The 57,671-nt window shown below is 37.6% G+C and carries 57 protein-coding genes, 1 tRNA gene, 1 riboswitch and 1 other annotated feature (2 of these 60 cut by a window edge); of the genes, 15 read left to right on the top strand and 43 right to left on the bottom strand.

Going from position 1 to position 57,671, the window contains the following annotated elements; translation table 11 throughout:
- The 6 genes from yycH to AB3H90_RS03150 all read right to left on the bottom strand — a co-directional run.
- Positions 1-640: the 5' portion of a YycH family regulatory protein gene (yycH, locus tag AB3H90_RS03175; RefSeq protein ID WP_010720051.1), read on the bottom strand. 674 nt of this gene lie to the left of the window's left edge; 640 of the gene's 1,314 nt are visible here — the first part of the coding sequence; its start codon is at positions 638-640; the stop codon falls past the left edge of the window.
- Positions 637-2,472, bottom strand: a complete 1,836-nt coding sequence (walK, locus tag AB3H90_RS03170) for a cell wall metabolism sensor histidine kinase WalK (protein ID WP_010738440.1) — start codon at positions 2,470-2,472, stop codon at positions 637-639. Before walK ends, yycH begins: the two co-directional genes overlap by 4 nt.
- Positions 2,473-2,475: 3 nt before the next feature.
- Positions 2,476-3,180 carry a response regulator YycF gene (gene yycF / locus AB3H90_RS03165; protein ID WP_010720053.1) on the bottom strand — a complete coding sequence of 235 codons (705 nt, stop codon included), beginning with the start codon at positions 3,178-3,180 and terminating at the stop codon, positions 2,476-2,478.
- Between the two features lie 242 nt (positions 3,181-3,422).
- The gene (locus AB3H90_RS03160) at positions 3,423-4,112 is read right to left on the bottom strand and encodes a hypothetical protein (RefSeq protein ID WP_053765760.1); all 690 of its coding nucleotides are present in this window, start codon (positions 4,110-4,112) and stop codon (positions 3,423-3,425) included.
- Positions 4,113-4,541: 429 nt separating this feature from the next.
- Complete coding sequence (locus tag AB3H90_RS03155; RefSeq protein ID WP_010738442.1) at positions 4,542-5,399, bottom strand: DegV family protein; 858 nt, start codon at positions 5,397-5,399, stop codon at positions 4,542-4,544.
- Positions 5,389-5,955: a DUF1836 domain-containing protein gene (locus AB3H90_RS03150; protein WP_010720056.1), complete on the bottom strand. Its 567-nt coding sequence runs from the start codon at positions 5,953-5,955 to the stop codon at positions 5,389-5,391. The genes AB3H90_RS03155 and AB3H90_RS03150 overlap by 11 nt, the downstream gene beginning before the upstream one ends.
- Positions 5,956-6,269: 314 nt before the next feature.
- Between AB3H90_RS03150 and AB3H90_RS03145 the strand changes: the two genes are divergently transcribed.
- From AB3H90_RS03145 to AB3H90_RS03135, 3 genes are all read left to right on the top strand, one after another.
- On the top strand, positions 6,270-7,214 hold the full coding sequence (locus AB3H90_RS03145; RefSeq protein ID WP_368016159.1) for a tocopherol cyclase family protein: 945 nt from the start codon (positions 6,270-6,272) through the stop codon (positions 7,212-7,214).
- 248 nt (positions 7,215-7,462) lie between these two features.
- Positions 7,463-7,535: transfer RNA gene (locus AB3H90_RS03140), tRNA-Lys, on the top strand.
- Between the two features lie 402 nt (positions 7,536-7,937).
- Positions 7,938-8,537 (top strand): SOS response-associated peptidase, encoded by a 600-nt coding sequence (locus tag AB3H90_RS03135; protein WP_368016307.1) that lies wholly within the window; start codon positions 7,938-7,940, stop codon positions 8,535-8,537.
- A gap of 267 nt (positions 8,538-8,804) precedes the next feature.
- On the opposite strand, the gene AB3H90_RS03130 is transcribed toward AB3H90_RS03135, so the two are convergent.
- The 6 genes from AB3H90_RS03130 to AB3H90_RS03105 form a co-directional block, all read right to left on the bottom strand.
- Entirely contained in the window at positions 8,805-10,532 is a 1,728-nt protein-coding gene (locus tag AB3H90_RS03130) for an ABC transporter permease/substrate binding protein (RefSeq protein WP_010720060.1), read from the bottom strand.
- Positions 10,525-11,718 (bottom strand): glycine betaine/L-proline ABC transporter ATP-binding protein, encoded by a 1,194-nt coding sequence (locus AB3H90_RS03125; protein ID WP_010720061.1) that lies wholly within the window; start codon positions 11,716-11,718, stop codon positions 10,525-10,527. Before AB3H90_RS03125 ends, AB3H90_RS03130 begins: the two co-directional genes overlap by 8 nt.
- A gap of 200 nt (positions 11,719-11,918) precedes the next feature.
- Positions 11,919-12,551, bottom strand: a complete 633-nt coding sequence (locus tag AB3H90_RS03120; RefSeq protein WP_010720062.1) for a GntR family transcriptional regulator — start codon at positions 12,549-12,551, stop codon at positions 11,919-11,921.
- A 191-nt stretch (positions 12,552-12,742) separates the two neighbouring features.
- Positions 12,743-12,865 (bottom strand): hypothetical protein, encoded by a 123-nt coding sequence (locus AB3H90_RS03115; RefSeq protein ID WP_010720063.1) that lies wholly within the window; start codon positions 12,863-12,865, stop codon positions 12,743-12,745.
- A complete protein-coding gene (gene feoB / locus AB3H90_RS03110; protein ID WP_368016158.1) occupies positions 12,866-15,001 on the bottom strand; it encodes a ferrous iron transport protein B in 2,136 nt (711 codons plus the stop codon).
- A gap of 3 nt (positions 15,002-15,004) precedes the next feature.
- On the bottom strand, positions 15,005-15,505 hold the full coding sequence (locus AB3H90_RS03105) for a ferrous iron transport protein A (RefSeq protein ID WP_010720065.1): 501 nt from the start codon (positions 15,503-15,505) through the stop codon (positions 15,005-15,007).
- Positions 15,506-15,913: 408 nt separating this feature from the next.
- Here AB3H90_RS03105 and nrdH point away from each other — a divergent pair, with 408 nt between their 5' ends.
- From nrdH to nrdF, 3 genes are all read left to right on the top strand, one after another.
- Positions 15,914-16,138 (top strand): glutaredoxin-like protein NrdH, encoded by a 225-nt coding sequence (gene nrdH / locus AB3H90_RS03100; protein WP_010738447.1) that lies wholly within the window; start codon positions 15,914-15,916, stop codon positions 16,136-16,138.
- 146 nt (positions 16,139-16,284) lie between these two features.
- A complete protein-coding gene (nrdE, locus tag AB3H90_RS03095) occupies positions 16,285-18,444 on the top strand; it encodes a class 1b ribonucleoside-diphosphate reductase subunit alpha (protein ID WP_010720067.1) in 2,160 nt (719 codons plus the stop codon).
- Positions 18,445-18,498: 54 nt separating this feature from the next.
- A complete protein-coding gene (gene nrdF, locus AB3H90_RS03090) occupies positions 18,499-19,467 on the top strand; it encodes a class 1b ribonucleoside-diphosphate reductase subunit beta (protein ID WP_010720068.1) in 969 nt (322 codons plus the stop codon).
- A gap of 95 nt (positions 19,468-19,562) precedes the next feature.
- On the opposite strand, the gene AB3H90_RS03085 is transcribed toward nrdF, so the two are convergent.
- From AB3H90_RS03085 to AB3H90_RS03065, 5 genes are read right to left on the bottom strand one after another with little or no spacing between them, the layout of a single operon-like run.
- Entirely contained in the window at positions 19,563-20,267 is a 705-nt protein-coding gene (locus tag AB3H90_RS03085) for an SIS domain-containing protein (protein WP_368016157.1), read from the bottom strand.
- A 44-nt stretch (positions 20,268-20,311) separates the two neighbouring features.
- Positions 20,312-21,106 carry a PTS system mannose/fructose/sorbose family transporter subunit IID gene (locus AB3H90_RS03080; protein ID WP_010720070.1) on the bottom strand — a complete coding sequence of 265 codons (795 nt, stop codon included), beginning with the start codon at positions 21,104-21,106 and terminating at the stop codon, positions 20,312-20,314.
- Positions 21,090-21,899, bottom strand: coding sequence for a PTS sugar transporter subunit IIC (locus tag AB3H90_RS03075; RefSeq protein WP_010720071.1), 810 nt, complete (start codon positions 21,897-21,899; stop codon positions 21,090-21,092). The genes AB3H90_RS03080 and AB3H90_RS03075 overlap by 17 nt, the downstream gene beginning before the upstream one ends.
- 9 nt (positions 21,900-21,908) lie before the next feature.
- On the bottom strand, positions 21,909-22,868 hold the full coding sequence (locus AB3H90_RS03070) for a PTS mannose/fructose/sorbose transporter subunit IIAB (protein WP_034699513.1): 960 nt from the start codon (positions 22,866-22,868) through the stop codon (positions 21,909-21,911).
- On the bottom strand, positions 22,865-24,181 hold the full coding sequence (locus tag AB3H90_RS03065) for an alpha-L-fucosidase (protein ID WP_368016156.1): 1,317 nt from the start codon (positions 24,179-24,181) through the stop codon (positions 22,865-22,867). The genes AB3H90_RS03070 and AB3H90_RS03065 overlap by 4 nt, the downstream gene beginning before the upstream one ends.
- Positions 24,182-24,369: 188 nt before the next feature.
- Between AB3H90_RS03065 and AB3H90_RS03060 the strand changes: the two genes are divergently transcribed.
- From AB3H90_RS03060 to AB3H90_RS03045, 4 genes are read left to right on the top strand one after another with little or no spacing between them, the layout of a single operon-like run.
- Positions 24,370-25,827 carry a rhamnulokinase family protein gene (locus tag AB3H90_RS03060; RefSeq protein ID WP_368016155.1) on the top strand — a complete coding sequence of 486 codons (1,458 nt, stop codon included), beginning with the start codon at positions 24,370-24,372 and terminating at the stop codon, positions 25,825-25,827.
- Entirely contained in the window at positions 25,814-27,595 is a 1,782-nt protein-coding gene (locus AB3H90_RS03055) for an L-fucose isomerase (RefSeq protein ID WP_368016154.1), read from the top strand. Before AB3H90_RS03060 ends, AB3H90_RS03055 begins: the two co-directional genes overlap by 14 nt.
- Before the next feature lie 21 nt (positions 27,596-27,616).
- Complete coding sequence (locus tag AB3H90_RS03050; RefSeq protein ID WP_010738454.1) at positions 27,617-28,255, top strand: L-fuculose-phosphate aldolase; 639 nt, start codon at positions 27,617-27,619, stop codon at positions 28,253-28,255.
- 54 nt (positions 28,256-28,309) lie between these two features.
- Entirely contained in the window at positions 28,310-29,068 is a 759-nt protein-coding gene (locus AB3H90_RS03045) for a DeoR/GlpR family DNA-binding transcription regulator (protein ID WP_010720077.1), read from the top strand.
- A gap of 196 nt (positions 29,069-29,264) precedes the next feature.
- Here AB3H90_RS03045 and alsE read toward each other — a convergent pair whose 3' ends face one another.
- The 10 genes from alsE to AB3H90_RS02995 form a co-directional block, all read right to left on the bottom strand.
- Positions 29,265-29,981, bottom strand: a complete 717-nt coding sequence (gene alsE, locus AB3H90_RS03040; RefSeq protein WP_010720078.1) for a D-allulose 6-phosphate 3-epimerase — start codon at positions 29,979-29,981, stop codon at positions 29,265-29,267.
- Between the two features lie 70 nt (positions 29,982-30,051).
- On the bottom strand, positions 30,052-31,149 hold the full coding sequence (locus AB3H90_RS03035; protein ID WP_010720079.1) for a PTS fructose transporter subunit IIC: 1,098 nt from the start codon (positions 31,147-31,149) through the stop codon (positions 30,052-30,054).
- Positions 31,150-31,167: 18 nt separating this feature from the next.
- Positions 31,168-31,491: a PTS fructose transporter subunit IIB gene (locus tag AB3H90_RS03030; protein ID WP_034699505.1), complete on the bottom strand. Its 324-nt coding sequence runs from the start codon at positions 31,489-31,491 to the stop codon at positions 31,168-31,170.
- 21 nt (positions 31,492-31,512) lie between these two features.
- A complete protein-coding gene (locus AB3H90_RS03025; RefSeq protein ID WP_010720081.1) occupies positions 31,513-31,965 on the bottom strand; it encodes a PTS sugar transporter subunit IIA in 453 nt (150 codons plus the stop codon).
- 19 nt (positions 31,966-31,984) lie between these two features.
- Positions 31,985-32,296 carry a PTS fructose transporter subunit IIB gene (locus AB3H90_RS03020; RefSeq protein ID WP_010720082.1) on the bottom strand — a complete coding sequence of 104 codons (312 nt, stop codon included), beginning with the start codon at positions 32,294-32,296 and terminating at the stop codon, positions 31,985-31,987.
- A complete protein-coding gene (locus AB3H90_RS03015) occupies positions 32,293-32,733 on the bottom strand; it encodes a PTS sugar transporter subunit IIA (protein WP_123875093.1) in 441 nt (146 codons plus the stop codon). The genes AB3H90_RS03020 and AB3H90_RS03015 overlap by 4 nt, the downstream gene beginning before the upstream one ends.
- A complete protein-coding gene (locus AB3H90_RS03010) occupies positions 32,723-34,207 on the bottom strand; it encodes a PRD domain-containing protein (protein ID WP_010720084.1) in 1,485 nt (494 codons plus the stop codon). Before AB3H90_RS03010 ends, AB3H90_RS03015 begins: the two co-directional genes overlap by 11 nt.
- A 488-nt stretch (positions 34,208-34,695) precedes the next feature.
- Positions 34,696-35,835, bottom strand: coding sequence for an AI-2E family transporter (locus tag AB3H90_RS03005; protein ID WP_368016152.1), 1,140 nt, complete (start codon positions 35,833-35,835; stop codon positions 34,696-34,698).
- 319 nt (positions 35,836-36,154) lie between these two features.
- Complete coding sequence (locus tag AB3H90_RS03000) at positions 36,155-36,868, bottom strand: MgtC/SapB family protein (RefSeq protein WP_010720086.1); 714 nt, start codon at positions 36,866-36,868, stop codon at positions 36,155-36,157.
- 145 nt (positions 36,869-37,013) lie between these two features.
- A complete protein-coding gene (locus tag AB3H90_RS02995) occupies positions 37,014-37,715 on the bottom strand; it encodes a glucosamine-6-phosphate deaminase (protein WP_094940219.1) in 702 nt (233 codons plus the stop codon).
- Positions 37,716-38,144: 429 nt separating this feature from the next.
- Here AB3H90_RS02995 and AB3H90_RS02990 point away from each other — a divergent pair, with 429 nt between their 5' ends.
- A complete protein-coding gene (locus tag AB3H90_RS02990) occupies positions 38,145-39,674 on the top strand; it encodes an ABC-F family ATP-binding cassette domain-containing protein (protein WP_053765776.1) in 1,530 nt (509 codons plus the stop codon).
- A 341-nt stretch (positions 39,675-40,015) separates the two neighbouring features.
- Here AB3H90_RS02990 and AB3H90_RS02985 read toward each other — a convergent pair whose 3' ends face one another.
- From AB3H90_RS02985 to rplK, 10 genes are all read right to left on the bottom strand, one after another.
- Entirely contained in the window at positions 40,016-40,318 is a 303-nt protein-coding gene (locus AB3H90_RS02985) for a type II toxin-antitoxin system PemK/MazF family toxin (RefSeq protein ID WP_368016306.1), read from the bottom strand.
- Between the two features lie 24 nt (positions 40,319-40,342).
- Positions 40,343-40,576 carry an antitoxin MazE gene (locus AB3H90_RS02980; RefSeq protein WP_081127694.1) on the bottom strand — a complete coding sequence of 78 codons (234 nt, stop codon included), beginning with the start codon at positions 40,574-40,576 and terminating at the stop codon, positions 40,343-40,345.
- A gap of 403 nt (positions 40,577-40,979) precedes the next feature.
- Positions 40,980-42,164, bottom strand: a complete 1,185-nt coding sequence (locus AB3H90_RS02975) for an MFS transporter (RefSeq protein WP_053765777.1) — start codon at positions 42,162-42,164, stop codon at positions 40,980-40,982.
- Between the two features lie 176 nt (positions 42,165-42,340).
- Positions 42,341-43,018 carry a TVP38/TMEM64 family protein gene (locus tag AB3H90_RS02970; RefSeq protein WP_010720092.1) on the bottom strand — a complete coding sequence of 226 codons (678 nt, stop codon included), beginning with the start codon at positions 43,016-43,018 and terminating at the stop codon, positions 42,341-42,343.
- Positions 43,019-43,409: 391 nt separating this feature from the next.
- On the bottom strand, positions 43,410-43,784 hold the full coding sequence (locus AB3H90_RS02965; RefSeq protein WP_088745407.1) for a hypothetical protein: 375 nt from the start codon (positions 43,782-43,784) through the stop codon (positions 43,410-43,412).
- A gap of 13 nt (positions 43,785-43,797) precedes the next feature.
- Positions 43,798-44,526 carry a hypothetical protein gene (locus AB3H90_RS02960; protein ID WP_368016150.1) on the bottom strand — a complete coding sequence of 243 codons (729 nt, stop codon included), beginning with the start codon at positions 44,524-44,526 and terminating at the stop codon, positions 43,798-43,800.
- 484 nt (positions 44,527-45,010) lie between these two features.
- Positions 45,011-45,379, bottom strand: coding sequence for a 50S ribosomal protein L7/L12 (gene rplL / locus AB3H90_RS02955; protein WP_010720148.1), 369 nt, complete (start codon positions 45,377-45,379; stop codon positions 45,011-45,013).
- Positions 45,380-45,431: 52 nt separating this feature from the next.
- Positions 45,432-45,935, bottom strand: a complete 504-nt coding sequence (gene rplJ, locus AB3H90_RS02950; protein WP_010720149.1) for a 50S ribosomal protein L10 — start codon at positions 45,933-45,935, stop codon at positions 45,432-45,434.
- 178 nt (positions 45,936-46,113) lie between these two features.
- Positions 46,114-46,239: a sequence feature (ribosomal protein L10 leader region), on the bottom strand.
- A 79-nt stretch (positions 46,240-46,318) separates the two neighbouring features.
- A complete protein-coding gene (gene rplA, locus AB3H90_RS02945) occupies positions 46,319-47,008 on the bottom strand; it encodes a 50S ribosomal protein L1 (RefSeq protein WP_010720150.1) in 690 nt (229 codons plus the stop codon).
- A gap of 103 nt (positions 47,009-47,111) precedes the next feature.
- Positions 47,112-47,534 (bottom strand): 50S ribosomal protein L11, encoded by a 423-nt coding sequence (gene rplK / locus AB3H90_RS02940; RefSeq protein ID WP_010720151.1) that lies wholly within the window; start codon positions 47,532-47,534, stop codon positions 47,112-47,114.
- 539 nt (positions 47,535-48,073) lie between these two features.
- Between rplK and sdaAB the strand changes: the two genes are divergently transcribed.
- Both sdaAB and sdaAA read left to right on the top strand, forming a co-directional pair.
- Positions 48,074-48,742: an L-serine ammonia-lyase, iron-sulfur-dependent subunit beta gene (gene sdaAB, locus AB3H90_RS02935; RefSeq protein WP_010720152.1), complete on the top strand. Its 669-nt coding sequence runs from the start codon at positions 48,074-48,076 to the stop codon at positions 48,740-48,742.
- A 13-nt stretch (positions 48,743-48,755) separates the two neighbouring features.
- On the top strand, positions 48,756-49,622 hold the full coding sequence (gene sdaAA / locus AB3H90_RS02930) for an L-serine ammonia-lyase, iron-sulfur-dependent, subunit alpha (protein WP_010738508.1): 867 nt from the start codon (positions 48,756-48,758) through the stop codon (positions 49,620-49,622).
- A gap of 252 nt (positions 49,623-49,874) precedes the next feature.
- Here the strand turns inward: sdaAA and AB3H90_RS02925 are convergent, their stop codons facing one another.
- The 4 genes from AB3H90_RS02925 to rpmG form a co-directional block, all read right to left on the bottom strand.
- The gene (locus AB3H90_RS02925) at positions 49,875-50,759 is read right to left on the bottom strand and encodes an alpha/beta fold hydrolase (RefSeq protein ID WP_368016149.1); all 885 of its coding nucleotides are present in this window, start codon (positions 50,757-50,759) and stop codon (positions 49,875-49,877) included.
- A gap of 243 nt (positions 50,760-51,002) precedes the next feature.
- Positions 51,003-51,548: a transcription termination/antitermination protein NusG gene (gene nusG, locus AB3H90_RS02920; RefSeq protein WP_010720157.1), complete on the bottom strand. Its 546-nt coding sequence runs from the start codon at positions 51,546-51,548 to the stop codon at positions 51,003-51,005.
- 99 nt (positions 51,549-51,647) lie between these two features.
- Positions 51,648-51,818, bottom strand: coding sequence for a preprotein translocase subunit SecE (gene secE / locus AB3H90_RS02915; RefSeq protein ID WP_010720158.1), 171 nt, complete (start codon positions 51,816-51,818; stop codon positions 51,648-51,650).
- 18 nt (positions 51,819-51,836) lie between these two features.
- A complete protein-coding gene (rpmG, locus tag AB3H90_RS02910; RefSeq protein WP_002294578.1) occupies positions 51,837-51,989 on the bottom strand; it encodes a 50S ribosomal protein L33 in 153 nt (50 codons plus the stop codon).
- 160 nt (positions 51,990-52,149) lie between these two features.
- Between rpmG and cbpA the strand changes: the two genes are divergently transcribed.
- Positions 52,150-52,791, top strand: a complete 642-nt coding sequence (gene cbpA, locus AB3H90_RS02905) for a cyclic di-AMP binding protein CbpA (RefSeq protein ID WP_010738510.1) — start codon at positions 52,150-52,152, stop codon at positions 52,789-52,791.
- Positions 52,792-53,009: 218 nt separating this feature from the next.
- On the opposite strand, the gene AB3H90_RS02900 is transcribed toward cbpA, so the two are convergent.
- A complete protein-coding gene (locus AB3H90_RS02900; RefSeq protein ID WP_010720160.1) occupies positions 53,010-53,513 on the bottom strand; it encodes a QueT transporter family protein in 504 nt (167 codons plus the stop codon).
- Between the two features lie 13 nt (positions 53,514-53,526).
- Positions 53,527-53,573, bottom strand: a riboswitch (PreQ1 riboswitch).
- 366 nt (positions 53,574-53,939) lie between these two features.
- Here AB3H90_RS02900 and AB3H90_RS02895 point away from each other — a divergent pair.
- Positions 53,940-54,917, top strand: a complete 978-nt coding sequence (locus tag AB3H90_RS02895; RefSeq protein ID WP_368016148.1) for a diacylglycerol kinase family protein — start codon at positions 53,940-53,942, stop codon at positions 54,915-54,917.
- 426 nt (positions 54,918-55,343) lie between these two features.
- On the opposite strand, the gene AB3H90_RS02890 is transcribed toward AB3H90_RS02895, so the two are convergent.
- Positions 55,344-57,671, bottom strand: the 3' portion of a protein-coding gene (locus AB3H90_RS02890; protein WP_368016147.1) for an ATP-dependent RecD-like DNA helicase. It continues 288 nt past the right edge of the window; the window shows 2,328 of its 2,616 coding nt (coding positions 289-2,616); its start codon lies beyond the right edge, outside the window — the gene reads right to left on this strand; it ends in the stop codon at positions 55,344-55,346.

Raw genomic sequence — 57,671 nt, 5'->3', positions numbered from 1 at the left:
CTTTCGTTTCATATTGTGTCTCAACAATCGAAGGCGTTTTTTCCATCTCTGTCCACGTACTATCGGTTGCCTTTAATTCTTTTTCCAACTCTTTCCAATCAACTGAAAGATTCGATTCGTAAATGGAATCCGTCTCAAAATCAAGGAATCGCACTTTGTTCTCATTTTTATCAAACTGGATACGCATAAAGTAAATAGAATCTGTCCGATTAGGAAGCGCTGAAAAATCCAAACTTAGATGAAAGGCTTCTTTATACTCACTAAGTAGCAGCGGCGCATTATAAGTAAGCTCAATGCCTTCTTGAATAGTTTTTAGCTTGTCAAATTTCTCTTTATCGCCATTGACGATTTCTGTTACTCTGCCAAATCGAGCGCCCTCGATGACTGTTTGGAGGCGAGAAACAAGATTTTCACTATTTGTTTCCTTTATTTGTCCTGAATGCAACCAAGTCACATGTAATGGAAGAAAAACTTCAGATGCTTTTCGGTAGTTTTGTGAATCGATCATCTGTGAATTGGATTCGTCAAAATTAACCGAGGTTTTACCTGCTGGACTTAGCCAAATGGCATATGAGAGGTAGATACTTAAAGCAATCATTAGGAGTAATCCTATTCGAATAACTTTTTCAGAAATTTTCATTCCCACCATTCCTCCTCATATGGTTCATATGGCAACGAGATATAGAAGGTTGATCCTTTTCCTTCTTTACTCTCTGCCCAGATTGCGCCACGGTGGGCTTTGACTACTTCTCTAGAGATAGCCAATCCTAACCCCGTTCCACCTTGGGCTCTCGCACGCGCTTTATCCACGCGGTAAAATCGTTCAAATACCCGATTCAAATCTTTTTTAGGAATCCCAAGTCCTTGGTCAGTAATACTTAAAATCACATTATTGTGTGTTTCCAACAAACGACATGTGATCATTCCACCGTCTGGAGAATATTTGATCGCATTATTCATAATATTATCAATCACTTGGATTACTTTATCGGTATCAATCTCTACCCAAAGATCTCTTTGGGTAAATTCCCGTTTAATCGTATAGTTCTTTTCTTGGTTACCCACCATCATATCAAAGCGGTCAAGAACAAAATTGACTAATTCATTAAAATTGACGTACTCTAACTGTAATTGTGTATTTCCTGTATCCATTCGCGAAAGATTCAACAGGTCATTGATCATGCGGATCATTCGATCTGTTTCATCTAACGTTACTTTTAGGAAATTAGGAGCAACTTCTTCATCTTTCCAAGCTCCCTCACTTAAAGCTTCAATATAACTACGCATACTTGTCAACGGTGTGCGAAGTTCATGAGACACGTTCGAGACAAATTCACGACGTTCTCTTTCTGTTTTTTCTTGTTCTGTTACATCATGCAATACGGCTACCAATCCACTAATAAAACCTGATTCTCTGCGGATCATGGAGAAATCTACTCGTAAAATCATTTGGTCGCTTTCCATTAATCCAGTTGAACGATCAAGTACCATTTCATTTGGGTCTTCTAGCAGTTTACGTAATGTATATTCTTCTTCAATATCTAACAAAGTCAAAATCGACTGACCGATTGCATCTTCATTTTTGACATCCAATAAAGAAACAGCCATATCGTTGATCGTAATGACTTTACCTCTTCGATCGGTCGCAATGACACCATCTGTCATATGTGACAGGACGCTATCTAACCGATTCCTTTCCGCTTCCATCGTGTCTTGAGCTTCTTCGATTCTTTCAGCCAGCTGGTTGAATGTATCCGCCAGTTGCCCTAATTCATCTTGTCCATGGACTTTAACTTTACGACTATAATCTCCCCGAGCAATCCTAATCGCTTGCTCTCGCATCTCGCCAATTGGCTGAGTGATCGACCGTGCGACTAAGACTGATACGACCATGGAGATCAGGGCTGCGATCAACGAAGCTGTGAAGAATATAATCGCAGTATTATTGATTTCAGAATATTTTTGCTCAATATTACTTTTGACGTAAAGAGCCCCGATAACGGCATCGCCGGTCGGGGACAGGATCGGTTGAATATTGATATTCACTCGCTTATCGTCACTATCTAATGCGACATACCTTTTTGTTGTGAAATCATTGATATCTACATAATCGTTTTTCTTACCGATTGAGCTTTGATCACTAACATCCGTTGTCCCACGTATAATCCCTTTTTCATCAATAACTCGAATCTCTAAAATGTCACTCGAGGCATTGTTTTCAATGAATCGTTTGATATTGGCATTGACTTCTTCAATGTCTGCGTTGTCTTTACGATTTAATTCGGGACTGATCGTGGTCGCTAAAGATTCAACTGTTTGATTCATATCTTTGATAAATGTATTGATTGTTGAACGCTCTAACCCTCGGATAAAGTAGGCACCAATAATCTCAATCGAAATCAGTAAGATCAAAATAAACGTGATCGCAATTTTGAAATTGACTGATCGAAAAAAGCGCACTTTTCCTTTCATCAATTACTCCTGTTCCTGGTTACGTAAATAGTAACCAACACCTCGCCGTGTCACTAAATAATTAGGATGACTTGGATTATCTTCAATTTTTTCGCGTAGACGTCTCACGGTTACATCTACAGTTCGCACATCACCAAAGTAATCATAGCCCCACACGGTTTGCAGCAAATGCTCTCGTGTCATCACTTGTCCGATGTGTTTTGCTAAGTAAAAAAGCAATTCAAATTCACGATGCGTTAATTCAATTGTTTCGCCTCGTTTCGTTACCATATAAGCATCCGGATGAATCGTCAGGTCACCAATCACGAGTTCAGAAGGGGCAATTTCTTCTACTTCTTTGGTAGCAGTTGCGCCACGACGAAGATTGGCTTTCACTCGAGCCACTAGTTCACGATTAGAAAAAGGCTTCGTCACGTAATCATCAGCACCTAATTCCAGTCCTAATACCTTATCGATTTCAGAATCTTTTGCAGTCACCATAATGATCGGCATGTCGTAGGTTTTCCGTACTTCACGCGCGACTTCTAAGCCATCCATTTTTGGTAACATCAAATCTAGCAAGATCAAATCAGGTTCCACCTCAGTGACTTTTTCTAAGGCTTCTTCCCCGTCATATGCAGTATAAACATCATAGCCTTCCTTGGCTAAATTGAATTTGACGATATCCGAAATCGGCTTTTCGTCATCGACAACTAAAATCTTTTTCATTAAAGAGCCACCTCTTTTTTATTATTGTCATACTCTCCCATTATAACGTATTTTCCAAGATGTTTCATCTTTGTAAAAAAAGCCTTACAGAAAACATACACTTCTCACTTGAATCCTCATTTTATTTATCCTTTATTTGTTTTTGGTGACAAAAAATAAACGAATCAAAAAATAGCATTTTTTCGATTCGTTTTACTGATTGATAGGGCTATTTTATTTTTTATAGAAAACGACGGTATTCATCAGTTATCTACAACTTGTACCGCAATTAATTCTTTGACATCTTCAGGATTGCCAGTCGGGATCGAAACAATCGTTGCTTGATCAAGGATTTCTTGTTCCTGCTTTTTCACTGCTGCTTGATCTCTTGGATCACCTTGAAAATGACTCGGAACAGGATAACAAGTGATCGTACCGTTATGATTGCTTGAATAAACAACTAAACTTTGATAACCATATTCTCCTGAAAGAGTGACCGTTTCAGTTGGAAAAGTCAAACTCGTGCTATCATAAGGATTGACTGCTGCTCCAGCAGCTGAATGTGACACATGAAGTTTAAAATTCCCACTGGCTAAATCGGTTTTGTAATGTGTACCCATAACTGCTAACCAGACACGGGCATATTCAATTTGGTCGTTTGTATAGCCACTTAGCGGATCGGGAGTGACCATTGTTTCGGTGGTGCTGCTGATTGTCGTTGATGCGCTCGTTGTTTCATTTTGCGTAGTATTCGTATTTTTCGCGACAGACTGGGAGTTAGTCGTAGTAGATTGGGTTTGTGATGATGCTTGTTTGGCTGAACTTGAAGAGTTAGTCATTGTTTGAGTTTCACTGGATGAAGCAGCCTTTGATTCTTCTGCTTTATTTCCTTTTGTGCCACAACCAACAAGAAGAAAAGCTGAAATAACCATTACAAATCCTACTTTTTTCATTTATACCACCTCTTTTTATTAATAGTTCGTATTATAACATTTTACGCTGCCAAATACATCGCTACTTAAGCTATATAATATTTATCTTTTTTTGTTTAAGTTGTAAGATGTTGATTTTTATCTTTCCTATCGCTCAGAGTCATTCTTAGCTAAACGATCAAAAAGAGACTAAGGTAAAACTTGCCTCAGTCTCTTCTAGTATCTCTAAAAACGAATAAACGGTGAAACCAACATCTTCGAAAAATAAGCCGAAATTAACCACTAATTTGGGAAGTGCCAAGTAGATAACAATTAACAGCAAACACTAGTATTTATACTCTTTTCAATTTTCGAAAATCCCTTCTTATTTCTCGATGCTAAACACTTTTATTTCAACCTCTTCTTTGCTATTTTAAGCTGTTTGACTTTGTTGAATAGCTATTTTTCTGATTACTTTTCTAATACTTGAACCCCGACGCCTAACAAACCAGGACCTGTATGAACAACAAGTGCAGGGGATATTTGACCAAAATAGATTTGTTGCGCTTGTGGAAATTCTTCTTTCAATCTCGCCATCATCTCAGTTGCTTCTTCTTTGGCGTCTCCATGCGCAACGGCTAAGTTAAAGACTTTAGCTGTTCCAACTCGTTCTTTCACATAGGAAACAGTTCGATCTAGACTTTTTTTACGACCTCTTGCTTTGCCCACTGTATAATAAATGCCTTCATCATTACAAGAAATGATTGGATTTAATTTTAAAGCCGTTCCTAATATAGAAGCAACTAACCCAATCCTTCCCCCTTTTTGTAAATATTCAAGGGTTGCCACGTTAAAGAATACTTTGGTCTGTTTGACTAATTCATTGAGTCTTTCAATCAATAATGACCATTCCATTCCTTCTTCTAACCATTTAGCTGCTTGAATTGCTGAAAAGCCTGCTCCGATCCCAATGTTCTTAGTATCTAGTACATACGCTTCCAATTCTTCTTGTTGTTGGGCAATCAACCGAACGATGTTATACGTACCACTTAATCCACTTGAGATTGTCACTGCTAAGATTTTTTCATAGCCGTCCTGTTTGATCTGTTCAAAAATTTTGGTAATTGTTTCGCCATCAGGTAAAGATGTTCCTGGAATCTCTTGAGGTAATCTTTGATAGATTTCCTCCGGAGTAATATCAACTTTATCAGTATATACTCGATCTTTATAAATAATCTTTAATGGAATCACATACATTTGATATTTTTCAATTAGCTCTTGTGGAACGTCTGTCCCAGAGTCTACTAAAATCGCCACTTTATTTTTCATTTTTTTTCTCCTCAATTAAATACTCAGTTTCTAGACTAATCGTTTTTTCTGCCAACAATTTCATCGCAAATGACAAGGTCGCCGATCGAACTGCGATATATTCTACGGGTATCTCTTGCTCCAATATCTGTGGATAGACTTCTCCTTGAGCCAATTGGCTAACCATTTTGATGGCTTTTTCTTGTTCGTGACAAAATAGATTGTAGGCTTCACGGATACCAACCGTTTTCCCTTGAAAGAGGATTCCTTCTTTAATTTCCGGAATCGTTAGAACTTGCTTCAATGATGTAATTGCAATTAAAAATGCAACATGCTCTTTGTTGTATCGTTTTTTGATGGGCGCTGGAACTAGCCCTAATTTCACATAATTATTTACCATTGAAGAGGTCAACAATGGATGTTTCTCACCTCGGATAACAGGAGAAAGATAGCGATCAACTAACGTTCTGACCTGATCCATATAAAGTTCTAAATCAGGAAGTTCATCCCACTGAGGTAAATGATAATTTTCCAGTTCTTTTCCCCATTCAATTAATTGTTGTCGCATTTTTTCCATTACTTGTTCTCCTTTGTTGTTTTCACAAACATCTTATTAGAGTTATTAAAAACATCCAATCTAGTTTTTTTAACTAGGTAATTCAATTATAATAAATTTCTCGAGAAAATAAAACAATTTTACTTGCGAATACCTAAAATAAAACAATCTTTCACTCCTTAAACAGATACCTTGGTTCTTTGTTTGCTATTTTTTCTTACTTTTCTGATTCCTTAAGACCTACGGATAGTAACTGGCTTACTTCTAAGCTTATTTGAAACCTTCAGTCCATTCGGCATGGTACACTGAATAAGAGTGAATGGAGGGAAATAAAGATGATTCCAACAGATAAATTTTTTCAAGGAGAAAACAAAACCCACCCTTTTTTTGAAGGATGGTATTTTAAACATCAAATCGGAAATAACGTTTATGCTTTCATTCCTGGCTATTCGATTGCGGAAAACGGAGAAAAGTCTCCCTTTATACAAGTAATCAGTCATGAACATTCCGAGATTTTTTATTTTGATAGTGCGCAACTCTTTATCGAAAAAGAACATTTATTCATAAAAATTGGTGAAAATATCTTTAGTGAAAAGGGTATTTCTCTTTCGTTAACCAATGACAATCTGTCGATTCATGGAACGATTGATTATGGCGATTTTACACCTATCCATCGGACCTACTATGCCCCTAGTATCATGGGCCCTTTTTCTTATTTCACTTTTATGGAATGTTACCATGGGATATTAAGCATGAAAGATTCACTACAGGGAGAATTAGTCTGGAATGATCAACCCATTGATTTTGATCAAGGGATTGGTTATGTAGAAAAAGATTGGGGCTCTTCTTTTCCTGCAACTTATGTATGGGCCCAGTGTAATCAATTTGAGACGTCCGATGCACGTTTTTTCTTTTCTGCAGCAGAAATTCCATTTCTTGGTGGACGTTTTTTGGGAATCATCGCAGTGTTGCAGATCCAGAGCGAAGAATATCGCTTTGCTACTTACTACGGAGCTAAAATTTTATCGATCGTCCAAGAAAAAGACTATTTAGTTATCACGATCAAACAACAACAGCTTAAATTAACACTGGCAGTCCTGCAAAAAGACGGACATCCATTAATGGCGCCTCACAAAGGATTGATGAATCGAGTGATTCGTGAAAAAGCCAGTACAGAAATCTATGTAACGTTACAAAAAAATAATGAAACGCTTTTGGAACAAAAAGGGATCGCAGCAGGATTTGAGGAAGTAGATCATTTGCATGGTTTTACCTACTAAAATAGGAGACCCGCCATTAAAAATGGCGGGAAGGAGTAAAAATGAAAAAGTGTTAGGGTTAGTTCTTTTGCAAGAACTTTTGTTGGTTGGTATGGTTATATCATACTGAGCATTTGTGAATAAACTATGAATGAATTTCTATAAAGACGTAAAGTTTTTTATGATTTTTTTTAAGCTAGTCTTGCATTTTAAAATCCACAGTGCTACTATTATTAAGTAATATTCAGTAAATATTTCATAAATTTATTGGGCCGTTAGCTCAGTTGGTAGAGCAGCTGACTCTTAATCAGCGGGTCGCGGGTTCGAGCCCCTCACGGCCCATTGGGTGCCAAACCCACGTCATCAGTACATTCTTGGCTACTTCGGTAGTTTCGAAAAGAGTGTACGTGATGACATTTTTTGTTTTTCGGATATATTCTTTTGATTGATCACTTAGTATTGTCCGGGGGAAAACTGCGAATGAATGAACTCCGCCAAACCTTCAATTAATTAAACCACATTGCTTCCTCTAACAGATCTCTTCATCGCAACCAAATGATAGCGTTTACTTTATTAATAGAGCATTTATCGTTACAATCTAATTAGTAAGTCTAGCCTTTTTGACGTAATTAGCAAAGAAGTTCGTACACCTTGGGATTCTATTTAGTTGGTGAGTCAGCCTTTTGCCAACCATTAACTAACTATTGGATCGTTTTATCAACTAGTAATTGGAAGAAAAAAATTATGTGTGGACGTTATTTTTTTGATTTAGCATCCGATGAGCTGAAAAAATATTATGAACAAGTAAAGCCACAGGCAGAAAGTCGGCAAATCCACATTGGAAAAAATGAAATTTTTCCATCGAACCATGTAGTAACATTAGGTCTTAATCAAGAATCCGTTGTTGTGCCAGGTATCACTCGTTGGGGCTTTACCGGTTTTAAAAAAGGACAGCTAATGATCAATGCTCGAGCAGAAACTGTGGAAGAAAAAAAGACATTCTCTCACCCTTTCAAAGATACTCGTTGTGTTTTCCCAATGTCGGGCTTTTACGAATGGGATTCTGATAAACACAAAGTAATGTTCACTGACAGTCAAACGACCGTCCTTTATGTCGGTGGTTTTTATCGGATCCATAAAGATGAAGCTGGATTTGAAACCGAATCAATCATTTTGACCACTCAACCAAGTCAATCAGTGCTTCCCGTCCATGATCGTATGCCATTGATTCTAGCAAAAGAACAGATTAAAGATTGGCTTAATGATTTAGATTTTGCAAGGAGTCAACTGACAGCGAAGATGCCTGAGTTAAGTCGACGAAATGTAGACGAAAACCATATATAACCAAAAACAAACATGTACTGAAAAATACAATGAGCAAAATGCTTCTCAGATACTTCGGTTTGTTTTGAAGTGTTGAAGCATCATAACATTATTCAAATATTTACAAAAAATTGAACGAGCACCTCAATACTAGCTGTCTTGCACAAAAACTTCTAATATATTGGTACAAAAAATGAAGCGTTCCAAAAATAGTAAAGACTATTTTCAGAACGCTTCATTTGATTTACTAGAGTTTGATCCAACTTTTCGTGATCAGTTACCTAAACATTATTCTTTCCAGCTATCGACTGTTTTTTGATTTTCTTTGATCCAGTCTTGCGCTGCTTGTTGTGGATCTTTTCCGTTATTGATTTCTAACATGACTTTTTCCATATCTTTTTCTGACCAGTGGAAATTATCTAAGACCTTATATGCTTCTGGTTGGTCTTCTTTTAATCCTTTGCGGACGATCGTATGGATTTCTTCAGCACTTCCCATAGCTTTTTTAGGATCTTCAAGATACTTCAAGTCATATTTAGCAAACATCCAATGTGGAGTCCAACCAGTAATAACGATTGGTTCTTTCTTTTTGATGGCTTGACCTAATGCCACTGTCATCGCACCTGAAGAAGAAGTTTCTACGGTCCAATCTTTTAAGTTGTCATATTGCTTGATTGTATTTTCAGCAGCATTGACGACTCCGGCACCAGGTTCAATACCGGTGATTTTCTTACCTGCTTGATTGGTTAATTCTTCAATCGAGTTGACATCCATATAGCTTGGAACAGCTAAGCCAACTTTAGCACCAGTTAAATTAGCACCTAGATCATTTATTTGGTCTTTGTACTGTGCATATTGAGAACCATGGGTTTTTGGTAACCACGCAGCTACCATCCCATCTGATTCTCCTTTAGAAACAGATTCCCACATGATGGAATTATCTAATGGTGTGATCGACACATCATAGCCCATTCCTTTGAGTACTTCAGCAACTACATTCGTTGAAGCTACTTCAGTATCCCATTCTACATATGAAAGATTGATTTTTTTCGTTTCTTTGTTATTAGCTAAACTACCTAAGCCAATGGCACCTAAAATCACAACCACTACAGCTCCAATAATGATTCCTTGGCGTTTTTTACTTTTTTGTTTGTTCGCACCTGTCGCTTTTTTATTATTTGGTTGATTCAAATGTTGCGTAAAACGGTCAATGATGATCGCCAAGATAACTAAAGCTACCCCGTTAACAAATCCATTTCCGACTTGCGCACGTTGTAATGCTGACAAGACGCCACGACCTAATCCTGGCGCTCCAATCATTGAAGCAATCACGACCATTGAAAGTGACAACATGGTGGTTTGGTTGATCCCCGCCATGATCGTACTTTTAGCCAATGGTAATTCTAACTTGAACAGTTTTTGCCAACTGGTACTACCAAATGAATCAGATGCTTCCACCAATTCTTTTGGTACTTGGCGAATACCTAGATTTGTGAAACGAACAGTTGGTGGTAACGCAAAAATAACCGAAGCGAATACCCCTGGAACCATCCCGATCCCAAAGAATGCAACTGCTGGGATCAAGTAAACAAATCCTGGCATGGTTTGCATAAAGTCAAGGATCGGTTTGATGATACTTTGCGCTTTGCTGCTTTTTGCCATTAAGATTCCTAATGGTACACCAATAATGATGGAGATCATACTAGACAATAAGACAAGTGTCACAGTATTCATCAAATCAGACCATAACCCTTGATTGTAAATAAACCATAGACCGATCAACGTAAACAAGGTCAGTCCTGGACGTTTCTTAGAGATAAAGAATGCAACGACTGTTAATAAAAGGATGAACACTGGCGCTGGAATAACTAATAATAAATTAGTGATCCCAGACATCACTGCTTGCCCGATCGTTTGTAGAAAAGCAAATAGTCCTGCAAACGTAGTCGTAAACCATTCTGTCAATTTCTCAACCCAATCTGCTACGGGTAATTGATAGTTTAATAAATTATTCATGTTCATTCACCTCACCTGATTCTGCTAATGCTTCAATCACACTTCCTCGAATGACAACCCCTTTAAGTTTACCGTTGTCAACGACTGCTAGTGGCGTAGGTGAATCATAAATAATATTGAAGATATCACTGACAATCATGTCTTTCCCAATGACAGTGACATTTTCATCTAAGAAATCAATCAACGGCCGTTTTTGGCGTCTGGCTTCTAGCGCTTGATCAGCTGTAATGATTCCTTTTAAATTTCGTTTTCTATCGACTGCCATCAACATACTTACTTCTTCGTTGCGCATTCGAGTCAATGCAACATTCGGACCATCTGATTCAATATTGGTAGTCAACGCTGGAACCATGATATTTTGAGCTGTTAAGACTTTGGAGCGGTCCACTTCCTCCACAAATTCTCGAACATAATCGTTGGCAGGATTTGTTAAGATTTCTTCTCCTGTGCCGATTTGCATGATTTCACCATCTTTCATCAATGCAATACGGTCACCGATTCGCAACGCTTCGTTTAGATCATGGGTGATGAAAATGATTGTTTTTTGGACATTTGATTGTAATTCGAGTAGTTCATCTTGCATTTCACGGCGAATCAACGGATCAAGAGCAGAAAAAGCTTCATCCATCAATAAAATCTCTGGATCGTTGGCTAATGCTCGAGCTAGCCCCACACGTTGTTGCATCCCACCAGATAATTGATTTGGATATTGATCTTTAAATGAAAGCAAACTTGAGTTTTCAAGTGCTTGTTCTGCTTTTTGTTGGCGTTCTTCTTTCGGAACTCCTCGAACTTCTAAACCATATTCCGTATTTTCTAAGATCGTACGATGTGGAAATAACCCAAAGTTTTGGAAAACCATATTGATCTTGTGACGACGAACTTCACGAAGTTCTTCTTTACTCAATTTTGAGATGTCTTCTCCATCGATATAGATGTTTCCTGCTGTTGGTTCGATCAAACGATTCAATAATCGAATCAAGGTTGATTTCCCACTACCGGAAAGACCCATGATAACGAATATTTCGCCTTCTTGAACATCAAAGCTAGCATCGTAAACACCGACCGTTGCGCCGGTTTTTTTCAATATATCTGTCTTCGGTTGATGATTCTTCATCATTTCTAAAGCTACTTGTGTCTTTTTACCAAATATTTTTGTTAAATTTTTTACTTCTACCTTTACCAAACAAATTTCTCCTTTTTTATGTTTATGTAAATTCATTTTACTTTCTGAAAAAAAGTGACCACACTATACTAACATCGTGTAGTCACTTTGTCAAAAAGGAGACTTTTTTGTTTGCTTCCAAAATAAAAAAAACTTGAATAAAGCCCTAGCGGTTAGGCTTATCCAAGATTAAAATTTGATGATAAAAAATAATTAAAGGACTAGTTTTCTGGATAGAAGAAATTAGTCATTCTTTGTAAGGTAAATTCGTTTCCAATGAAATGTACAGTGTCACCCGCTGTGAATTTGGCATACGGTCCAGGTGAAACGAGCAACTCTTCTTTATGGGAAATCGCAATCACTGTCGCTCCTGTTGCTTGCCAAATATTCAACTCGCTGATGGAGCGGTCAAGATGGGTCGCTTCTTTCGTCAACGTTAATTCAAATGGCAATAAAGGATTCATCTTATGTATCCGTTTCGTTTGACTGACTAATTGATCTAATAATTGTGAAAAATGATCCAATTCTTCTTGTTGCTTTTCGACACTTGCCATAATTTCGGCTTTTGTTTCTTGGATCGATTGAACATCTTGGTATTGCAATAAAAAATCTTTGGCTTTCTCTTTTGAGGCAACGAATGCCCCACTGCCATGGCGAACCTCCATGATCCCTAGATCAACTAGCACATTGATTGCTTTTCTTGTAGTTTCAGGAGAAGCATTATATGTACTTGCTAAAGTGGATCTTGCATGGATCTTCTCCCCCACCTGATAACGGTTTTCCACGATTCGTTCAGCCAGATCAACTGCGATTTGTTGGTATCTTGGACGAACAATTTTTTTCTTTCCTGCCATTTATTCTCCTCTTCCTTCTCTTTTTCAGTTACATCTTACTATGGGAAATCAAAATAAGCAAAAAATCTTAAAAAGGTTTTAAGTCTGTTCCTTGGAGAAAAATCAAAAGAAGCAGAATCAACCACAAAAAAAACAACGAACGATGAACTGTTTTTCGATCATCACTCGTTGTTTTTATCATCTCACATCCGTTAGATTTTCTTTACTGGGCAAGCACTTTTACAGTCATCACACGTTTTTCCTGATTTGACACGTGAAAACACGATATAACCAGCACTGCCAAAGATCAATACACTTAATAAAAAAGTCGCCATTTAATTTCCACCTTCTAATGATAACGTCAAAATTTCTTGTTTCTTCTGCTGTTTTTTCAATAAAGCGTAACCTAATCCAATCAGGACCATACCTGCTAAATAAGTCGAAAATACGATAGAGCCGCCTTCTAATAAATGAGCGAACTGATAAATCATGAAGCTTACCAAGTAAGCAAACCCACATTGATAGCCAACTGCGATCAGTGTCCATTTCCTTGAATTCATTTCACGATGGATCGCACCGATTGCTGCAAAACAGGGAGCACAAAGCAGATTGAAGGACAATAAGGAATAAGCAGCAGCGGAAGTATACGTACCTTGTAATGCTTGCCAAATCTCTCGACCATTTTCCGCTACTTCTTTGTGCCCAAACAAAATACCAAAAGTCCCAATGACATTTTCTTTGGCCACTAATCCAGTGATCGTAGCTACTGTTCCTTGCCAATTCCCCCATCCTAGTGGTTGGAAAAGAGGAGCCACAATCCGTCCAACACTTGCTAGAATACTTTGATCTTCCGTAACAGGTTGACCAAAAAAGTTATACGAAGAAGTAAACCAAATCAAAATACTTGAAACAAAGATGATCGTTCCTGCTTTTTTGACGAATGATTTACTGCGATCATAGGTTTGGCGTAAAATCGTTGTTCCTTGTGGAAAATGATACGCTGGTAGTTCCATAATAAATGGTGCGGTATCGCCAGCAAATAACTTCGTCTTCTTCAACATGATCCCTGATAAAACGATGGAAGACATACCTAGAAAATAAGCAGAGGGTGCTACCCAAGAAGTATGGGGGAAAAACGCTCCTGCAATCAAAGCAATGATTGGTAATTTAGCAGAACATGGCATAAACGTCGTGACCATAATCGTCAAGCGCCGATCTTGCTCATTTTCAATGGTTCGGCTAGCCATCACCCCTGGAACACCACAACCTGTAGCAATCAACATAGGAATAAACGATTTTCCTGACAAACCAAATTTCCGAAATAAACGATCCATCACAAAAGCGATCCGTGACATGTAGCCACAATCTTCCAAGAAACTTAAACACAAGAACAAGACGATCAGCTGAGGTAGAAAGCCCAACACTGCGCCTACCCCTGCTATGATTCCATTGAGGATCAATTGTTGCATCCACTGTGCCACTTGCCAGTTGACCAGTACCTGTTCGACGTGTTGTGGCAACCAGCTGCCAAATAACGTGTCATTGATCCAATCAGTTCCCATTGTTCCGATTGTTTGAATCGCTAAATAATAGATCAGCCACATGACAAAAGCAAAAATTGGTAAAGCGAACCAGCGATTAGTAACGATTCGATCGATTTTATCACTGATGGACAAGCGAAATGAATCCGTAGACACGACACAAAGTGCAGTAAGTTGCGTTAGCCATTCATATCGTTCATTAATAACTATTGTTTCGCTATCTTCATCAAATAGTCTCTCTGTCAGACGAATCAGCTGCTCAATTTCTTTTTCTTGTTTTGTCGTTATTGTTTGTTTTTCCCATAACTGTGGATCACGCTCAAAATATTTGATGGCAGACCAGCGTTGAAAAGGCTGATCTTTTCCTAATATCTCTTCGATTTCATGGATTGCAGCTTCTAGTCGATCGTCATAATTAGTTAGTAAGGATACCTTCTGTTCTTTTGGCTGCTTGGAGGCATCAATGATTTTCTTCGTGAGTTTATCCAATCCTTCTTTTTTCAATACACTGATAGGAATCACAGGTATGCCTAAACCATAACTTAATTTTTCGACATTGATTTTTTTGCCATTTTTTTTAATGATATCCATCATATTCAGTCCGATAATGATGGGGATGCCTAGATCTAATAATTGTGCAGACAGATAAAGATTTCTTTCTAAATTTGTGGCATCGACAATATTGATGATCAGATCAGGACATTCGTTGGTCAAATAATCTCTCGCAATTACTTCTTCAGGTGTATAAGGTGACAGGGAATAGATTCCAGGTAAATCTTGAATCTTGATTATCGGATTCTTCTTCATTTTTCCTTCTTTTTTTTCCACCGTTACCCCTGGCCAATTCCCTACGTATTGTTTAGCACCAGTTAAGGCATTGAATAAACTACTCTTTCCACTATTAGGGTTACCAACTAAAGCTACCTTCATTTTTTACACCTCTTTTTGCACAAGGATCAACATTGCTTCTTCTTTACGAAGCGTTAACTCATACCCTCGCAAGGTAATTTCTAACGGATCTCCTAGTGGTGCTAATTTTCTTACAGTCAAAGGAACATTTTTCGTTACACCCATATCCATCAAACGCCGTTTAACAGCGCCTTTTCCATGTATCCCTACAACGATTCCTCGTTCTCCAACAGTCAGTTGATCTAATGAAGTCCAGTTATCCTTAGAAAGTTCGTTCTTTTTCACTAAAATTTGTTTAAACAACTCTCGATCGATCGCGATCCGATTATTTTTTAGCAGGACGATTCCATTACTTCCTGATCGATTGATAACAACGAGTTTACTTCCAACGATTATACCGAGATTTTGCAAATGTTTTTTGACTGCTTCACTCGTTTGCAATTTTTCAATTTGGTAAACAAGATTTAGCTTCGCTTCTTCTAAAGGGACAGTGGCATCTAAAGATAAAGTAGCATTCAAATTCATAAATCGATTTTCATCTCCTTCTTGTGAAAAACATCATGATAGTTCTTTCTATTTATTTTTCCTAGTATTTACTTCATTTATCAACATACATTGAGAATCATTCTCAATAAGAATACTCTCGTTACTTGATAAAGTCAACGAACGTTGTGATTTTATGAGCGAACTTTCATTTAACCACTTAATAAGGAGATAAAAAAATCTTTTTGGGGATTTTTCCACAACCTTCACTGTACTAAAACAAGTATTTTTTCCCCTGTTACTTGTTTTCAGCTGTTTTTCAAAAACCACAAAACATAGTATTCCACAGTTTCCACAACACAAGATGTAGTGTTTGTTGTTTGACTTTTTTACTAATAGTTTTATACTATTCATTATAGATAAACAAGAGCTGTGGAGGAGGCAATACACATGAATGTCAAAATATTTTCTAAAAATAATTGTATGCAATGCAAGATGGTCAAACGCTTTTTAACTGACAACCAAATCGATTTTGAAGAAGTTAATATCGACGAACAACCAGATGCAATTGAATGGTTAAAAGCTCAAGGATTCCAAAGTGTTCCTGTCATTACGTCAGATGCACAAACGGTGATCGGGTTTCGACCAGATCAACTTCGCAAACTTGCTAGTTAGTCACCAGTCAATCGAAATGGAAAAGAACGTAGAATTGGATTTGATGGAATTGAGGCACTTGTTTTTGCCGTAAACTCCCCAAATCCTTTTTTACAGCACGAAACAATATTCACTATCAAAATATGGAATGAAGGTTGGGCGTACTTATGAGTCTTAAGCAGTTAAAAGATGTTAGTTACTTTAAATTAAACAATGAAATCAATCGACCAGTAAATGGTCAGATCCCGCTAAATAAAGATAAAGAAGCGCTAACCGCTTTTTTTGAAGAAAATGTCAAACCAAACACGATGACGTTTGCAACAGCAATGGATAAAATCAATTATTTGATTGAAAACGACTATTTAGAGTCAGAATTTATCCAACTGTACTCTGCTGAATTTATTGAATCACTTTATCAATTTTTAGCAGAACAACACTTTACCTTTAAATCATTTATGGCTGCCTACAAATTTTATTCACAATATGCGTTAAAAACGAATGACGGGACTGCTTATCTTGAATCTTATGAAGATCGAGTAGCTTTCAACGCACTTTATTTTGCTAATGGTGATGAACAATTGGCGCTGTCTTTAGCAGATGAAATGATCCACCAACGTTACCAACCTGCTACCCCTTCTTTCTTAAATGCCGGTCGGAAACGTCGTGGGGAACTCGTTTCTTGTTTCTTGACACAAGTAACTGATGATATGAACTCTATCGGTCGTTCGATCAACTCTGCTTTACAACTATCACGTATCGGCGGTGGTGTTGGGATCACTCTTTCAAACCTACGTGAAGCGGGGGCACCGATCAAAGGTTATGAAGGAGCAGCAAGTGGTGTTGTCCCTGTTATGAAATTATTTGAAGATAGTTTTAGCTATTCAAACCAATTAGGTCAACGTCAAGGTGCTGGTGTCGTTTATTTGAACGTCTTCCACCCAGATATCATTGCTTTTCTTTCTGCCAAGAAAGAAAATGCAGATGAAAAGATCCGAGTAAAGACACTTTCACTTGGTGTAATCGTTCCTGATAAATTTTACGAGTTAGCTCGTAAAAATGAAGAAATGTATCTTTTCAGTCCTTATAGTGTGGAAAAAGAATATGGCGTGCCATTTTCTTATGTCGACATCACTGCTGAGTATGATCATTTAGTAGCGAATCCTAATATTCGGAAACAAAAAATCAAAGCACGTGAACTTGAAAATGAAATTTCGAAATTACAACAAGAATCCGGTTATCCTTATATCATCAATATTGATACAGCTAATCGTGAAAATCCAGTTGACGGAAAGATCATCATGAGTAACTTGTGTTCGGAAATCCTACAAGTTCAAACACCTTCTGTTATCAATGGAAAACAAGAATATGAAGTATTAGGAACGGACATCTCATGTAATCTCGGTTCGACTAACATCGTTAACTTGATGGACAGCCCTGATTTTGGTCAGTCTGTGCGTACGATGACACGGGCATTGACTTACATCACAGATGCTTCCGATATCGATGTTGTCCCTCCAATCCAAAATGGAAACAAATTGAATCATACGATCGGACTAGGAGCAATGGGCTTACACACTTTCTTTGCGAAGGAACAAATGGCGTATGGCTCTGAAGAATCCTTAGATTTCACAAATATTTACTTTATGCTTTTAAATTACTGGACATTAGTTGAAAGTAATACGATTGCTCGTGAAAGAAAACAAGTCTTCCATAACTTTGAAAAATCTGCTTATGCAGATGGAAGCTATTTTGATAAATATGTTACTGGAGAATTCCAACCAAAATCTGATAAAGTAAAAGCTTTATTTGAAGGAATCTTTATTCCAACTGCTGAAGATTGGGAAAACTTAAAGCAAGCGATCATGACCGATGGTTTATACCATCAAAATCGTCTAGCTGTAGCGCCGAATGGTTCGATTTCTTATATCAATGACACTAGTGCAAGTATTCATCCGATTACACGCATGATCGAAGAGCGTCAAGAAAAGAAAATCGGGAAAATCTATTACCCAGCGCCTTATCTGTCAAATGAAACAATTCCTTACTATACTTCAGCTTATGACATGGACATGCGAAAAGTCATTGACATTTACGCAACTGCTCAACAACATGTAGATCAAGGAATGAGTTTAACCCTATTTATGCGTTCTGAAATCCCAGAAGGTCTATATGAATGGAAAACAACGACTAAACAAACAACACGTGATTTGAATATCTTACGTCACTACGCTTTCCATAAAGGAATCAAATCAATTTATTACGTTCGGACGTTTACTGATGATGCAGAAGAAATCGGCAGCAATCAATGTGAAAGTTGTGTCATCTAAAACAAGTAAGCAAAAAATGAACAGACAGGTAATTTAAATAAAGGAGCATTTCTCATGTCAGAAACTTACTATGAAGCAATAAACTGGAATGAAATTGAAGATATCATTGATAAATCTACGTGGGAGAAACTAACTGAACAATTTTGGTTAGATACCCGTATTCCTTTGTCTAATGATTTAGATGACTGGCGGACACTGTCACAGTTAGAAAAAGATACGGTTGGCCATGTCTTCGGTGGACTGACTTTACTCGATACTGTCCAATCAGAAAGCGGAATGGATCAGCTGCGTAAGGATGTCCGTACGCCGCATGAAGAGGCTGTATTGAACAATATCCAATTTATGGAATCGGTCCATGCAAAAAGCTATTCTTCCATTTTTAGTACATTGAATACAAAAAAAGAAATCGAAGAAATCTTTGAATGGACGAATACAAATCCTTATTTACAAAAAAAAGCGGAACGTATCAATGAAATCTACAAAAATGGCACACCTTTAGAAAAGAAAATCGCTAGTGTGTTCTTAGAAACATTCTTATTTTATTCCGGCTTTTATACTCCTCTTTATTATTTAGGAAATAATAAGTTAGCGAATGTAGCAGAAATCATCAAATTGATTATTCGAGATGAATCTGTTCATGGGACTTACATTGGCTACAAATTCCAATTAGGTTACAATGAACTATCAGAAGAAGCACAAGAACAGCTAAAAGACTGGATGTATAATTTATTATATGAATTGTACGAAAATGAAGAACGTTATACCGAGGAACTGTATGATCCAATCGGTTGGACGGAAGAAGTAAAAACATTCTTGCGCTACAATGCCAATAAAGCATTGATGAACCTGGGAATGGATCCACTTTTTCCAGATACAGCGAATGATGTCAATCCAATCGTGATGAACGGTATCTCTACCGGTACCAGCAACCATGATTTCTTCTCACAAGTGGGAAATGGCTACCTCTTAGGGCATGTGGAAGCAATGCAAGATGACGATTATTTGATTGGTTTAGATGACTAAATAGGAAAAGAACGTTTAAGCGTTGGGTTGTCCCCACCTTAAACGTTCTTTTTTATGTGCTTTTTCTCAGTCAATCATTTGATATGTTCATGAAACTAAATATGGAAAATTCTCTCTGCATACTGGTCTTCGATTTTTAGGTTTCGTTCGTGTCCCCCATCGATATTCACACTTAAATAAACTGGCGGTTCAAAACCTTGAGCAACCATTCGCTCAATGGCTTCTAACATCGTTTGTTGGAGTAACAATGTAGCCGCATATGTCGAAGTCCCGCATACTTTGGTCTCTAATCCATCAACAGGTAATACCGCATCACCATAAACAGAGTGGTTATCTAAAACAACATCTGCAAATTCATACAATAACTTTCCACTTTCATGTCGTGAAGTGGATGCTTTAGAGGCAGCCAATGCCGTGACCACGATCAATTTATTTCCACGCTTTTTGATTTCCTCAGCCATTTCAATTGCCATGGGGTTTCTTCCAGAATTAGAAATCAGGAAAAAGACATCATTGGGATGGATGGACACTTTGTGCATGAGTGTTCGTCCGACACCAGCATGTTGTTCATACATGCCCCCCGCAGGATCTAAAATCAGTTTTGACGGTATCAATCCACCTGCACGCCCACTGATTTCTAGCGCTGCTGCATGGGAATGTCCGCTACCAAAAGCCTGCGTAATCCCACCGTTCATAATTCCATCGGCTACGATTTGGGCTGCTTTCGTTATATTTTCTGTTTCATACTTCTCTAATGTTTCAGTTAATTTTTTACATTCTTCAAAAAATGCGAGTGTCATAAGGCTCTCTCCTTTTTATGATTATTCCTCATTTAGTTAGAAAATCACATGATTCCGAATACTCTTAATAAAATCGATAACACCATGATCGCTAAAATCGCTCTTGTTGAATTAAAGTATTTTTTGCCTAACAACCAATAAATGACACCCACTAAAAGGGCTGGAATCATCATCGGCATGATCTGATCTAGTGTTTCTTGAAGGTTAAGTTCGACATCTCCCGTTTTAAAGGTCCAAGTAATTTGGGCATTGATCACCGATGGAATCATGGCACCAATCACCGTGACCCCTAATAAAGTAGCAGCATTGGTCAACGCATTCAAATGTCCGGACATACTAGTCACTAATTTCACGCCTTGAGTATAACCTATTCTTACAGAGAAAAATCGAAAGACTAAAATCGCCAGATTCACTAATACCCAAACAGCAACTCCGATCGCGTTTCCTTGTAGAGCTAAATAGGAAGCCACTGAACCAAAAACAGTTGGGAACAATACTCCAAAAATCGTATCCCCGACACCAGCAAATGAACCCATTAATCCAGTTTTCAAACTAGACACCGTATCTTTTGATTGTTTGCCTTCCGCTTCTTCAGTAGCGATATCAATTCCCAAAATAAAACCGCCCATATGTGGTGTTGTATTAAAAAATTGACTTTGCATGTTCATCATGGCAATCTTGGTTTCTTCATCGTCGCCGTAGAGTTTTTCGATGATCGGTAACATGGAGTACAAATAGCCCCCACCCATCATTCGCTCGTAGTTCCAAGACAATTGGCTACCATACAACCAATTGATACTTACTTTATCTAGGTCTTTTTGATTAATCTTCGTACTCATCAGCACTTAATCCTCCTTTTCCATTTGCATCAGCTTGAGCCACTTGTGTCAGATTGTTTTGCTTTCCAATCAAATTCTTAAATTGTAAAATGGCTAAAGCCAATCCTAATAAAGCCACGCCAAACATAGGCATCTTTAAGTAAGCAACTGCCAAAAACCCAATCATCAAGTACGTAATGAAATTTTTAACTGGTAAAAATCTTAATAAAATGGCGATACCGACTGCTGGTAACATGCCTCCTGCAACTGCCAACCCGCCAGTCAACCATTCTGGAATTACATCTGAAACAATTTGAATCACTCGGTCACCAAAACTAAAGACGATAAAAATAGGTACTCCTCGTGATAATCCCCAACTCATTGCTCCCAACAAGTGATAAATTCTTATTTTTTTAGTATCAGCTAAACGAATATTTTTATCGATTCTCTTTTGAAAGAACACATTACAAAAACGAGCAAAAATATCTAACTGGATCATCAACAATGCTACTGGAACAGCTAATCCGATACCAAATTCCACACCTCTTCCACTCGTAATCGCAAAAACAGTTCCCACGATCGAAGCGGTCATATAATCTGGGACACTTGCTCCTCCATAAGCTTGAATACCCAATCCCATTAATTGCAATGTCGCACCTACTGCCAATCCAGTGGTCAGATCCCCCATTACTAAACCTGTAATGGTACCTACGATCAGTGCTTGGTTAGCAATCACATTGATCCCTAAATTTTCGATGATGACATAAAATCCTAACAGTGATAATACGATGATTTGCCAAATTTCTATATTCATTCGTTCCCCCTACTTTCCGTAAAATTGTGAAAATCGTTTTTCTTCTTCCATTGGTACCATTTGTGCCGTCACAACGACTCCTGCTTTTTCCAACTCTAAAATCTTCGCAATTTCTGCTTCGGTTAAAAAGACGGATTTTTTGATTTGAAGGGTTCCTTCTCTCGAACTGGCATTGCCTAAATTAAATGATTCAATTGGTACACCCGCATCGATCAAATCAAAGATCGTTTGAATCTTTTTGGTAAGCAACATGATTTTTTGATCTTGATAAATCCCTTCTTTTAACCGTTTCGCAGCGGTAACCGTTTTCAATATACTCAATTTGATACCACCTGGAACAGCAGCTTTTAAAGAGGCCTTAGCAATTGGATCATTGACAACTCCATCATCAACGATCATAACTCTTGTTGTTCCCATTTTCCCTAACCAAAGTGTCGCTACTTGACCATGGATCAACCGTTCATCCAATCGGACATGGCTGATCCCCAATTCACTCATTTTGTTGGAAACGGAAGCCACAACTGATGGCTCAGTCTCTGCTGTGTTCGATGGTAAATCCGCTGCGGTGCTTCCAAGGGACGTTTTAATCCCTTGAACACCGACGGTCGAAATATTCTGAACGATTTCATTCAGTGAAGCCTTAGGATTAAAGCGTTCGCTATAAGCTTGAAGAAGCATCGGAATATTCAAACCAGAAACAATTTCGATTTTTCTGCTTCCTTCTTCTTTCAGCTGGTTCAGCTGATTAAAAGGTGTCCCACTCCATAGATCAACTAAACACAACAGTTCATCATCAACGGAATACTTCGCTAACACCTGTTCCACTTGGTGGCGAAACTCTTCTGGACTATTTTCAGGCATCAATACACACACATCTACCTGTTCTTGTTCTCCAAAGATCATGTCTCCCGTTTGCTTTACGCCTAAAGCGAACTCGCCATGGCTTGCAAGAATAATGCCGATACTCATTTTTCTTCCTCCTTTAGTGTTAATTCAATCACTGGGATCAATTCATTTGGTTCTTTAATCGGAATGTTTAGCATCAACATGCTCGGGTCAAGCGCCTCCTTCACATGAACTTCAGTAATCTCTTTGTATAAATTAGTTGTCGCTTTTCTTTCTCCTCCTAAATGCTTCGTATCGACAAACCGAATCTCGGAACCATCATTGAGCAGTTTCGCAAACTTCACTTTCCCACCTAATTCTGGTAATAAAATCGTTCGATAAGGCCAACTAAAAATGTGAAGATATAATTTATTTCCTTTTTGAGTGTATCGACAATCTTGAGGTGGTGTAAAACTAGATAACCCCGCACCATAAATCACTTTTCCATGTTTTCGTAGCCATTGACCAACAGAACTTAAAATGCTATCGCTATTGTCATCCCACTCTCCTCGTGCGTTTGGTCCAATATTCATCGTGAAATTCCCACCTTTGGAGACAGTATCCACTAGTTGTTTCGCTACCATTTCACTCGTTTTGAAATTAAGATTGTCCCGATCGTAACCCCAACTATTATTTAAGGTTTGAACGGTTTCCCATACCTCTTCTTCGTTGTCCATTGCCTTACTTCTAGCAAATTGTTCTGGGGTAAGTACACCACGATGTAAGTCTAACCGGTCATTGATCAAAATATTGGGTTGAATCTCATGGATCATTTTTTCTAATTCAACACTACCCCAATCTTGCGCCCCTTTACCGACCGAAGTCCCCCAATCTCTGCTTTTATAAGAAAAATCAAACCATAGATAGTCAATCGTACCATAACTTGTCAATAATTCTCTGACTTGATTTGCCATAAATTGGCGATAATTTTCCATGTTGCCAGGATGTTGTTCGATATAGGTTGGATTATTTCTCATTGGATGATAGCCATCTACTAAGAAATCTGGATGATGCCAGTCTAATAGAGAATAATAAAGACCGATCTTGATTCCAACTTGACGAAATGCTTCAATCAATTCTCCTAACAAATCTCTCTGATATGGTGTTTTTCCTATATGATATTCTGTTTCTTTTGTATGCCATAAACAAAAGCCATCATGATGTTTTGCTGTAATAATGACATACTTAAAACCTGCTTCTTTGGCTTTTTGAGCCCATTCATGTGGATCTAATAAATCAGGATCGAATTGATCCAGATATTTTTGGTAATCTGCTACACTGATTTCTTCTAAAGTCTGGACCCATTCATGTCTTCCTGCCACTGAATACAATCCGAAATGAATAAATAAACCATATCGACTCTCAGAAAACCATTTTCGTTCACTATTTACACTCATTTTTTTCCTCCGTTAACATTTCTATTTGATTTAACCAAAGTATAACGAGCAATTTAAAACGTTTCCATACTTGAATAATTTGTTGACATTTATTCAAAAAATGATTCACGCGAAAATATGTAAGCGTTCTATTGTATGATTATAACCGAAGCAGATTTGCTATCCACTTAGAAAAGGAGGAGAAATCTATGAGTACGATCTTAGCCTTTGATTTAGGTGCTACCAGTGCGCGAGGTATCGTTTTTTCCTTAATGAATGGTCAAATCAAGGAAGAAAAAGTTTATCGTTTCACTGATTACCAAGTGATTGATCCCAACAAAGATGAGATCCATTGGAATATTGAGAAAATCATGACGAATATCAAGGAAATCATTACTTTAGCAACTACAGAATATGTCATTGAAAGTATCGGCATCGATACATGGGGCTGTGATTTTGGTTTGATAGATAAAAAAGGACAGCTAGTGCTACCACCACTTTGCTATCAAACTATGCTGAAAGAACCTAATTTACATTATGGTGGGGATTTACCAACTCACTTTCACGAACGTACAGGGATTCCAAATGCATCGATCAATACCAGTTCCCAACTACTCTACTTGAAAGAACATTATCCTGAACAGCTAAATAAAGCAAGTACTCTTTTGATGATGCCTGATCTGATCCATTTTTTATTAACAGGTACGATCTTAACAGAATCTTCGATCGCCTCAACGAGTCAATTATTCGATATCGATAAACATCAATGGGCATCCGACCTTATTGAACAATTAGGGATTTCCCCTTCCTTGTTCTCAACGATCGTTCTTCCATATACAAAAATCGGTTTGATAAATCTAGCCGAAAAACAACTCCCGATTCATTCGGTGATGTCCCATGATACTGCTAGTGCGATCTTTGCTTTACCAACCAACGATCACTCTTGTTTCTTTTTATCCTCTGGTACCTGGTCTGTTCTAGGAGAAAAATCAGAAAGAGGAATTTTGGTCAATCACCCATTAGATACGAACTATTCTTATGAACAAGCCGGTGATGGAAAAATATTAAAACTCAAAAACATGTTAGGAATGTGGTTCATTGAGGAAGCTTTAGCGTTCAGCAATCAAACCCAGTCAATCACGATCCAACAGATCCAAGACATGCTACTTACTGCTGAGCCGATTCATTTTTTCTTTGATAACGAACATCCTGAATTTTTGAGTAAAGGTCAATTTGTAAAAAAATTGCAGCAATACGGAAACCAACATCATTTTTCATCAATTGAAGAGCCACAACAATTGTTTTTAGCCATCTATCAAAATCTAGCATTTAAATACGCTGAAACGTTCGATAAATTAGCAGGTTCCGCTCCTTTCACTAAGCTATATTTATTTGGTGGTGGGAGTAAATCACACTTTTTGACTCAACTAACAGCCAATTTAACGCAAACAACGATAGAGGTCTGCTATTCTGAAAATTCAGCTTTAGGTAATGCGTTAGCCCAATTTTTAGCGATCAAAGCAATCAAAAATAGAGAGGAATTGGTGACACTCGTTACAGAAAATTATCCACCAATTTCTTTTTTTCCAGAAACTTCGACAACCTTTAACCAAACTTATATCAACTACAAACAATTTATGAGGAGGAACATCAATGAATTATCCTAAAATCGGCATTAGACCCACGATCGATGGCAGACAAGGAGGCGTCCGTGAATCATTAGAACAACAAACGCTGGACATGGCGCGTCGAGCAAAAGAATTGATCGAAACATCCCTTTATTACATGGATGGCACTCCAGTACAGTGCGTTTTACCAGAACAAACGATTGGCGGTTACGCCGATGCCAGCTTTGTTGACGATGATTTTGCCCGTCAAGATGTGGTCGCTACCTTAACGGTGACACCTTGCTGGTGCTATGGCACAGAAACGATCGATTTACGACCAGATACCTTTAAGGCGATTTGGGGATTTAATGGTACAGAACGACCAGGAGCTGTTTACTTAGCTGCCGCTATGAGTGGCTATGCGCAAAAAGGAATCCCTGCCTATAAGATCTATGGTGAACAAGTCCAAGATAGTGACGACAAGTCGATTCCAGCTGACGTCCAAGAAAAAATCTTACTCTTTGCACGTGCGAGTGTGGCGGCTGGGGAAATGAAAAACAAATCTTATGTGAACATTGGTGCTTCTTCGATGGGAATTGCCGGTAGTCAAATCAATCAAACCTTTTTTGAAAAATATCTAGGAATGCAAGTTGAATATGTGGATATGACTGAAGTCTTACGTCGAATCGAACTAAATATCTTTGATCCGAAAGAATATGACACCATTAGAACTTGGATCAAACAATATTGTCAGGAAGGAATCGATATCAATGCAGGCAAGTCATTCCCTGAAGTCATTACAAAATCACGCTATATCGCTGAAGAAGATCAGTGGGACTTTATTGCCAAACAAACCCTAATCGTTCGTGATCTTTTATTTGGCAACCCTGAACTAGCAAAATTGGGTTGGCTGGAAGAAGCAAAAGGCAGAAATGCCATTGCTGGAGGGTTCCAAGGACAACGACAATGGACCGACTGGCTACCCAATGGTGATTTTATGGAATCTATTTTAACCAGTACTTTTGACTGGAACGGCCCTAAACAACCCGTCTCATTCGCTACTGAAAATGATACCTGTAACGCTGCTGCTATGTTATTTGGCTCTTTATTGACTAATAAAGCACCGATTTTTTCCGATGTCAGAACCTATTGGAGTGCGGAGTCAGTAGAAAGAATCACTGGGCACAAATTAACGGGTAAAGCACAACATGGCTTAATCCATCTACTGAATTCAGGTGCGAGTGCTTTAGATGGCAGTGGTGGAAGTATCGATCACGAAGGTAATTCAACGATGAAAGAATTTTGGAATATGACGAAAACCGATATCCAAGCCTGCTTAGAAAAAACAAAATGGTGTCGGGCTAATTATGAATACTTTAGAGGCGGTGGCTTCTCCAGTCAATACCATCTACAAGCAGAATTACCTTTAACGCTCATTCGTTTGAATATCGTTGAGGGTGTGGGACCAACTTTACAAGTAGCAGAGGGTTATTCCTGTGCATTACCTGATGAAGTCCATGACATCTTAAACGAACGAACCGATCAAACATGGCCAACACTCTGGTTTGCACCAAACTTAGGTGAGAAAGGTTTTGAAGATGTGTATACGATGATGAACCACTGGGGAAGCAACCATGGCGCTAGTGTCCACGGTCACGTAGGCGCAGAACTACTGACATTAGCCAGTATGCTGCGCATTCCCGTTTCACTTCACAACGTACCTAGTGAAAAAATCTTTAGACCCCACGCCTTTTCTGGTTTCGGAACAAAAGATTTAGAAGCAGCTGATTTCAATGCTTGCCAATCATTTGGCCCCTTTTATAAATAAGATGATGGAAGAAGGATTATGATGTATTCAATACAAAAACAAGAATTGATCGATTATGGAAATAAATTAATAGCAGATGGCTATACCTTAGGAACAGGCGGAAATTTAAGTACGTATATCCGACAAGATGAAGTGATGCTCATCACGCCTTCTGGAATCCCATTTGATAAAATCGAATTACCTGACATCGTGACTATGCGATTAGATGGAACGATCGTTCAAGGTCATCGTCGCCCTTCCAGTGAATGGCGAATGCACGGGATCATGTATGAAAAGCGGGAAGATCTAGACTATATCATCCATGGTCACACGATTTATTCCACTGCGCTAGCGGTCCTCAGACAACCATTGCCTGCATCACATTACATGATTGCTGTTGCCGGTAAAGATGTTCGTTGTGCAGACTATGCTTCATTTGGCACGGAAGAATTATCTCTAAATGCCTATGAAGCCATGAAAGATCGAAAAGCCGTTTTATTAGCAAATCATGGCGTTTTGACTGGTGGAAAGACAATGACTGAAGCCTTTGCCGTTTTAGAAGAATTAGAATATTGTTCAAAAGTCCATATCATAGCTTCAAGTGTTGGCAAACCAACCTTGATGTCCGAAGAAGAAATGGCAAATATGGCGATTCGTTTTAAAACATACGGACAAAAATAAGTTTCTTGTGGTACACTTTAGTCATGTTAGACCAGTGGTTAAGGAGGGATAGCCATGACTGAGTCACGAAAAGAACAAATCTTAACTTTGCTAAAAAAATATAAAAAATTAGATAACTCAGAACTGCAAAAACAGTTGTTTTGCTCTCCTTCGACTTTAAGGCGTGAATTAGTCGCACTTGAAAAAGATGGGATCATCCGTCGTTACCGTGGTGGTGTCGTTTTAGAAGTCGAAAGAAATCACGTCATCTCAACAAATTATCGTGAAAATGTCATGGTTCAAGAAAAAGAAAAAATTGCGGAGATCGCTAGCACATTTATTGGACCAGGAATGAGTCTTTTTATTGACTCAAGTTCAACTGTGAAACAGCTGCTTCCCTATTTAGTTAAACTGTCAAATCTCGTTGTCATAACAAATGGCTTGAAAATCGCCTATGAGCTTTCTCAAGCTTGTACGGAAGATTCCAAAGTTTTTATGCTGGCGGGTGAAGTAATCAAGGATGCCGAGAGCGTTGTTGGGGACTATGGGAATTCTTTCTTAGACCTTTTTCAAATCGATTTATGTATTTTTAGTTCGACAGGAATTGATTTATCAGGGATCTATGAAGCTAATTTTGCTCAAGCCTTAGTGAAAAAGAAGGTAATGTCTAGAGGAGATAAAAGTTTGTTATTAGTCGACTATACAAAATTTGATAAAAAACATGCGTATAAATTTTCTGATTGGACCTCTTTTGAATACATCGTCACGGATCAACAACCAGCAGATGATTACTTACAACTTGCGTTGAAACACGATACTGAATTTCTCTATTGATCGATCATTTTTGAGAGATCGTGACAGAGGTACCTAAACCTAAGTACGCAAAATAAACCAAAGAATCCAAAAAATAGATTTCCCTATTTTTGAAGTTCTTTGGTTTATTTTTTGTTTATATTCTCAGCATTCCTTACACGGGTATTGCAAGAAAAGCGTATTTATTCCCTAAAAGTAATTTTTGATTCTTGTATAGCTATAGACTGTACGCATTTATACTATTTGATTCGACTGTTTTTCCAGTCATCTCTTCAAAATCTTTTTTCATGATCTCCCAAGAAGTTTTGATATCCTCATCTAAGCCGAATAATCCGCTACGCCCAATAATATAAATATCTGGATTGGCTTGATCAATTCGCTTAAATGATTGACGGTTAGACGAACCATCCATTTCGATCAAATAATGATATCCTTTTTCTTGCCGTAATTGTCGTAATGCGGTGATTTTATCTAATGTACTTTCGATAAATCGTTGACCAGCAAATCCTGGATCAACTGTCATGATCGTTACTTTATCAACTAATTCGATATAAGGAAAAATCGTTTCAATTGGTGTTTCAGGGTTTAAGACTACTCCAGCTTTTAAGCCAGCATCATGGATTTGATCAATCAAACGAAAAGCTAAACCGTCAAGTAATTCAGCATGCATACAAATCCACTCACATTTTTGTTGGATTAGTTGATTTACCCAAAAACTTTGATCGCTGACCATTAAATGAGCAGACATAGGTAATTGACTGATTTTACGTACTTCATCGATGAACCATGGCGATAATGTAATGTTCGGAACGTAATGGCCGTCCATGATATCGATATGGTAAGAATCAACATGTTCATTCAAAAATTCGATTTGTTCTTTGAATTTATCTAAATCCATCGTCATTAAGGATGGTGAAAAAGCTACTTTGCTCATTGAAAAAACTCCTTTATTCTATAATTTATCTACACTATAGCGACACCTTTTAACTAATTTGCTTTATCGCTTAAAAGATTTGAATGTCATCTAAACGAATGTCTTCCTCTTCTTTTTCTGGGACTGTTGTGACTTCCTCACCAACATCTTTCTTAATGATGGCTAAAACAACCGCTGTCACGATCACATTGACTAAAATGGCGATAACGCCTGCCCAAGGACGTGACATCGTTGGGATCATTAAAACGCCTCCAAAAGGAACCGTTGCATCTGCACCTAAGATCATAGTAGTCGCACCACCAGCAAAGCCCCCGATTGCAGTTGCTACAACCCCACGAACAATATCATTCATCACTAGCGGGATGACCCCTTCAACGATATTGATCACACCCATAGGAACTGCTGACTTTAAGGTTTCCACTTCAACCTTTGTATAAATGTTTTTGCGGAAAAGTTTAGCTATGAAATAAGCCAAGCCAAAACCGATTGGTGTAGCGGTATTCACAAGTTGTAAAGCTGTAATAGGACCGTTCACGCCTTCTGCTTGCATCGTTAACACAAAAGCAAAAACCGTCTTGTTGATTGGTCCACCATAGTCAACACCACTTAGTAAACCGATCACTCCCCCAAAGATCAACAAGGAAGAGTTTCCTAATCCATCCAAGAAGTTCGTTAGCAAAGAAGTGAATGCTGCGACTGGAGCTCCAATCACATAGACCATCACTAATCCACCAATAAATGAAGCAACAAAAGGAATAATCAATGTTGGCATCAAGCCTTTTGCCCAATTTGGTACTTTGAAATATTTTAAAATTGCTAAAACAAGATAACCAGCTAGATAACCACCTAATATTCCACCAATAAACCCTGCACCGATCGCATTAGCTGTTAAACCAATAATAAAGCCAGGAGCAATACCAGGTTTTCCAGCAATCGAGTAAGAAATCCCCGTAGCAATCACGACTGGTAATAAGCCTAAACCAGCACCACCCATCGTTGCTAAGGCATCAAAAAATGAAAATTCGCCTTGCACCAAAGTTCCTTGGCTCGTTCCACCAAATGCCATCCCAATCGCAATCAGAAATCCCGCACCACACACAATGGGAATTAAATAAGAGATGGCAGTTAACAAATGCCCTTTCAGATTCAGCTTCTTTATCTTTTCCATCAGTCTTCCTCCTTATTTTTATGAAATACTTTGCTGTGCTAACACTTCTTGCGCTTTTTCAATCAATTTATTGGGTGATTTCACCGCAATCTCAGTTGGTACTTGGATGATTCTTTTCCCTTCAAAGCGTTCTCGACCACTGATTTTCACGTCAACTGCTAAGATCACCAAATCTGCTTCCTTGATTTGTTCGGGCGTTAATTCATTTTCGATCCCGATGGTTCCTTGAGTTTCTACGTGCATCTCATGTCCTGCTTTTTTTGCCGCATTCTCTAGTTTCTCTTGGGCAATATAGGTGTGAGCAATCCCCACGGTACAAGCTGCTACTCCAACGATTTTCATCTTTTTATCCTCCTTTGATTTTTAGCTGAATGCTGCGACCACTTCATCTGCATCTTTTGCTTGGATCAATTGCTCGATTACTTCATCATTCCCTAGTTTCCTAGCAAATAGCGAAAGTAACTTCAAGTGTTCTTGTGCCCCTTCATTATCATCCCCCACTGCAAATAAAATAATTCCTTTGACTCCCTTACCATCTAATGATTCCCAAGGGATCTCATTTTCTGTAACACCGATTGCTACACCAATTCTATCTACATAAGGACTTTTCCCATGAGGAATGGCAATATAATTGCCGATCCCAGTTTGTCCTTCTTCTTCTCGCGCATAGATATCTGCCATGAAGCCATCTACATCTGTAATATAATGATTTTGCAATAACACCGTTGCCAATTCTTTGAGTACTTCATCTTTCGTTTCCCCCACTAAATTGGTCTTAATATTATTTGGATCAATGATTTTTGCTACTTCTACCATCAAATTTCACTCCTATTCTTTACTGTTTTACGACTTCCATGGCTTTCTCAATCAACTTATTTGGTGATTTGATCGCAATTTCAGTCGGTACTTGGATGATCCGCTTTCCTTCAAACCGTTCTCGACCACTGATTTTTACATCCACTGCTAAGATCACCAAATCTGCTTCTTTGATTTGTGCAGGCGTTAGTTCATTCTCGATCCCGATGGTTCCTTGGGTTTCTACGTGTATCTCATGCCCTGCTTTTTTAGCTGCATTTTCTAATTTTTCTTGAGCAATGTAGGTGTGGGCAATTCCCACGGTACAAGCTGCTACTCCAATGATTTTCATTTGTCATTTCTCCTTTCGTTTCCATCGATTGTTTCCAGTCTTTTTCCTTCTTTTAAAGTTTCGATTACTTGTTCATCTGCTAGTAGGCGCATGAAGTTTGCTATTTGACGCTTGGTTTCGATTTTTTCTTGCGGTGCCAGAAATACCGCAAGAATCAACTCGACTTGTTGGATTGCTGGGTTCCAGTTCGCCATTCTTTGTTCTAATGGCAAAATAATGACTTTTGTTGCTTTGACTAATTGATTTTCAATATGAGGTAGAAGTACCCCTTCATCAATTTGAATATCTCCAGTTTCCTCGCGTTCCAACAACGCTTGTACGATTTGTTCTTTTTTTATTCCCATTTCTGAATCGACTTGCTGTGCTAGCCATTCATAGACTTCATTTCGTGAATGGAATACTGTGGGAGGAACATATTCGAGCCAATCATCTTTCATTGTATATTTCCTCAATCTTTCGTTGGATTCTTAACTGATCATCTGCTGTTAACATGCCGCTAACAAGTAATGTACGTGCAGGCAGCGGATCTTTGATTCCAATGGTTGTTAAAATCAATTCAATTCCGGGATTTTTTTCTAATGCTGATTGGTAATTCTTGGTGGCAATCACATCAACGACCGCCAGTTCAGGAAACTTCTTATTGATTTTTGCTCTTAATAATTCTGAAGTACCGATCCCTGTAGTACACATGATCAGTGTTTGAATCGGTAGTTGCTGTGTTTCCAACATCCGTGCAAAATATAATGTGATAAAACCGATTTCATCTTGATTGATCAAAGGCAGCTGATACTTTTTGCTAACATCTTTAGAAACGACTGATACATTTTTATAAATCTCTTCATAGGTCAATTGAATTTGTTCTAACAATCCGTTTTTGACATGGATATGATTTTTTAACCGATTGAGCATTGGTTTGATGTGATTGGCTAGATCAACAAAAATCGCTTCATTCGCCACCTTCAGATTGATTTTATCGCCCACCTCTTTCAGGTAATAAGAGGTAATTTCTGATACTTTATCTGGAAAAACCTGTTTCTTTTGCGTTGTTTTTTCCATCCGTGAGGATACCAGATATTGATACAAATAATAGACTTCGTTCATCGGTAAGCGAGTAACGAGATAACGTTCCACGTTTTGGATCACGATCATCGCCATCTCATAAATTGGACTTTCGTGGTCTAACGATTGAAGTTGCTCGGTAGATAACTCGATTTCTTTGATTTGGTAATTCGTCTTTCTGGAACGGCTGATCATGATGTACAGATGTGAAAAAATATTGACGTTATAAGGATAAGGGATTCCACCGCCTAATGTTTTTTCAATCAATTTCAATTGTTCTGATACAAACAACACATCGTAACGATTAAAATTCAACTCTTTTGTTCGATTGATTTCATCAATATCAAGAATATTCATCCGCCAGATGACTTCGGCGATCCCTCGCCGAATATTTGTTTCTGATCCTTGGATCGCAAGCGTGCGATTTTTACGGATCAGTTCAAGATCAAACTTTTTTATTTTCTTAGCTATCTGCTTTTCATCATTGGCAATAGCAGAATCACCAACATAATAATCTCTGAACAGCTCAGTGATTTTAAGTGCTTTAGGTGAAACCATCAGTAACTCTTCCATTACTCGATCTTGACGTTCAGCAGGCGATAGCTCTACAGAGGGTTTATTCAGTTCATTGGTTTGTTCGATAAACTTCCCATAATCTAATTTGTACCCCCGACCTTTTTCGGCTAGGATCAAGTGACCGTTAGGAAATTCAAGATTGATTTTCTTTATCAAACGGTAAATTGTTTTGGTCGAAGTTTCTAATAGAATGGCTAGTTCTTCTGAAGTCATATAATCTTTTTGTTTTGATAACAAAAGGATCAACTTATTTTCTCGATTCATCTGACTAGTCATGTTTCATCCCCCCTGTGTATCTTTATCATAAGACACATTATTTATTTTGTTTCACTGGACTTTGTCCATTGCAACAGACAATTTTGTATGCGTTTTCTTTAACTTCGTTATCCGTTACTTACTTTTTACGAAAGCGTAAGAAAGATTTTGTTTATTATAGTCTTTTTTAACTTATTATGGGAAAAAATTACTCATTTTCAAACAATCCCAGGATCCCATAAGAATTTTAACAAAAAGAGAGGAGGTTGAGACAAAAGTGTTTAGCATCAAGAAATAAGAAGGAATTTCCGAAAATTGCTTCTCAAATTTTTGGTAAATTTCGGCTTATTTCCGAAGATGCTGCTTTTGTCTCACCGTTTATTCGTTTTAGAGATACTAAAAGAGCCTGAGACAAGTTTTGTCCCAGGCTCTCTCTAATAAATAGTGAATGGTGTACAAAATTACTTAGTGACTACTGTTGTGCTACCTTCTACTTCTTTATAGTACCTTTAATTTTCACGTCCATTCGTTTTTATCTCTTGGATCGTTGGTTCTACACCAGAATCAAACTTTCGCAATAAGTAAATTTTTCTGATATTCAAGACTAATGTTTTAATGACAGCATACACCGGAATACAAATCAACATTCCTAGAATCCCTGCGACACTGCCAGCACCGATCAACACTAAGATAATCGTTAATGGATGCATATTCATGTTTTTTCCAAATAACAACGGTTTGATTACATTTCCATCTAATTGTTGGATAACAAGGATCGAAAGCGCCATGTATAATGCTTGGAATGGTGAAACAAATAGACCAACGATCACTGCCGGGACAGCGCCAATAAAAGGTCCCACATATGGAATAATATTGGTGATACCACAAAATACAGCTAACAATAAACTATATGGTTGTTTAAAGATGGTCATAGCAATAAAACTCATGATACCAATGATAACCGCATCAACGATCGTACTACTGATATATGCCGATAACGTCTCATTTAGTTCTTTGACCGTTTGACGTACTTCACCTCGAATCCCTTGTGGAAAGAATTTTGCTAAAGCATCGATAAATTTGTGTCCGTCTTTAAACATGAATAATAGAATAAAAGGCACGGTAAACAGTAAAACAAAAAACTGCATCATAAATGAAAAAACTTTAGAGACACTGCTGGATAAGCTTACCAATACAATATTGAACAAATTACTCAACGAAAGATTAGCCGAAGCTAATTGTTCTTCAATATTGAAATTTTTGATTTCCTCACGCTGTGCCAATTCATTGAGCCATTTACTTGTCTCTTCCGCATACATCGGCAAACTTTTAGTCAACTGGATCGTCTGTTCTGCCAATTGAGGAATCACATTCATTATCGCTAAAACTGTTAGTACGACTAGAACAACTAGCGTTAATATGTATCCATAAACCCTTGGGATTTTTCGTTTTTCCAAAAAAACAACGACCGGATCAAACATATAATAGAAAAATCCAGCAACCAGCAATGGCAATAAAATCGCTGATAACATTTTTAACACTGGACTAAAGACATTTGGCATCTGTAAAATAAAATATACCCCAATAATCGTCAGTACCAACTCGACAGTCCAAAATAATAATTTTGAATTTTTAAACTTTGCTTGCATACATCTCCTCCAACACTTGATACTTTCATTTTATCATTTTATTAGAATTAAAGCGCTCTTTTCTGATAAACAGCTACAAAAATATTCTTTCTTTTTCTAATTACTAGTAGCTAATTTTCAAATTTAAAAAACTTCTAAGCTTAATGACTGAAATCATTATCTAAACAAATGCAAATAAATCAAAAAAAGACACCAAAAAACGCTCATTGGCTAAAATAGGAAATACTCTCTTAGCGAGTGAGCGTTTTTTCTTTTGTAACCGACTCTTCATAAAACCAATGTGTGAAAAGCCTTATATTACCAACTGAAAGGAATTGTTTCATTGTGCCACACTAACTAAATGAAGCTTCATGATATTTTTATGGACAGATAACTCTTCAATGACATCTGCATAAGTCATGTCCTTTGGTAAGTCAATTGTATAAATATTTTTATATACCCGATAATCCTCCACGAAATCCACGTCAAAATTTACGTCTTCAATGATAATTCCTCGTTGTTCAAAATACTCGGTCAAGAAATCTTTGGTTTCTTTCCGATGAATATATTGGATTTCTAGTTTTTTGGTCGTTGGTACGTGGATAATTTTTTTGACAACCGTTAATGCAATCACGATCCCGATAAAACTAATGATCGCAATCCAATAAAATCCCATACCAATGGCGATTCCTAGTCCAGCAATCGCCCATAGGGAAGCAGCTGTCGTTAGTCCAGTGACTGATTGTTTCGTCACAATGATCGTGCCAGCTCCTAAAAACCCAACGCCACTAACGACTTGTGCGATCAATCGTGCTTCATCTGAGCGAATCGTACCAACTAGTTCTGGGTATTCTAACGCATCACGTAACGCTTTACTTGCAATTTCCACTTGGATCAACGCAATGATACAAGCACCCATACATACTAAAATATGCGTCCGCATCCCTGCTGGACGATTTTTATATTGCCGTTCAAATCCAATCGCCCCGCCAAAGATCAATGCAATCCCTAGTCGTAAGATGATTTCTGGGACCGATAAGATCATCTCATCCATATAAATCCCCTCCAAACCAATATAGCATGTTTCGCAACTTCAAACAAAGCAAATCATCCCATTGCTTTGTGCGACAGATTAAAAATCTTATTCGATCAAAAAAGGGAGCTGAAAACGAGCAGCCCCCCAAAATTTTTATTTATTCTTATAGTTTGCTTCCTGCTGCATCATCAATAATCACGATCACGTTGTCGTGTTCTTGTAAAGCACTTGCTGGCAAATCAGTGGTCATTGGTCCTTGAATCATTCCTTTGATTGCATCTGCTTTGTTTTCACCATAAGCAAGTAAGACAATCTCTTTTCCTTTTAAGATCGAACCAATCCCCATTGAGACAGCTTTTGTTGGAACATCTTCTGCCTTTTCAAAGAATCGTTTATTCGCATTGATTGTTGATTCTGTTAAGTCCACTACTGAAGTTGTGCCATCAAATGGTGCACCAGGTTCATTAAATCCGATATGTCCATTTTGACCAATTCCTAGAATTTGGATATCGATTGGATGTTGTTCAAGGATTTCATCGTATTCTTGACAAGCCGCTTCAAGATCAGCAGCTTTTCCATCTGGTACATATGATTCTTTAAATGGTTTTTTATCAAACAATTGGCTATTCATAAAATGACGGTAACTTTGATCATCTGAACCGCCTAGTCCAACGTACTCGTCTAAGTTTACAGAAGTCATGTCACTGAAATTCAGATCGCTTGAAGTCATTTCTTTGTATAAAGTAATTGGCGTACTACCTGTTGCAAGACCTAATACTTTTGCCCCATTTTCCATGCCTTTTTTAATAATTTCAAAAGCTTTTTTTCCGCCCTCTTCAGCATTTTTCACTCGAATGATTTCCATAACGACTACTCCTTTGTTTTTGGTATAGCCCAATTATAGCACGACTTGTCTTTTTTTACAATATTAGTATAGACCAAAACCGACGATTTTCGTTTTCTTGACAATCTTGTCCCTTACATGTTAGGTTGCATAAGATAACCTATCGCATGTCCTTTAAACTGATACTTTTAGTACACGTTTTTTATAATTAAAACATTAAAGACCAAGAAATTTAGAAAACAATCGCTACTTCTCATTAACTGAGAAACGATTTTCTAAAAGACGAGCAACTTATTTAAAAATTTTAACTGACATGTTCTCCTAGATTCGTTCGATCATGTCGAATGATCCCATAGTATGTTGAACAACTTCAGATCAGCTTTTTTATTTGTTTTGCTTTCTTCTATTAGTCTTCTTAACATGCATAACATTATTAGAAAGGAACAGAACATGAGTCTTTTAACATTAACAAATATCACGCAACAATTTGGAGATAAAATCTTATATGAAAATGTACAACTCCAAGTCAATGCTGGAGAACATCTAGGATTGATCGGACAAAATGGAGCTGGCAAAAGTACGTTGATCAAGATCATCACAGGAGAAATTCTACCAGATGATGGACAAGTCCATTGGCAAAAAAATATCCATAGAGGCTATTTAGATCAATATGTAGCGGTGGATGAAACATTAACCATTGAAGAATTTTTAAAAACAGCCTACTCTGATGAATTTAAAAAAGAAGCATTGATTACCCAACTTTATCAAGAATACAGTGAAACAATGGAAGAGGCGTTACTCGAAAAAGCGGGAAAACTTCAAACAGAATTAGACCAAGGAGTATTCTATCAAATTGATACCTTAGTCGCTGAGATGAGTAGTGGTCTAGGCATTGATGTTTTAGGATTGTCCACTCCTCTAAAAAAACTGAGTGGTGGTCAACGTTCCAAAGTGATTTTGGCAAAATTACTCTTAGAAAATCCCGATGTTCTGATCTTAGATGAACCAACCAATCACTTAGATGACCAACATATCCAATGGCTTACTCAATTTTTACAATCATTCGAGGGCGCTTATATCGTGATTTCTCATGACCAGGAATTTTTAGATAAAATCACAACCCATATCGCTGACATAGAATTTGGTAAAATCACCAAATATACGGGTCATTTAAAACAAGCATTACGACAAAAAGAACAAAACCGTGAAAGTTATCTACGCCAATTCCATGCCCAACAAAAGCACATCGAAAAAACCGAAGCTTATATCCGAAAATATAAAGCTGGTTCTCGCTCTACCATGGCAAAAAGTCGCCAAAAACAATTAGATAAAATTGAGCGATTGACTCCGCCTGCCTCAACAGCTAAGCCAATCTTTGATTTTCCTTATTCTCCGATCGTAACGACATTGGCTGTCGAAACAACCGATTTAGTCATTGGGTATGACCGACCTTTACTTTCGCCGATCAACCTAACCATCCGCTTTGGTGAAAAAGTGGCGATTCGTGGATTTAACGGTATTGGTAAATCCACACTTTTGAAAACCTTGATTGGCGAAATCGAACAACTAGCCGGCGAATATCACTTTCCCGACAACACAGCGATCAATTATTTTTCACAAGATCTCATTTGGGAAAAACCTTTAGAAACACCCTTACAATATCTAGGCGCACAGTTTCCTAAAGCAACCGTCAAAGAATTAAGAAGACAACTAGCCAAATCTGGTTTAGTCAATCAACTAGCTAGTGAACCACTTTCTACTCTTAGCGGTGGTGAACAAACCAAAGTAAAATTGGCACAACTCACGATGAACCAAGGAAACTTATTAATTCTTGATGAACCAACGAATCATATCGATCATGAAACAAAAGATAGCTTACAAACCGGTATCAAGCATTTTCCTGGGACGGTGATCATCGTCTCTCATGAACAAGAATTTTACCAAGATTTAGTCGATCGAGTCATTGAAATCGAGGGATAAAATTGACTAAATTCTCTAAAAATAGATTATGTACAGCCTTTAACACCAGCCTGTCTCCCCTTCACAAGCACCGTTGTGTAGGTGGAGGCTGTTGCTGTTTCGCTCATCGTTTTTTACAATCTTTTCTTTTTTCTTAAGTGTTCAGGTAAATATCGCCCCAATTTAGAACCATAAAAAAAACGGTAGTCTTATTAAGTGTCTATTGTATCTTCATTCGCCAAAGTTCGAAGATGGTTACTTTTTTCTACATGGTCAATTATTAGCAAAACCAACGTCGTAAAAGCGGTGAGTAATCTAACTTTCTCTAAAATGGAAATTACTACTTTGCCCGTTATCTCCTACTAAATAAACATCCCTATCACTTCCACCACTTCAATCCACGTCAACAAATCGCATTGTTCAATTTTTTCAATATTTCTTGTGGTGTAATCAACCGATCTTAATTGGTGTGTAGCTACTTCACCCACTATTTTCTGCGAGTCTTTTATTTCAATATATGTTGCAAAGTTCCTCTTTGTAGAAGTGATAGGACAAACTAAGCAAAAACCTGTACGCTCATTAAACTCGTCTCTACTAACTACTAACGCAGGTCTACGCTTTCTTATCTCTTTACCTTTAGAAGGGTCAAAGTCGATCCAAATAATATCCTTTTGTTTTGGATATTTCCTCTAGTATTCCTCGCCTTCAAGTTTCATGCTCTCCCATTCGGATTCTTCGGCTGTAATCGATTCTCTAAAACCTTCCCAAGCCTTTTCGTTTTTAAAAATATCTTCTTTCTTAGGTTTCAATATATACGCTTCTCCTACTTTCAAAATAGTAAATATTTCTCCCACTTTTGGAGATATATCCTTCGGGAAAATTGTTCCCACAGAATTACCTATTTTTCTTGCTACTGTTTCCATATCTTTCATCTCCAATCCTTTTGCTAAATTAAGTTAAACTCAGTTTAACGAAATTATCAAAACATATCTTTCAAGTGAATAGATTTTTATGGAAACAACTCATTTTCATATGAAAATGTTATACAAATTAAATATAAAAATTTCTAAGTAGTCTACTGAATATTTTTTTGGATCTTTCATAATATAACTGGTACTAAACAAAGTGATTTTATACTATTGAACGTATCCATATTATTTTTTCGTTGGAAGTTGCACGAAATTTTCTAATAACTGCGGTTGATCACGAAATCAGTTATAGAAACTCCCAAATAAAATAGGATAGAAGTATATTAAAAAAGTAAGCGAAGGAATCGAAAAACGACTTTCGAATCCTTCAGCTTACTTTACAAGTTGGACACTTCTATCATGACCGCTTTTGAAAAATGATGTATTGACAAATATAGGCACATAATTGAAAGGCTAAACCAGTAAGTGTCACACCGAGCCAACCAAATTGTTGCCACATCGTTGTGCCTAGTAATGAACCCGTAGCACCACCAATAAAATACATAAACATAAATACTGTATTATTCCGATTACTTGCTGCTTCGCCTAGTCCTTGTACTCGTGTCTGATTTGCCACTTGCCCAAATTGATTCCCGACATCTAACAGAATAATTGCCACTAACAAAACGACTAAATGACTCCCTGCAACTAATAAAGCAACAAAACTGAGCGTTTGCATCGCAAGTCCCATTCCGACAATCTTTCTCTCGGAATAAGAATCAGACAACCGCCCAACAATTGGTGCAGCTACTGCTCCTGATAGCCCAAAAATCGCCAAAATTCCTGCTTCAAATGTTCCCCAATGGTACACCGGACTACTGATATAAAAAATCAATGTTGACCAAAAAATCGAAAAAGTTCCAAACATAAAAAAGCCACTAATAGACGCTTCTCTCAATAAGCGTTGTGTTTTCACTAAATAAGGTAAACTTTTTAAGGAATCAAGATACGATACAGATGAAGTTGTTTTTATTTGCGTTCTTGGCATTTTCCAATACAATAATCCGGTCAAGATAGCCACTAACACTAAAGCAAAAAGATAAATCATCCGCCAAGAAAAGAGGCTTGCTACAATGCCCGAAACCGTCCGTGAAAGTAAGATCCCCACTAATAAACCGCTTAACAAGGTCCCCATCACTTTTCCCCTAGCCTTGGGCCCTGCCAATACTGCTCCATAGGGAATAATGATTTGGGGCACGATCGATAATAAGCCGATCAAAAAAGAAGCACACGCAAATAATGTAAATGACGGTGCAAAAAAGGCCGCTAATAATGAAATCGCAGAGAGTGCAGCCATTCGGATAATCAGCTTCGGACGATCGACTACATCCCCTAATGGCACCAAAAACAACAAACCTAACGCATAACCAAGTTGAGTCAACATCGTCAAAATACCAATTGCACTTGTGCTAACCGATAAACTGGCTGCCACTTTCGTACCAATCGGTTGGATATAATACATATTCGCTACTACCACGCCACAAGTAATTGATAAGAGCAAAATCAGTGAAGAAGTTAACGTCGTTTTTTCATTTTTATCCATTTATTTCCCTCATTTCCTTTATTAGTTTACAACTTCTTAGAAAAATTGGGAATAGGAAAGTTCAGTGTTTTACTACTTTATGAAACATAAGTTATCGTGAAATTAAAATAAAAATGAATCTTAAAAGTATAGAACGAAATCAAAGGGATATTTCTTTTAATCATTGATAATATCAATTATTTTACATGTCGTTTTCTACGATCCTTGTAAATAATTACCACTAGAAGTGTCAAAATAAGGACACTAGCTACTAACAACAAAGCCGTCTTACTATAGCCATGAAATAACGCTTCGCCTCCACAAGCATAAAGAATTGAGGAAGGAATCACGCCAATCACGATTGATAAAATGATGTCACGAATTTGTAGATTTAACGTCATCGCTGCAAAGTTGATAACGGAAGAAGGGATCACAGGAACCATGTACCCCACCATTACGCCAATTTTGGGATGTTTCATATTGCGGATCGCTGTTACCCAGCGATTGGATTTTTTTGAATGATCAAACAGCTTTAAATGTTGCATTAAAAAAATCGATAACATATTCCCAAAAGCATTACCAGAGACATTGATTAAAGTTCCTAGCAACGGACCATAGCTTAAACCTACCAATACACCGATGACAGAAGTAGGGATACCTGGAACAGCACACATCACGCTGATCAGTAATATCAAAAAGAGCGCTGTCCGAAAGCCATGTGATCGAATCTGATCCAGTAATGCTTGTCGACTGGTCTTGGGATCCAAAAACATTTGGATATCCGTCTGATACTCCAAATATAAACGATAACCAATAAATAGAATCAAAAGGAGTCCAATAATGATTAAGAAAACACGTAGTTTTTTTGTTTTCATTTTTCCACCTGCCTAAAATAATCCATCTTCTATTAGAGTATCACAAAAATAACTATGAGTCTTTTTTATTCATTTTACGCTTTTTATCACATTGGTAATTATTCAGAAGTATGAGAAAAAGAGTCTGGGGAATCACTTTAAAAACGGGTAAACGGTATTCAAAGAGCTGACCTTAGGCGATAAGTCAAAAAATCTCAAAACATGGGCAGCTGTTTCAAAAAATTCTTTCTTATTGTCATTGGAGCTACCCGATGCTTTCACAACTTCATTTTCGCGGTATTCCAAATTCTATCAGAAAATAAGCCGAAGAACACCAAAAATAGGGGATGCTATTTTTGGATTCTCCGGCTTATTTCTCAGAGCTAGACACTTCTGTCACAGCCTCTTCTGTTCATTTATTTTCCTTTTTTATATGTTCGAAAAAGTCTTTTTTTATCGTTAATCTGGCAAAGAAAATAACCAAAAGGATTCCTAAGATAATTAGATAGGGTATAAATGTAAGTGTTATTTCTTCTAACCCAAAATGATCGAATATTTTTTTTAATAAATAATCACTCAAAAAAACGAGAAAAAGCACACGAAACGTTCCCCAACCTTTCTCATTTGGCAGCATCTCAACCATACCGACAACAACAATAGGTACTCTAAAATAAATTTCATTGAGAGTAAATGAGTGATGCCCTTTCAAAATGAATTCTACACTTCCTATTAAAATAAACAATACAAGAAATACACCTATTATATATCTGGAATCGAACTTTTTCATCATTACACCTTACTTACATTGTTTTATATTCTGTTCCAATAAAAACAGTCTGCGAATCATTCCACATTTCCCGAACGTATAATCCAATCCAACCGTTCCCATTTGTATCTAGTGCTGCTGCAATAGCCTCTCCAGTACTTAATCCTTTTGCCCCCATATATCCTAGTAACAAATCAGCTGCTTTTGCAGTAATACCAAAAACATTTGCTGTAAATGCAACTACTGCTCCTACTGAAAGATCAGTAAGGAATGAAAAAAGATTTGTTCCTACCGCAATATTAGTATATCTCCAAGGCGTATAATAATATCTTGGACTAATATTGATAGGATTTGTACTCTCATCAATTGTAGCATACGCAAAATGCTCTGTGTTTACAACATAGTTGCCATCATACCCTTTTATTGTTTTTTCAACAATTACTTCTTTATCTGTTCTTTTTACGGCTAAAATTTCCGAAGTGGTAGGGTTTGAAATTTCAGTAGCTACAGCATTTAAATTTTCATCTAACAACTGACTGATTTTAGTATCACCATCATAAGAAACATTTACACTAAATTTCGGATTTTTATTTGCAACCGCATCAGTAAACAACTTGGATTCTGGTAAATCATTAATCTTATCAACTTTTGTTCCAATTTCAGCTGCAAATACAGTACTACTCAATCCTAGCACTGGGGAGACAGAAGTTGCAACTAACATAAGAGTTACCGAAGATAACACCGCTATTTTTTTTATATTCATATAACTTACCTCCAATATTATATTCTGTTATTTTAACCTTTTTTCATAGGAAGCGCTTTCTATGTTAACTACATTAAAACACATTTTTATTTAATTTGTTAAATAATTTATGTTTTTTAATAGAAGATGTTATGTTTTGTAACTTTAAATCTTTATTTATATATTATTTATACATTATTTTCTCTAAAAAATAACATTTTTTACTTTAAAATAAAAAATTAAATAATTCTATTTATCCTAGTCAAACTAAATTTATTGGAGAAAAAATATATTCAATACAAAAATACCAAACATAACACGTTTAAATATTTCGATAATACAGAAATCACCGAATATGATATTAGAAAGAACAGAAAGAAGCTTTTCTTCTTTCTGTTCCAGTTATTATAAGATTTCTCTATAGCAATATCATTTGACAAAGAGCCAAAAAAAGTACCGCAATCCTAAGTGAACAGGATTGCGGTACTCGAATCATTAAATAAAATTATTTAACAGTTACAGATGCGCCAACTTCTTCAAGTTTAGCTTTTAATTCTTCAGCTTCTTCTTTAGATACGCCTTCTTTAACTGGTGCAGGAGCTCCGTCAACTACAGCTTTAGCTTCTTTCAAGCCTAAGCCAGTTGCTTCACGAACTGCTTTGATAACTTTAACTTTTTGGTCTCCAGCTGCAGTTAATTCTACAGTGAATTCTGTTTGTTCTTCAGCAGCAGCAGCGCCACCAGCAGCAACTGCAGCTACAGGAGCAGCAGCAGATACGCCAAATTCTTCTTCAATAGCTTTAACTAAGTCGTTAAGTTCTAGGATAGTTGCTTCTTTTAACTCAGCAACAATGTTTTCAATGTTCATTGCCATTATAATTTCCTCCGTTTTAGATGTTCGTATTTTTATTTATGCTATGCGGCTATTAAGCTGCATCTCCATCTTCTTTGTCTGCCACTGCTTTGACAGCGTAAGCCACGTTGCGGACTGGCGCTTGTAGTACAGATAGCAACATAGATAGAAGTCCTTCGCGGTTTGGCAATTTTGCCAATGCTGTGATTTCTTCCAATGAAGATACTTTACCTTCGATGATACCGCCTTTGATTTCTAATGCTTTTGCTTCTTTAGCAAATTCGTCCATGATTTTCGCTGGTGCTACAACGTCTTCGTTACTAAATGCAACGGCTGTAGGTCCAGTGAATACTTCGTCTAAGCCTTCTAATCCAGCTTTTTTAGCGGCACGTGAAAGGATTGAGTTTTTGATAACTTTCATTTCTACGTTTGCATCACGAAGTTGTTTACGTAAACGAGTCACTTCATCAACAGTTAAACCACGGTAGTCAACTACGACTACAGAAGCTGCTGCTGTAAATTTTTCGCTCACTTCATCAACGATTGCTGCTTTTTTTGCGATAATTGCTTCACTCATTTTTGAGTTTCACCTCCTGAATTTTGATGGAAGAGTTTTTACACTTGATCATTGACCAAGTATTGTTCATCATCTACTCACTTCGTTCTTAGTGATTCATCATGCTTCGCTTGAGAGGGAACTTCGCTCACTCTGTTCGCCAAGTATTGTTCATCATCTACTCACTTCGTTCTTAGTGATTCACAATAAAAAAACTCTATGCCACCGTAGACATAGAGGGACTATTGAAAGTATTCAATAAACGTCCTCGGTAGGAAATTAAGGCTACGCCACCTACTGTCTTCGGTACAAGTTAATTATTAACCTCAACTAGCTTAGCATGCTAAACTAGTTGAGTCAAGAATTATTTTTCAGTTGGATCAATCAACGTTCTAATTCAAGAATTAGAAAGAAGCTTGGTCTACATGGATACCAGGTCCAAATGTTGTTGTAACTGTGATATTTTTCATGTATTGACCTTTAGCTGCTGATGGTTTAGCTTTCACTAATACATCATGGATTGTTGCAAAGTTTTCAACTAATTTTTCATTGTCGAATGATACTTTACCGATTGGTACATGGATGTTTCCAGCTTTGTCTACGCGGTAAGTAACTTTACCAGCTTTTACTTCGTTAACAGCTTTTGTTACGTCCATTGTTACAGTACCTGTTTTAGGGTTTGGCATTAAGCCTTTAGGTCCTAAAACACGTCCTAGACGACCAACAGTTGCCATCATATCAGGTGTAGCAACAACTACGTCAAAGTCAAACCATCCGTTTTGGATTTTTTGAACCATGTCGTCGTCACCAACGAAATCTGCACCAGCTGCTTCAGCTTCTTTTGCTTTGTCTCCTTTAGCAAAAACTAAAACAGTTTGTGTTTTACCAGTTCCGTTTGGTAATACTACAGCACCACGAATTTGTTGGTCTGCTTTTTTAGGGTCTACGTTCAAACGGTATGCAACTTCAACAGTCGCGTCAAATTTTGCAATGTTTGTTTCTTTTGCTAAAGCTACAGCCTCGGCAACAGGATAAACTTTACTTGAATCAACTTTTTTTAATGCGTCTTGCATTTTTTTGCTCTTTTTAGCCATTTTGGTTCCTCCTTGATTGTGGTTATAACGGTTGTACCTCCCACGTGTTCTATATCTTTCAATACAGAGCCAACTGAGAAGCTACTTTCTTAGGGTGTAGCGATTATTCTACAGTGATCCCCATGCTTCGTGCAGTTCCTTCAACCATGCGCATAGCTGCTTCGATGTCAGCTGCGTTTAGGTCTTCCATTTTTAATTCAGCGATTTCTTTTACTTGATCGCTAGAAACTTTAGCAACTTTAGTTTTGTTTGGTTCGCCTGAACCTTTATCGATTTTTGCAGCTTTTTTCAATAATACTGCAGCTGGTGGTGTTTTTGTAACGAATGTGAATGAACGGTCTTCGTATACAGAAATAACAACCGGAATGATTAGACCTGCTTGATCAGCTGTACGAGCGTTGAATTCTTTAGTGAATCCCATGATATTGATACCCGCTTGACCTAGTGCAGGACCTACTGGTGGAGCTGGAGTTGCTTTACCTGCAGGAATTTGCAATTTAACGATTTTTTCTACTTTCTTTGCCACGAGACATACCTCCTTAAGTCCGTGATGTGGTTAATTGGAGATGCATATTTCTCCTCCCACGTTTTCACTCATAATCCTTCGATTATCAGTCAAAATAATGCATATGACAATGCACACTGATACAGTATAGCAAATATATTCTATTTTTCAAGATTTTTTTCTGATAAATGTTTAATTTATTGCTTGAACCTCTAAAAAAAAACTAAAAATCAACAGGAAGTCCACCTCATCTTCCTTCTTTTGTGATACACTTACGCTGAAAAGAAAACAAGCGAAAATACATAAGGTATCACTACCGCTCACTCATTAGTAATTTAGAAATTTCTGCTTTCTTCTATTTAAAAATATAAAAATATTGTTCGATATATTTTCATAGCTATCATTGATGCGTTTCCTAGATTAATGCACGCTTGTGAAATATTTATTTAATTTAACTAATGTAGTTTATGTTTCAAAAATGATGAGGAAACGAGTAAGCGAGCTATACACAGTTCACTTACTTTTGCTGGGGTGTTTATCTATTTTAAAGAGGTGGAAAAATGAAAGAATTAAGATATCGTAGTGTTTTTGACATTATTGGTCCAGTCATGATCGGTCCAAGCAGCTCTCACACTGCTGGAGCTGCTCGAATCGGCAAAATCGTCCGTAGTATTTTTGGGGAACAACCAGATTCTGTGGATATCTATCTTTATGAATCATTTGCAAAAACCTATCGGGGACACGGAACAGACATCGCCTTAGTTGGTGGTTTGTTAGGCATGGAACCAGATGATGAGCGTCTGGCAGATTCACTGCAGTTAGCTTATGAAGCAGGAATGGAAGTTCTCTTTGTGCCTAAGGGTGAAAAAGCAGAGCATCCTAACTCCGTTAAACTATTGTTGAAAAAAGGAAAACGGAAACTTTCAGTCACTGGTATCTCGATTGGTGGCGGAAATATCCAAATCTCGGAATTAAACGGCTTCAAAATCTCATTAAGCATGGGAACACCGACCTTTATCATCGTTCATCAAGATGTACCTGGGATGATTGCTAAAGTAACGAATATCCTTTCAGAAACAAATACAAATATCGGTACAATGACTGTTACACGAGAATCAAAGGGTGAAAATGCCATTATGATTATCGAAGTAGATGATCCACAAGTAGATGACACTATAAGTAAACTAACGCAATTACCGAAGATCGACAGCGTTAATTATTTTGATTAAAGGAGGAAGAAAGATGTTTTTCTCTATTGAAGAGTTGGTTCGCCAAGCAGAAAATTATCCTAGTGTCGCAGAATTAATGATTGCTGTTGAAATGGATATGAGTGGTCGTCCACGAGAACAAATCATTGCAATCATGGAAAAAAACCTCAGTGTCATGGAACAATCCATCGCTGAAGGAAACGAAGGTGTAACGTCTGTGACTGGAATCACTGGCGGTGATGCCCAAAAACTAGCTCGTTACTTAAAAGAAGCCGACTTTTTAAGTGGTGAAACCATTTTGTCAGCAGTCCGCAACGCTATCGCTGTCAACGAAGTAAATGCAAAAATGGGGTTGATTTGTGCCACCCCTACAGCAGGAAGCGCTGGTGTTGTACCTGGTGTCCTCATGGCTGTCCGTGACCGATTGTCTTTGACCCACGAACAACAGATTGAGTTTCTTTTTACCGCTGGTGCCTTTGGATTAGTCATTGCCAATAACGCCTCCATCAGTGGTGCAGAAGGCGGATGCCAGGCAGAAGTTGGTTCAGCAAGTGCAATGGCCGCTGCCGCCCTAGTCTGTGCAAAAAATGGCACGCCCCATCAAGCAGCCCAAGCTATCGCAATTACGCTGAAAAACATGATGGGTCTGATTTGTGATCCTGTCGCAGGCCTCGTTGAAGTCCCTTGTGTTAAAAGAAACGCCCTCGGCTCTTCTCAGGCATTCATCTCGGCAGATATGGCCTTAGCAGGAATCGAAAGTGTCATCCCACCAGATGAAGTCGTCGCAGCGATGTATCAAGTAGGTCGTCAGATGCCAGCCATCTTTAAAGAAACGGCTGAAGGTGGTTTGGCGGTTACACCAACAGCAAAGCGTTTGACTGAAGATATATTGAATCGATAACCATTACTTGGTTTTATGATCTTTTACTCCCCATGAATACAACTATATTTTAGAGGTTGAGACAAAAGTGTTTATTCGTTTTTAGAGATATGTAGAAGAGACTGAGACAATTTTTGTCCCAGTCTCTATTTTCATCTTAGCTGCACCTTTACGTCGTATCTCACACTGATTGATGCTCTGAATCGTTCATCTTCGATTTTCGTCCTTCTTTTTCTTAATCTCTCCTCAGAATGAAACACTTTTTAATGCCCTCTACTTCATGTTCCAAAGAAACTGGCGCGTGAGGGCATCAACTTCTTTATTCTCATGAAGCATACTATGCGTTACGTTCTCCCCTGTGATCACTTTTTCTTCCACTTGATTTCCATGTTGCTTCAATAACGCATACGCTGCTAAAGCGCTGCTTAATGGCACCGTCCCATCACTTAAATCCGTCTCACTCACTTGTCCTGCAATCAGCAGGATTTGTGTAGTGGTTGGCACATTGCCAATAAGTCGTTGGTAGTCTTGATAACGACTAGAAGCTATCGCTGGACCATTAGCTAATTCATCGCTGATACTTTGCCCATTATTTTCTTCAAAGTCATTGAATGGTGCGGCAATTGCCACGAATTTATCCACTTTAGGCAACGTTTGATCTTGTCCATAAGTAGCTAAATACCGAAGACCACTGACGCCCCCCATCGAATGTCCTACCAGATTCACTTGATTGATTCCATACGTCTGTTGCAAATAACTTAAGCAGTCTTTGATCCATTCTGTTTGGTTCCATTCATTATTTTTATTATCTACAAATAGAACTTGGATCATTGGATTATCTGCTTCTTTTGAAAGTTCTCCTTCTGCCTGTACATTGCCATCGACATCAACCGTCAATGTTAATTCTTTTTTCCCACTCTCTGATGATTCCAGGCGCTGGATCATTCCTTTGAATGAATTAACTGTCCCACTATATCCATGGAAAAACAAAGTAGGGGTAGTCGATTGCGTTTCCTTTTCTTTCGTTGCTTGCGTTGTTTCAACTGTTTTAGCAGCTTCAGACGACTGACTTGTTTCTTTTGTCTGACAGCCACTTATAAAAAGAACACTGACCATCAATAAAAAGCCGACGATTCCAGACTTTCTCCAATTTTTCATTGTTTCTCCTTTCTAATTTGATTGATTCTCTGACTAGCATTCTCAATTTTCCACTGACAAATCGGCTCAAATTCCCAACCTATATTAGTGGTTATTCGTGAACGACTTGAAAAAATAAACCGAAATATTGCAAAAATAGGTTAAACAATTTTTGCAAATCTCGGTTTCAATCTTTTAGTCGTGATGCTATCTGATCGTCGCATGGATTTCTATTTAAAAATCCATCCTCAGATAGTTGAATACTTAGTCGATTTTATCTACTTGTTCAAAATCAAGTTCAGTACTTGTTTCACGACCAAACATATCAATATTAACTTTTAGTTTTTCTTTTTCTTCATCTACTTCAGTTACTTGACCTTCTAAGCCTGCAAAAGCACCTTCGATGATCTTGATTACTTCGCCAACTTCGATCTCTAGATCTGTTTGACGAAGACTCATACCGATTGAACGTAAGATGTGACTTACTTCTTCTGGCAATAATGGAGCTGGCTTACTACCTGCACCATGTGACCCTACAAATCCTGTTACACCAGGTGTATTACGTACAACATACCAAGAAGCATCTGTCATAATCATTTCTACTAAGACATAACCAGGAAATGTTTTATGAACGATTTCTTTTTCTTTTCCGTTCTTTACTTCTTTCTCAGTTTCTTCAGGAACAACTACACGAAAAATAAAGTCAGCCATTTTCATACTTTGCGCACGTGATTCGATATTTGCTTTTACTTTGTTTTCATAACCAGAGTATGTATGTAGTACATACCAATTTTTTTCAAAAGATTCCATTAAAGGCTCCTCATTTCGTTGTAAAATAAAAAAACCCCAGTTTCCCGAAGTTTTTCTTCACGTTGATTATAGCACGATATCCTTGCTTTTACTAGCGACTTATTTTAGTAAGTAAGCAAATAAGCTTTGGATCGCTGTGTCCATTACGAAAAACATCACACCAAAGATAATTGATGTTTCAATGACAACTAGTGTGTCTTTGCGTAATTGTTTGCCACTAGGCCAAGTCACTTGTTTCATTTCATCTTTTACACTTTTAATGAATTTCATTGCGGGCCCTCCTGTCCTCTATTTTGTTTCTTTATGTAATGTGTATTGATTACAATATTTACAAAATTTATTGATTTCCAAACGTTCGCCACTTTTTCCTTCACTAACCGATTTGGTATAGTTTCTAGAACCACAAACGGAACAAGCTAATGCTGCTTTCTTCTTTGCCATCCGCTCCTACCTCCTCACTGAAAATCAAAATTATACTCATTTACAGTATCATGGAAAAGATTTTCTGTCAATTCGAGATTGAATAACCTATTGTTTTATAATTAATTATGATATGATTAATTTGAAATTAAGTAAAAATGAGATACATGGAGGTAACTTTATGCTACTAAAAACACTCGTATATAAGAAAAAAGATTTAACAACTGTCACAGAAACTAGTACCTTGGAAGAAGCCTTAGCGATTCTAGAATCCTCTGGTTATCGTTGTGTGCCAATTTTAGATGCTTCAGGAAATATTTTCCGTGGAAATATTTACAAAATGCACATTTATCGTCACAAAGCGAATGGTGGAGATATGACTTTACCCGTCACCCACCTCTTGAAAAATGCAACAAAATTCATTTATTTAGATACTTCATTCTTTAAAATATTTTTTACGATCAAAGAGTTGCCTTATATCGCTGTTCTTGACAATGACAATCATTTCTACGGTATTTTGACCCACAGTACATTGCTAAACATGCTTTCACAATCTTGGAGCGTAGAACAAGGCAGCTATGTTTTAACGATTGCTTCTACTGGAAAACAAGGAGATTTAGCTACGATCGCTAAAATCATCGCAAAACATAGTAGTATCGCCAGTTGCATCACGTTAGATATTGAAAAAGAAGAATACATCCGTCGTACACTGATCACGTTACCTGCACATACAGATCAAAAAGTTTGCGACACGATCGTGAACCATCTTGAAAAGAAAAATTACAAAGTGATCGAAATCGAAAATTTACAAAACCCTGAATAAATGTGTAAAGGATCAGTCAACTTTACGACTTTACGACTTTACGATAGAAAAAAACATACTAAGATTAGCGGATAGAATCAATAACGGTTGGTTCAATCCGCTAATTTTTCAGAAATAAAAACAGTAGCTAAAGATGAATTTCTTTTAACTACTGTTATCCCTTTTTATAAATATATTTTAACTGATTAACAGGTTTTCCTCTATCTACCTATTGATCGCTATACTCTTTTTTCAAAGTCTAGGGAACGATCCAAGTAATACATCAATGGTGCAGAAATAGCCATAATGATGAACTCACTCAAAGCTAGCGTACCGTAAGTTGTCCAAAATGCTTGTCCACCAGTTGGTACCAACATGTACGCAATCAATCCCATACTAATTGTAAAGAAAAGCGTATTTAATGCTAATCTTATTTTGACATTCTTTACTTTATTTTGTAGCAAAGCAGTCAACCCCAATGAAATCAAGGTTTGTCCCCCACCATAGACCACATCTAATATACCAAAACCAAAAAATGCGTTATAGACAATGACGCCACCTAACACGCCCCAAAGTAATTTCCGGTTGAAGACTACTAAGTGATTCAAGCTTTCAGAAATACGAAATTGAATAGGTCCAGAAGAGACTGGTGCCACTAAAATCGTAAGTGCCAAATACAAAGCCATAATGATTCCATTTACTACAACGACCATCAATCGTTGGCGTTCTACCGTTTTTTGCATAAAATATTCCTCATTTCTCCTAGTTTTTTTAATGCGGGATGGTTGATGAACCGCAGCTGTCATAAGCAAGGATTCATTATAGCAGATATCCCCGCGATTTGAAACTGCTCCTACAAAAAACGTTCTCTAAATATAAGTCTTTTGCTTCTATGCTATTTATTCAAATCAGGGTGAACTTTACCTCTTATTTATGCACGGTGCTTTTTCAAAATTCCTCTTCTCTGCTATAATAGCCAAGAATAAAAAATAATGTTTGTTTTCTTAGTTTCGCTAAGACACAAACCATGTAAAATTAACGATAGAAGTTTCAGTTACTTGTTCACTAAATGACTAAGCAAAAAATAGTTTGATCATTTTTTCTATTTTAATGAATGAGTGGAATGAGTGAGATTTACTCATCTTCTGAATCAGATGCAGGAGGTAAAAATGAATTTCCATTATTACTTATTGATCAATCCAGCTGCTGGAAGTGGTGCTGGTAAAAAAGTAGCAGAAAAAATGATTCCGTTATTTGCCGAAAAAAAGCTTCACTATTCGATCCAATACAGTGAGTATCCAGGGCATGATGCTAAAATTGCCGAAGAGTTAGCGAAAGAAACATTAGTTGAATGGACAGACGAACCACAAGAAAGCGAGTCTGAATTTCCCCTACTCGTGATCATCGGTGGTGATGGCACACTGCATCAAGTGTTAAATACCTTTTATCAACTAGATGTGGCATTTCCAGTAGCCTATATTCCCGCAGGCTCTGGCAATGATTTCGCTCGAGGGATTGGGTTACCTAGAAATGCCGAGAAAGCATTAGAAAATATCCTAAAGACGAACAAACCTCAAGAAATCAACCTCTTAACTTACGAGGAAAAAGTGAGTGACAAACAAGGTGTAGTAGTAAACAATTTTGGCATTGGCTTAGATGCGGCAATCGTCCATGCTACAAACCACTCTACTTCAAAAACAAAATTAAATAAATATAATTTAGGTTCTTTTGCTTACCTATTTTCTATCCTACGTGTCTTTTTTGGGCAAAAAGGGTTTCCAATCTTAGTGGACATTGGCGGAAAACAAATCAGTTTTGACAAAGCCTTTTTATGTACTGCAACGAACCATCCTTATTTTGGTGGCGGTGTAGCGATTGCGCCGACAGCAGAAATTGCCAAACCAACGATCGATCTAGTTGTTGTTGAACGAGTGAATTTATTCAAAATCTTGGGAATCATCTTCTTATTACTACAGAAAAAGCAAATGAAATCAAAAAATTTCCATCATTTTACTACTAGCAGATTGCGCATACTATCAACTGTTCCTCAGTATGGTCAAGAAGATGGTGAAGATAGCCAAAAACAACCTTTTGATTTGCAATTAGCTACCAAAAAGCAACTGTTTTGGTGTAACGTGTCACATTGATTTTGCCAATTTTATATACATTTTCTTCCATGGGTAAGATAACACCATAAAAAGAGCTGGAGATATTGAAGAGACCGCAAAAGTCAGACTTGTTGGGCTAACTTTTGCGGTCTTTATCTATCTCTTGGCTCTTAAAAAATAAGTAACATTCTCATTAGGAGCGATTCAAGTGAGCCTGAGCCAAAACTTGCCTCAGGCTCTTCTACCTATCTCTAAAAACGGATAAACGGTGTTCAAACATCAGCTCCTTGAAATAAGCCTGAATTTTTCAAAACATGAGAAGCTGTTTCAAAAAATTCTTTCTTATTGTCATCAGAGCTACCCGATGTTTTCACGACCTCTTGCTAAACGGCGTTCAAGAAGCAACTCCTCAACAATAAGCGATGATTTTCTAAAATATGAGGAGCTATTTAAAAAAATCCTCTCTTATTCGGAGCTAAACACTTCTTTCACAGCCTCTTGCTCCATCCCAATCATTGGATCAATCCACTGTTTTTCAATCGCTTCGGTTGTTAAAATATATGTTTTTGGTAGTTGCTCTGTTGGTGCTTCTTCCATCACTTTTGATTCGACAGCCGTTTCGGTTGTGTCTTGTTCTACTGATAAAGTAAAGAGATCATCGCCAACATTTCCCTCCGTTGAATCTACGGCATTTTCTTGAGCGGCTTGTTGAGTTGTCTCTGTTTTTATGGAATGAGCAGTTTCTCCCGCCTTAGTATAATTTCCTTCTTCAAAAGGATCATTACCTACAAGGGAATCTTCATAAGCGACAAGCTTCGTCCGTGTAACAAGACTCATACTGTCATTTTCTTCGATCCGCTTCTTCAATGTCGTCATTCGACTAGCCGATTCATTCGCAACGCAGGTAACGTACGCTTGTTCTTCTCCAAGTAGAATCAATAGTTCTTTACTTCTTGTGACAGCCGTGTAGAGAAGATTCCGTTGCAACATCCGTTGGTACTGATGAACCATCGGAAAAATGACCATCTTAAATTCGCTTCCTTGAGATTTATGGATCGAGCAACAATAAGAAAGGGTGATTTTATTCCATTCATTGCGTTTGTAAGTCACTTCATTCGCATCAAATTGAATCACTAATTCATCCACTTTATCTTCTGAATCTTTCGCTAACACGATTCCCGTGATCTCACCCATATCACCATTAAACACATTGAGTTCAGGTGTGTTCACTAATTGTAATACTTTATCACCGATTCGATAAACAGTCTCATTCCAGTGGACTTCTTTCCGCCCTGCACCTCCAGGGTTAAAAATCGACTGCATCATTTTGTTTAACGCATCGATTCCAGCTGGTCCACGGTACATTGGCGCCAAGACTTGGATATCTTGTGCAGTGAAGCCTTTATTTTTGGCTTTTTCAACAATCTTTGCGATTAAAGGTTCGATACTATAGGCATCGCTTCGAAAGAAAGAACGATCTTTTTGGTTTTGCAAAAAATCACTTGGTAAATGACCTTCTTTGATTTCATGAGCAAGGGGGATAATACTCGATCCGTCTCCCTGCCGATAAATTTGATTCAATTCCACTTTCGGGATTTGGTCAATTCCTAATAAATCATGCAAGACTTGTCCCGGTCCGACAGAAGGTAATTGATCTTTATCTCCTACTAAAATCACTTGCATGTTGGTAGGGATGGCTTTAAATAGCGTATTAGCTAGCCATGTATCGACCATCGACATTTCATCGATGATCAACAACCCACCTTCTAATTCTTTCGTACTTACTGAAGGAGATTTTTCTCGACCATTCAAACCTAGTAGTCGATGGATCGTGCTGGCAGGTAATCCTGTCGTCTCATTCATTCGTTTGGCTGCTCGACCAGTTGGTGCAGCCAGTAGAATCGGAAAAATTTCTTGGGTATATTTGTTTGGATCTAATTCTAAGCCATTTAATTCTGCAAACAAGTTGACGATCCCATTGATAACTGTTGTTTTCCCTGTGCCGGGACCCCCAGTTAAAATAAATAAAGGTGATCGGATTGCTTCCGAAATTGCTTTTTCTTGCGATTCTCCATATTGGATACCAAATATTTTTTCAATTCGCCGAATGTTTTTCTGCACTTCTTTTTCGTCATAGTTGATTTCTTTTTTCCGACTAAGTAACCGTTGAATCGAGTTACCGATCCCCCATTCTGAGAAATACAGACTATTTTCATAGAGATTGGTTTCTTCTTGTTGGATCTTACCTTCTTCCACAAGTTGAATAATGACCGTCGCTACTTGATCAGGTTGGATCTCAATTGGTCGACTGGTTTCCAGAATTTTGATTGTTTGATGAAGAAGCGTTTCAGCTGGTACATATGTATCGCCAGTTTGAACAGCATGTTGAAAAATCTGATGTAAAACTGCAGCTCGAATCCGTCTTGGTGAATCAGCCGCGATCCCTAATTGTTCTGCAAGATTATCTGCTCTTTTAAAGCCGATCCCTTCCACATCTTCGACTAACTGATAGGGATTTTCCTGGATGATATCTAAAGCTTCATTTTTATATGCTTGATAGATACTAAAAGCTAACTGACTACCAAAGCCATAACGATTCAAGCCCATGATCACTTGATCCATCCCATGGTTCAAACGAATCGTCTCAACGATCATATCTCTTTTGGCCTGATTCAAGCCTGCGATTTGTTCTAATACGGACGGCTCTTCGATGATTTTTTCAATCGCTTCTTCACCTAGTTGCTCCACGATCTTCTCAGCTGTTTTCTTGCCAATCCCAGGAAATTTTTCACT

Source organism: Enterococcus sp. C63 (assembly GCF_040887215.1).
Taxonomy (GTDB): Bacteria; Bacillota; Bacilli; order Lactobacillales; family Enterococcaceae; genus Enterococcus_B; species Enterococcus_B hirae.
Note: the sequence above shows the minus strand (reverse complement) of the source record. Positions and strands in the feature narration are given on the sequence as shown.

What these genes read in the sequence shown, in the direction of transcription:
- walK (WP_010738440.1), bottom strand. Translation starts at nt 2,472, where the DNA reads ATGAAAGGAAAAGTGCGCTTTTTTCGATCAGTCAATTTCAAAATTGCG.
- yycF (WP_010720053.1), bottom strand. Translation starts at nt 3,180, where the DNA reads ATGAAAAAGATTTTAGTTGTCGATGACGAAAAGCCGATTTCGGATATC.
- AB3H90_RS03160 (WP_053765760.1), bottom strand. Translation starts at nt 4,112, where the DNA reads ATGAAAAAAGTAGGATTTGTAATGGTTATTTCAGCTTTTCTTCTTGTT.
- AB3H90_RS03155 (WP_010738442.1), bottom strand. Translation starts at nt 5,399, where the DNA reads ATGAAAAATAAAGTGGCGATTTTAGTAGACTCTGGGACAGACGTTCCA.
- AB3H90_RS03150 (WP_010720056.1), bottom strand. Translation starts at nt 5,955, where the DNA reads ATGGAAAAAATGCGACAACAATTAATTGAATGGGGAAAAGAACTGGAA.
- AB3H90_RS03145 (WP_368016159.1), top strand. Translation starts at nt 6,270, where the DNA reads ATGATTCCAACAGATAAATTTTTTCAAGGAGAAAACAAAACCCACCCT.
- AB3H90_RS03135 (WP_368016307.1), top strand. Translation starts at nt 7,938, where the DNA reads ATGTGTGGACGTTATTTTTTTGATTTAGCATCCGATGAGCTGAAAAAA.
- AB3H90_RS03130 (WP_010720060.1), bottom strand. Translation starts at nt 10,532, where the DNA reads ATGAATAATTTATTAAACTATCAATTACCCGTAGCAGATTGGGTTGAG.
- AB3H90_RS03120 (WP_010720062.1), bottom strand. Translation starts at nt 12,551, where the DNA reads ATGGCAGGAAAGAAAAAAATTGTTCGTCCAAGATACCAACAAATCGCA.
- AB3H90_RS03115 (WP_010720063.1), bottom strand. Translation starts at nt 12,865, where the DNA reads ATGGCGACTTTTTTATTAAGTGTATTGATCTTTGGCAGTGCTGGTTAT.
- feoB (WP_368016158.1), bottom strand. Translation starts at nt 15,001, where the DNA reads ATGAAGGTAGCTTTAGTTGGTAACCCTAATAGTGGAAAGAGTAGTTTA.
- AB3H90_RS03105 (WP_010720065.1), bottom strand. Translation starts at nt 15,505, where the DNA reads ATGAATTTGAATGCTACTTTATCTTTAGATGCCACTGTCCCTTTAGAA.
- nrdH (WP_010738447.1), top strand. Translation starts at nt 15,914, where the DNA reads ATGAATGTCAAAATATTTTCTAAAAATAATTGTATGCAATGCAAGATG.
- nrdE (WP_010720067.1), top strand. Translation starts at nt 16,285, where the DNA reads ATGAGTCTTAAGCAGTTAAAAGATGTTAGTTACTTTAAATTAAACAAT.
- nrdF (WP_010720068.1), top strand. Translation starts at nt 18,499, where the DNA reads ATGTCAGAAACTTACTATGAAGCAATAAACTGGAATGAAATTGAAGAT.
- AB3H90_RS03085 (WP_368016157.1), bottom strand. Translation starts at nt 20,267, where the DNA reads ATGACACTCGCATTTTTTGAAGAATGTAAAAAATTAACTGAAACATTA.
- AB3H90_RS03080 (WP_010720070.1), bottom strand. Translation starts at nt 21,106, where the DNA reads ATGAGTACGAAGATTAATCAAAAAGACCTAGATAAAGTAAGTATCAAT.
- AB3H90_RS03075 (WP_010720071.1), bottom strand. Translation starts at nt 21,899, where the DNA reads ATGAATATAGAAATTTGGCAAATCATCGTATTATCACTGTTAGGATTT.
- AB3H90_RS03070 (WP_034699513.1), bottom strand. Translation starts at nt 22,868, where the DNA reads ATGAGTATCGGCATTATTCTTGCAAGCCATGGCGAGTTCGCTTTAGGC.
- AB3H90_RS03065 (WP_368016156.1), bottom strand. Translation starts at nt 24,181, where the DNA reads ATGAGTGTAAATAGTGAACGAAAATGGTTTTCTGAGAGTCGATATGGT.
- AB3H90_RS03060 (WP_368016155.1), top strand. Translation starts at nt 24,370, where the DNA reads ATGAGTACGATCTTAGCCTTTGATTTAGGTGCTACCAGTGCGCGAGGT.
- AB3H90_RS03055 (WP_368016154.1), top strand. Translation starts at nt 25,814, where the DNA reads ATGAATTATCCTAAAATCGGCATTAGACCCACGATCGATGGCAGACAA.
- AB3H90_RS03050 (WP_010738454.1), top strand. Translation starts at nt 27,617, where the DNA reads ATGTATTCAATACAAAAACAAGAATTGATCGATTATGGAAATAAATTA.
- AB3H90_RS03045 (WP_010720077.1), top strand. Translation starts at nt 28,310, where the DNA reads ATGACTGAGTCACGAAAAGAACAAATCTTAACTTTGCTAAAAAAATAT.
- alsE (WP_010720078.1), bottom strand. Translation starts at nt 29,981, where the DNA reads ATGAGCAAAGTAGCTTTTTCACCATCCTTAATGACGATGGATTTAGAT.
- AB3H90_RS03035 (WP_010720079.1), bottom strand. Translation starts at nt 31,149, where the DNA reads ATGGAAAAGATAAAGAAGCTGAATCTGAAAGGGCATTTGTTAACTGCC.
- AB3H90_RS03030 (WP_034699505.1), bottom strand. Translation starts at nt 31,491, where the DNA reads ATGAAAATCGTTGGAGTAGCAGCTTGTACCGTGGGGATTGCTCACACC.
- AB3H90_RS03025 (WP_010720081.1), bottom strand. Translation starts at nt 31,965, where the DNA reads ATGGTAGAAGTAGCAAAAATCATTGATCCAAATAATATTAAGACCAAT.
- AB3H90_RS03020 (WP_010720082.1), bottom strand. Translation starts at nt 32,296, where the DNA reads ATGAAAATCATTGGAGTAGCAGCTTGTACCGTGGGAATTGCCCACACC.
- AB3H90_RS03015 (WP_123875093.1), bottom strand. Translation starts at nt 32,733, where the DNA reads ATGAAAGATGATTGGCTCGAATATGTTCCTCCCACAGTATTCCATTCA.
- AB3H90_RS03010 (WP_010720084.1), bottom strand. Translation starts at nt 34,207, where the DNA reads ATGACTAGTCAGATGAATCGAGAAAATAAGTTGATCCTTTTGTTATCA.
- AB3H90_RS03005 (WP_368016152.1), bottom strand. Translation starts at nt 35,835, where the DNA reads ATGCAAGCAAAGTTTAAAAATTCAAAATTATTATTTTGGACTGTCGAG.
- AB3H90_RS03000 (WP_010720086.1), bottom strand. Translation starts at nt 36,868, where the DNA reads ATGGATGAGATGATCTTATCGGTCCCAGAAATCATCTTACGACTAGGG.
- AB3H90_RS02995 (WP_094940219.1), bottom strand. Translation starts at nt 37,715, where the DNA reads ATGGAAATCATTCGAGTGAAAAATGCTGAAGAGGGCGGAAAAAAAGCT.
- AB3H90_RS02990 (WP_053765776.1), top strand. Translation starts at nt 38,145, where the DNA reads ATGAGTCTTTTAACATTAACAAATATCACGCAACAATTTGGAGATAAA.
- AB3H90_RS02980 (WP_081127694.1), bottom strand. Translation starts at nt 40,576, where the DNA reads ATGGAAACAGTAGCAAGAAAAATAGGTAATTCTGTGGGAACAATTTTC.
- AB3H90_RS02975 (WP_053765777.1), bottom strand. Translation starts at nt 42,164, where the DNA reads ATGGATAAAAATGAAAAAACGACGTTAACTTCTTCACTGATTTTGCTC.
- AB3H90_RS02970 (WP_010720092.1), bottom strand. Translation starts at nt 43,018, where the DNA reads ATGAAAACAAAAAAACTACGTGTTTTCTTAATCATTATTGGACTCCTT.
- AB3H90_RS02965 (WP_088745407.1), bottom strand. Translation starts at nt 43,784, where the DNA reads ATGAAAAAGTTCGATTCCAGATATATAATAGGTGTATTTCTTGTATTG.
- AB3H90_RS02960 (WP_368016150.1), bottom strand. Translation starts at nt 44,526, where the DNA reads ATGAATATAAAAAAAATAGCGGTGTTATCTTCGGTAACTCTTATGTTA.
- rplL (WP_010720148.1), bottom strand. Translation starts at nt 45,379, where the DNA reads ATGGCAATGAACATTGAAAACATTGTTGCTGAGTTAAAAGAAGCAACT.
- rplJ (WP_010720149.1), bottom strand. Translation starts at nt 45,935, where the DNA reads ATGAGTGAAGCAATTATCGCAAAAAAAGCAGCAATCGTTGATGAAGTG.
- rplA (WP_010720150.1), bottom strand. Translation starts at nt 47,008, where the DNA reads ATGGCTAAAAAGAGCAAAAAAATGCAAGACGCATTAAAAAAAGTTGAT.
- sdaAB (WP_010720152.1), top strand. Translation starts at nt 48,074, where the DNA reads ATGAAAGAATTAAGATATCGTAGTGTTTTTGACATTATTGGTCCAGTC.
- sdaAA (WP_010738508.1), top strand. Translation starts at nt 48,756, where the DNA reads ATGTTTTTCTCTATTGAAGAGTTGGTTCGCCAAGCAGAAAATTATCCT.
- AB3H90_RS02925 (WP_368016149.1), bottom strand. Translation starts at nt 50,759, where the DNA reads ATGAAAAATTGGAGAAAGTCTGGAATCGTCGGCTTTTTATTGATGGTC.
- nusG (WP_010720157.1), bottom strand. Translation starts at nt 51,548, where the DNA reads ATGGAATCTTTTGAAAAAAATTGGTATGTACTACATACATACTCTGGT.
- secE (WP_010720158.1), bottom strand. Translation starts at nt 51,818, where the DNA reads ATGAAATTCATTAAAAGTGTAAAAGATGAAATGAAACAAGTGACTTGG.
- rpmG (WP_002294578.1), bottom strand. Translation starts at nt 51,989, where the DNA reads ATGGCAAAGAAGAAAGCAGCATTAGCTTGTTCCGTTTGTGGTTCTAGA.
- cbpA (WP_010738510.1), top strand. Translation starts at nt 52,150, where the DNA reads ATGCTACTAAAAACACTCGTATATAAGAAAAAAGATTTAACAACTGTC.
- AB3H90_RS02900 (WP_010720160.1), bottom strand. Translation starts at nt 53,513, where the DNA reads ATGCAAAAAACGGTAGAACGCCAACGATTGATGGTCGTTGTAGTAAAT.
- AB3H90_RS02895 (WP_368016148.1), top strand. Translation starts at nt 53,940, where the DNA reads ATGAATTTCCATTATTACTTATTGATCAATCCAGCTGCTGGAAGTGGT.